Source organism: Caecibacter sp. AF58-12pH5A, assembly GCF_027681725.1.
Lineage (GTDB): Bacteria > Bacillota > Negativicutes > Veillonellales > Megasphaeraceae > Megasphaera > Megasphaera hominis.
Genome location: NZ_JAQDBC010000002.1, coordinates 173014 through 229868 on the forward strand (window position 1 = coordinate 173014; position 56855 = coordinate 229868).

The 56855-nt window shown below is 50.2% G+C and carries 48 protein-coding genes, 1 riboswitch and 1 other annotated feature (1 of these 50 running past the window's edge); of the genes, 36 read left to right on the top strand and 12 right to left on the bottom strand.

Annotated elements, in window-relative coordinates:
- Nucleotides 1–595, top strand: partial view of a fructose-1,6-bisphosphatase gene (locus PGX44_RS02045; protein WP_498854058.1) — the 3' end only. It extends 1322 nt beyond the left edge of the window; the window shows 595 of its 1917 coding nt (coding positions 1323–1917); its start codon lies beyond the left edge, outside the window; it ends in the stop codon at nucleotides 593–595.
- Nucleotides 596–762: 167 nt separating this feature from the next.
- Here the strand turns inward: PGX44_RS02045 and gdhA are convergent, their stop codons facing one another.
- Nucleotides 763–2112, bottom strand: a complete 1350-nt coding sequence (gene gdhA, locus PGX44_RS02050; protein ID WP_186502801.1) for an NADP-specific glutamate dehydrogenase — start codon at nucleotides 2110–2112, stop codon at nucleotides 763–765.
- A gap of 514 nt (nucleotides 2113–2626) precedes the next feature.
- On the opposite strand from gdhA, the gene PGX44_RS02055 reads away from it, so the two are divergent.
- From PGX44_RS02055 to PGX44_RS02125, 15 genes are all read left to right on the top strand, one after another.
- Nucleotides 2627–3355, top strand: coding sequence for a suppressor of fused domain protein (locus tag PGX44_RS02055; RefSeq protein ID WP_498854059.1), 729 nt, complete (start codon nucleotides 2627–2629; stop codon nucleotides 3353–3355).
- A gap of 22 nt (nucleotides 3356–3377) precedes the next feature.
- Complete coding sequence (locus PGX44_RS02060) at nucleotides 3378–3758, top strand: FAD binding domain-containing protein (RefSeq protein WP_498854060.1); 381 nt, start codon at nucleotides 3378–3380, stop codon at nucleotides 3756–3758.
- Entirely contained in the window at nucleotides 3755–4201 is a 447-nt protein-coding gene (locus PGX44_RS02065; protein WP_498854061.1) for a hypothetical protein, read from the top strand. Before PGX44_RS02060 ends, PGX44_RS02065 begins: the two co-directional genes overlap by 4 nt.
- A 46-nt stretch (nucleotides 4202–4247) precedes the next feature.
- Nucleotides 4248–5138 (top strand): polysaccharide deacetylase family protein, encoded by an 891-nt coding sequence (locus PGX44_RS02070; protein ID WP_498854062.1) that lies wholly within the window; start codon nucleotides 4248–4250, stop codon nucleotides 5136–5138.
- A 175-nt stretch (nucleotides 5139–5313) separates the two neighbouring features.
- On the top strand, nucleotides 5314–6258 hold the full coding sequence (gene argC, locus PGX44_RS02075; protein ID WP_498854063.1) for an N-acetyl-gamma-glutamyl-phosphate reductase: 945 nt from the start codon (nucleotides 5314–5316) through the stop codon (nucleotides 6256–6258).
- A gap of 41 nt (nucleotides 6259–6299) precedes the next feature.
- Nucleotides 6300–7160, top strand: a complete 861-nt coding sequence (gene argB / locus PGX44_RS02080) for an acetylglutamate kinase (RefSeq protein WP_186502816.1) — start codon at nucleotides 6300–6302, stop codon at nucleotides 7158–7160.
- A gap of 31 nt (nucleotides 7161–7191) precedes the next feature.
- A complete protein-coding gene (locus tag PGX44_RS02085; RefSeq protein ID WP_498854064.1) occupies nucleotides 7192–8361 on the top strand; it encodes an acetylornithine transaminase in 1170 nt (389 codons plus the stop codon).
- A gap of 439 nt (nucleotides 8362–8800) precedes the next feature.
- Nucleotides 8801–9820: a 3-deoxy-7-phosphoheptulonate synthase gene (gene aroF / locus PGX44_RS02090; protein ID WP_498854065.1), complete on the top strand. Its 1020-nt coding sequence runs from the start codon at nucleotides 8801–8803 to the stop codon at nucleotides 9818–9820.
- A gap of 24 nt (nucleotides 9821–9844) precedes the next feature.
- Nucleotides 9845–10726 (top strand): prephenate dehydrogenase, encoded by an 882-nt coding sequence (locus PGX44_RS02095; protein WP_498854097.1) that lies wholly within the window; start codon nucleotides 9845–9847, stop codon nucleotides 10724–10726.
- Entirely contained in the window at nucleotides 10707–11780 is a 1074-nt protein-coding gene (aroB, locus tag PGX44_RS02100) for a 3-dehydroquinate synthase (protein ID WP_498854066.1), read from the top strand. The genes PGX44_RS02095 and aroB overlap by 20 nt, the downstream gene beginning before the upstream one ends.
- Nucleotides 11777–13060 carry a 3-phosphoshikimate 1-carboxyvinyltransferase gene (aroA, locus tag PGX44_RS02105; protein WP_498854067.1) on the top strand — a complete coding sequence of 428 codons (1284 nt, stop codon included), beginning with the start codon at nucleotides 11777–11779 and terminating at the stop codon, nucleotides 13058–13060. Before aroB ends, aroA begins: the two co-directional genes overlap by 4 nt.
- Nucleotides 13061–13063: 3 nt before the next feature.
- Entirely contained in the window at nucleotides 13064–14152 is a 1089-nt protein-coding gene (gene aroC, locus PGX44_RS02110) for a chorismate synthase (protein WP_498854068.1), read from the top strand.
- 5 nt (nucleotides 14153–14157) lie between these two features.
- Nucleotides 14158–15015, top strand: coding sequence for a prephenate dehydratase (gene pheA, locus PGX44_RS02115; protein WP_498854069.1), 858 nt, complete (start codon nucleotides 14158–14160; stop codon nucleotides 15013–15015).
- On the top strand, nucleotides 15012–15845 hold the full coding sequence (locus tag PGX44_RS02120; RefSeq protein WP_186504508.1) for a shikimate dehydrogenase family protein: 834 nt from the start codon (nucleotides 15012–15014) through the stop codon (nucleotides 15843–15845). Before pheA ends, PGX44_RS02120 begins: the two co-directional genes overlap by 4 nt.
- Nucleotides 15835–16341 (top strand): shikimate kinase, encoded by a 507-nt coding sequence (locus PGX44_RS02125; protein WP_186504507.1) that lies wholly within the window; start codon nucleotides 15835–15837, stop codon nucleotides 16339–16341. Before PGX44_RS02120 ends, PGX44_RS02125 begins: the two co-directional genes overlap by 11 nt.
- Before the next feature lie 93 nt (nucleotides 16342–16434).
- On the opposite strand, the gene PGX44_RS02130 is transcribed toward PGX44_RS02125, so the two are convergent.
- The 6 genes from PGX44_RS02130 to PGX44_RS02155 form a co-directional block, all read right to left on the bottom strand.
- On the bottom strand, nucleotides 16435–17643 hold the full coding sequence (locus PGX44_RS02130; RefSeq protein WP_498854070.1) for an MFS transporter: 1209 nt from the start codon (nucleotides 17641–17643) through the stop codon (nucleotides 16435–16437).
- Between the two features lie 132 nt (nucleotides 17644–17775).
- Complete coding sequence (locus PGX44_RS02135) at nucleotides 17776–18654, bottom strand: shikimate dehydrogenase (protein WP_498854071.1); 879 nt, start codon at nucleotides 18652–18654, stop codon at nucleotides 17776–17778.
- A 220-nt stretch (nucleotides 18655–18874) separates the two neighbouring features.
- A complete protein-coding gene (gene aroD / locus PGX44_RS02140) occupies nucleotides 18875–19621 on the bottom strand; it encodes a type I 3-dehydroquinate dehydratase (protein WP_498854072.1) in 747 nt (248 codons plus the stop codon).
- 27 nt (nucleotides 19622–19648) lie between these two features.
- Nucleotides 19649–20857, bottom strand: a complete 1209-nt coding sequence (locus PGX44_RS02145) for an MFS transporter (protein WP_186504504.1) — start codon at nucleotides 20855–20857, stop codon at nucleotides 19649–19651.
- A gap of 26 nt (nucleotides 20858–20883) precedes the next feature.
- On the bottom strand, nucleotides 20884–21762 hold the full coding sequence (locus PGX44_RS02150) for a shikimate dehydrogenase (RefSeq protein WP_222433707.1): 879 nt from the start codon (nucleotides 21760–21762) through the stop codon (nucleotides 20884–20886).
- Between the two features lie 167 nt (nucleotides 21763–21929).
- On the bottom strand, nucleotides 21930–23936 hold the full coding sequence (locus PGX44_RS02155) for an oxidoreductase (protein WP_498854073.1): 2007 nt from the start codon (nucleotides 23934–23936) through the stop codon (nucleotides 21930–21932).
- Nucleotides 23937–24332: 396 nt separating this feature from the next.
- Between PGX44_RS02155 and PGX44_RS02160 the strand changes: the two genes are divergently transcribed.
- On the top strand, nucleotides 24333–25229 hold the full coding sequence (locus PGX44_RS02160) for a LysR family transcriptional regulator (RefSeq protein ID WP_498854074.1): 897 nt from the start codon (nucleotides 24333–24335) through the stop codon (nucleotides 25227–25229).
- Between the two features lie 54 nt (nucleotides 25230–25283).
- Here PGX44_RS02160 and PGX44_RS02165 read toward each other — a convergent pair whose 3' ends face one another.
- Nucleotides 25284–26585: an MFS transporter gene (locus tag PGX44_RS02165; RefSeq protein WP_246415305.1), complete on the bottom strand. Its 1302-nt coding sequence runs from the start codon at nucleotides 26583–26585 to the stop codon at nucleotides 25284–25286.
- Between the two features lie 499 nt (nucleotides 26586–27084).
- Between PGX44_RS02165 and speC the strand changes: the two genes are divergently transcribed.
- A complete protein-coding gene (gene speC, locus PGX44_RS02170) occupies nucleotides 27085–29244 on the top strand; it encodes an ornithine decarboxylase (protein WP_498854075.1) in 2160 nt (719 codons plus the stop codon).
- Nucleotides 29245–29305: 61 nt separating this feature from the next.
- On the opposite strand, the gene PGX44_RS02175 is transcribed toward speC, so the two are convergent.
- The 3 genes from PGX44_RS02175 to PGX44_RS02185 form a co-directional block, all read right to left on the bottom strand.
- A complete protein-coding gene (locus PGX44_RS02175) occupies nucleotides 29306–29572 on the bottom strand; it encodes a heavy-metal-associated domain-containing protein (RefSeq protein ID WP_498854076.1) in 267 nt (88 codons plus the stop codon).
- 117 nt (nucleotides 29573–29689) lie between these two features.
- Nucleotides 29690–30547, bottom strand: coding sequence for a methylenetetrahydrofolate reductase [NAD(P)H] (metF, locus tag PGX44_RS02180; protein WP_498854077.1), 858 nt, complete (start codon nucleotides 30545–30547; stop codon nucleotides 29690–29692).
- Nucleotides 30548–30592: 45 nt separating this feature from the next.
- Nucleotides 30593–31426, bottom strand: a complete 834-nt coding sequence (locus PGX44_RS02185; RefSeq protein ID WP_498854078.1) for a MetQ/NlpA family ABC transporter substrate-binding protein — start codon at nucleotides 31424–31426, stop codon at nucleotides 30593–30595.
- A 94-nt stretch (nucleotides 31427–31520) separates the two neighbouring features.
- Nucleotides 31521–31615: riboswitch (SAM riboswitch) on the bottom strand.
- 242 nt (nucleotides 31616–31857) lie between these two features.
- Nucleotides 31858–32110: a binding site (T-box leader), on the top strand.
- Nucleotides 32111–32156: 46 nt separating this feature from the next.
- On the opposite strand from PGX44_RS02185, the gene PGX44_RS02190 reads away from it, so the two are divergent.
- From PGX44_RS02190 to PGX44_RS02205, 4 genes are read left to right on the top strand one after another with little or no spacing between them, the layout of a single operon-like run.
- Nucleotides 32157–32969, top strand: a complete 813-nt coding sequence (locus PGX44_RS02190; RefSeq protein ID WP_498854079.1) for an energy-coupling factor ABC transporter ATP-binding protein — start codon at nucleotides 32157–32159, stop codon at nucleotides 32967–32969.
- The gene (locus PGX44_RS02195) at nucleotides 32969–33652 is read left to right on the top strand and encodes an energy-coupling factor transporter transmembrane component T family protein (RefSeq protein ID WP_498854098.1); all 684 of its coding nucleotides are present in this window, start codon (nucleotides 32969–32971) and stop codon (nucleotides 33650–33652) included. Before PGX44_RS02190 ends, PGX44_RS02195 begins: the two co-directional genes overlap by 1 nt.
- A 13-nt stretch (nucleotides 33653–33665) precedes the next feature.
- Nucleotides 33666–35150, top strand: a complete 1485-nt coding sequence (locus PGX44_RS02200; RefSeq protein ID WP_498854080.1) for a tryptophan transporter — start codon at nucleotides 33666–33668, stop codon at nucleotides 35148–35150.
- Nucleotides 35147–35743 carry an SGNH/GDSL hydrolase family protein gene (locus tag PGX44_RS02205; protein WP_498854081.1) on the top strand — a complete coding sequence of 199 codons (597 nt, stop codon included), beginning with the start codon at nucleotides 35147–35149 and terminating at the stop codon, nucleotides 35741–35743. The genes PGX44_RS02200 and PGX44_RS02205 overlap by 4 nt, the downstream gene beginning before the upstream one ends.
- A gap of 46 nt (nucleotides 35744–35789) precedes the next feature.
- Here PGX44_RS02205 and PGX44_RS02210 read toward each other — a convergent pair whose 3' ends face one another.
- On the bottom strand, nucleotides 35790–36974 hold the full coding sequence (locus PGX44_RS02210) for a PucR family transcriptional regulator (RefSeq protein ID WP_498854082.1): 1185 nt from the start codon (nucleotides 36972–36974) through the stop codon (nucleotides 35790–35792).
- Nucleotides 36975–37256: 282 nt separating this feature from the next.
- On the opposite strand from PGX44_RS02210, the gene PGX44_RS02215 reads away from it, so the two are divergent.
- The 14 genes from PGX44_RS02215 to PGX44_RS02280 all read left to right on the top strand — a co-directional run.
- Nucleotides 37257–38417 carry a pyridoxal phosphate-dependent aminotransferase gene (locus tag PGX44_RS02215; protein WP_498854083.1) on the top strand — a complete coding sequence of 387 codons (1161 nt, stop codon included), beginning with the start codon at nucleotides 37257–37259 and terminating at the stop codon, nucleotides 38415–38417.
- The gene (locus PGX44_RS02220; RefSeq protein ID WP_498854084.1) at nucleotides 38417–39640 is read left to right on the top strand and encodes a dicarboxylate/amino acid:cation symporter; all 1224 of its coding nucleotides are present in this window, start codon (nucleotides 38417–38419) and stop codon (nucleotides 39638–39640) included. The genes PGX44_RS02215 and PGX44_RS02220 overlap by 1 nt, the downstream gene beginning before the upstream one ends.
- A gap of 170 nt (nucleotides 39641–39810) precedes the next feature.
- Entirely contained in the window at nucleotides 39811–40803 is a 993-nt protein-coding gene (locus PGX44_RS02225; RefSeq protein WP_498854085.1) for a 2-dehydro-3-deoxygalactonokinase, read from the top strand.
- A gap of 11 nt (nucleotides 40804–40814) precedes the next feature.
- Nucleotides 40815–41459 carry a bifunctional 4-hydroxy-2-oxoglutarate aldolase/2-dehydro-3-deoxy-phosphogluconate aldolase gene (locus PGX44_RS02230; protein ID WP_498854086.1) on the top strand — a complete coding sequence of 215 codons (645 nt, stop codon included), beginning with the start codon at nucleotides 40815–40817 and terminating at the stop codon, nucleotides 41457–41459.
- A 75-nt stretch (nucleotides 41460–41534) separates the two neighbouring features.
- A complete protein-coding gene (locus tag PGX44_RS02235; protein ID WP_498854087.1) occupies nucleotides 41535–42494 on the top strand; it encodes a sugar kinase in 960 nt (319 codons plus the stop codon).
- Nucleotides 42495–42505: 11 nt separating this feature from the next.
- The gene (eda, locus tag PGX44_RS02240) at nucleotides 42506–43465 is read left to right on the top strand and encodes a bifunctional 4-hydroxy-2-oxoglutarate aldolase/2-dehydro-3-deoxy-phosphogluconate aldolase (protein WP_498854088.1); all 960 of its coding nucleotides are present in this window, start codon (nucleotides 42506–42508) and stop codon (nucleotides 43463–43465) included.
- Nucleotides 43466–43563: 98 nt separating this feature from the next.
- Nucleotides 43564–44817 carry a tyrosine--tRNA ligase gene (tyrS, locus tag PGX44_RS02245; RefSeq protein ID WP_498854089.1) on the top strand — a complete coding sequence of 418 codons (1254 nt, stop codon included), beginning with the start codon at nucleotides 43564–43566 and terminating at the stop codon, nucleotides 44815–44817.
- A 246-nt stretch (nucleotides 44818–45063) separates the two neighbouring features.
- The gene (rpoB, locus tag PGX44_RS02250) at nucleotides 45064–48786 is read left to right on the top strand and encodes a DNA-directed RNA polymerase subunit beta (protein ID WP_498854090.1); all 3723 of its coding nucleotides are present in this window, start codon (nucleotides 45064–45066) and stop codon (nucleotides 48784–48786) included.
- Between the two features lie 29 nt (nucleotides 48787–48815).
- Nucleotides 48816–53045, top strand: coding sequence for a DNA-directed RNA polymerase subunit beta' (gene rpoC / locus PGX44_RS02255; protein WP_498854091.1), 4230 nt, complete (start codon nucleotides 48816–48818; stop codon nucleotides 53043–53045).
- A gap of 257 nt (nucleotides 53046–53302) precedes the next feature.
- Nucleotides 53303–53548 carry a ribosomal L7Ae/L30e/S12e/Gadd45 family protein gene (locus tag PGX44_RS02260; RefSeq protein WP_498854092.1) on the top strand — a complete coding sequence of 82 codons (246 nt, stop codon included), beginning with the start codon at nucleotides 53303–53305 and terminating at the stop codon, nucleotides 53546–53548.
- Nucleotides 53549–53631: 83 nt separating this feature from the next.
- On the top strand, nucleotides 53632–54003 hold the full coding sequence (rpsL, locus tag PGX44_RS02265) for a 30S ribosomal protein S12 (protein WP_186503311.1): 372 nt from the start codon (nucleotides 53632–53634) through the stop codon (nucleotides 54001–54003).
- Between the two features lie 58 nt (nucleotides 54004–54061).
- On the top strand, nucleotides 54062–54532 hold the full coding sequence (rpsG, locus tag PGX44_RS02270) for a 30S ribosomal protein S7 (RefSeq protein ID WP_498854093.1): 471 nt from the start codon (nucleotides 54062–54064) through the stop codon (nucleotides 54530–54532).
- Nucleotides 54533–54563: 31 nt separating this feature from the next.
- Nucleotides 54564–56636, top strand: a complete 2073-nt coding sequence (gene fusA, locus PGX44_RS02275; RefSeq protein WP_186503315.1) for an elongation factor G — start codon at nucleotides 54564–54566, stop codon at nucleotides 56634–56636.
- Nucleotides 56637–56670: 34 nt separating this feature from the next.
- Nucleotides 56671–56855, top strand: a 185-nt coding sequence (locus PGX44_RS02280) for a GTP-binding protein (RefSeq protein ID WP_498854094.1), incomplete at its 3' end; no start/stop codon positions are given.

Sequence of the window (56855 nt, forward strand, 5' to 3'; positions counted from 1 at the left end):
CCTCAAACGGGACACGGAAAGCCTCGACTATATGTGGTATATGTGGGGCGGTCCTGATTCGCCCGTTTCCGGCCGCGTCGTAAAGACCTTTGAACGCAGCTATATTGCCGATCAAAGCACGTGGAAAGAACCGGAAAATGCCTATTTCCATCTCAATCGCGATAAGGATGAATGCGTCAAAATCCTGCATGAATTCGGCATCGATTCGCCGCAGGGCCACATCATTAATGGCCATACACCGGTCAAAGTAAAGAAAGGCGAAAGCCCTATTCGTGCAGAAGGCAAGGAAATCTGCATCGATGGCGGTTTTTGCAAAGCCTATCAGAATTCTACCGGTATTGCCGGCTATACGCTTATCTTCAATTCCCACGGTATACGCATTAAATCGCACTATCCCTTCAAGGATGTAGACCAGGTGCTGCGGACCAATGCCGATATGGAGTCGGACTCCATGCAGGTCGAACTGGAACCTAAGCGCGTCATGATCGGTGATACAGATAATGGCAAAAAGATTTTGCAGATGATCGATGACTTAAAAGCCCTGCTGCAGGCCTACAGAGATGGCATCATTATGGAACGAAAAGAAGCCAATTAAGCAGATAAAACCAAAGAAAGCCCGCCCGTTTGGGGCGGGCTTTCTTTGGTTTCTCCCAGAAGCAGCCGCTGCGGATCCGGCGTCCGGACGCAGACAAAAAAGAAGCTGCACGAAAAGGATGACTCCTTTTCGTACAGCTTCTTTTTATATTATGAGGTGGTTAGGTATTAGAATACACCTTGCTGCAACATAGCATCAGCAACACGTTCGAAACCGGCGATGTTAGCGCCTGCTACGAGGTTGTAGCCTAAGCCGTTCCGTTCTGCAGCGTCAACGGAGTTCTGATAAATCGTGTTCATGATTTCATGGAGACGATCGTCAACTTCTTTTTCTGTCCAAACGAGGCGTTCGCTGTTCTGGCTCATTTCCAGAGCGGATACGGATACGCCGCCGGCGTTAACAGCCTTGGACGGAGCAACAACCATGTTCGGCTGAGCCATTAAGAATTTCAGAGCATCGTTCGTTGTCGGCATGTTGGCAACTTCGATGTAGTAGCGGATGCCGTTAGCAACAATCTGTTCTGCTTCTTTCATATGAACGTCGTTCTGCATAGCCGACGGCATGATGATATCGGCTTTTACGCCCCACGGTTTTTCACCGGCATGGAATTCGACGCCAAATTTATCAGCATAATCTTTTACGACGTTGCGGCCGCTGGCACGCATTTCGAGGAGGTAGTTAATCTTTTCTTCTGTCGTAACGCCATCGGGATCATAGATGTAGCCATCCGGACCGGACAGGGTAACAACTTTAGCGCCTAATTCAGCAGCTTTCTTGCAGATGCCCCAGCAAACGTTACCGAAACCGGCAGCGGCGATGGTTTTACCTTTAATATCTTCGCCATCATGTTTGAGGACGTTTTCCAGATAATATACAGCACCATAGCCTGTAGCTTCCGGACGGATACGGGAACCGCCATAGCTGAAGCCTTTGCCTGTGAGGACGCCATTTTCGAAAACGCCTTTCAGACGACGATATTCGCCAAAGAGGTACCCGATTTCACGGCCACCAACGCCCATATCACCAGCAGGAACGTCGATATCAGGACCAATGTAGCGATACAGAGCCTGCATGAAGCTCTGGCAGAAACGCATTACTTCTGCATCGGATTTGCCAGCCGGATCAAAGTCAGAACCGCCTTTAGCACCGCCGATAGGAAGACCCGTCAGGGAGTTTTTGAAGATCTGTTCAAAGCCCAGGAATTTGATGATGCCGGGGTATACGTTCTTCTGGAAACGGAGACCGCCTTTATATGGCCCAATAGCGCCATTGAACTGGCAACGATAGCCTGTATTCGTATGGAATTTGCCGTTGTCATCTTCCCAAACAACGCGGAATGTAAACATGCGTTCCGGTTCAACGATACGATTTAAAAGGTCGTATTTTTCATATTCAGGATGACGTTCTACTAACGGTTCCAGCGAAGATAATACTTCTTCTACGGTCTGGACGAATTCCGGTTCGTTAGCGTGTTTTACTTTTACATTTTCAATTACTGATGCGAGATACTGGTTCATAAATAATCACCTCATTTAAAATAATTTGGACTTAATAGGTTACCTCGAACTTCTCTCTACGGCCTTATCATAACACTTTTTCTTTTTTTTGCAAATACCGCAATGTGAAAATAAATTACGTAAAATGAATGATAAATTAATAATTTAAAATAAATTCAATAAGAGTAATGAAATATGATGATATTTTTTGAAAAAATAAAAACAAGTACTGACATATACCTTAAAATTATTTTTTACATGATTTATGTGAATATATAGGGAGCGTGTTATGTTACTTTGCTATAAATAGCAATAGTGTATGTTACTGCCTCTTTTTTTGAAATAAATAGAGGTATAATATAAATAAAACATTATATAGTAAAAAATATTAGAAACACGAATTGTAATAGCGCGAGAACGATTGCAGATCACGACAGGGAAACGTAAATTCCCTGGGACAGGAAAATAGAACGGGTGTTACCAAAGGGGAACTCTATGGTATAATACAAAGTGAGTATACTAAGGAGTGGTAACGATGAATACTGACAGTAACCGCAAGGCAGCTTGCTATTTTTCCCTAAATGATCGATTGACAGAGCGGGTGTCCCTGATTCATCGTGAATATACAGACGAAGTGCAGGCTCATTTTCAGGGCCTGTTTCCAGCACGACAGTGCGTAATTATACAAGATGAATCCGATTGTCCCTTACCGGTCGATTTGGCAGTGATGTACCCTACAGAGGAGGAGCCCTTTTATTTGGTCTACACACTGGGCATGAGCGCGGCGCCTATGAAGTATCCTGCCAGTCCGGAAATGCCCGAAGGCCGGGAATCCTACGGGGAACTGTGCATCATGTTGCCGGCCGACTGGCCTATAGAAAAAAATGGACAGATAGACGTGTCGGCCCAGCACAACTGGCCACTGGCTATGCTGCGTTCGCTGGCTAAGTTTCCTCATGTACACCAATTGTGGATGTCCTATGGCTTTGTTCTGCCCAATTCGGAAAATGGAGAAACCTTTGCTCCGGATACGGAACTGAGCGGTGTCCTGATCGTGCAGTTTGAAGGAGAGCTCGGTGAGTTGCACATGGCCGACGGGGCTGTCGTGCAGATATTGATGCCAGTTCTGTTGTATAAAGATGAACTGGATTTGTATGATGAAATTGGGCCGGATACGCTTTTGGATCATATCTTGGATTGTACAGATGGCTCCTTTATGCTTAACGTAAAACGGCCTGATACGGCAACATTGACAGGATTTTAATCTACGAGAGGAGTGGATCTCTGTGGTCTCCAGCGATGGCATTATTGTGCCAAAGACACCTGCTGAAGCATACAGCGCCTATAAGACAGTCAACTCAGCTGTTTTAGTGGCAGGCTCTCAATCATTAAAGCGTCAGCAGGCACATTATACCTTAGCAATAGATTTGAAGCATGCAGGCTTGAATTATATAGAAGACAGAGGCGATGAGATTGCCATTGGCGCCATGACGACCATGGCCGAGTTAGAAACGTCGCCTTTATTGCGTACCCTGGCAGGCGGAGTTATTCCAGCCAGCCTGAAAGAGTGGAACGATACGGAATTAAAACGCCAGGCTACTATAGGCGGCCTGTTAGCGTCCAAACCGCATTTTTCTGTGTTGATTCCCCTGTTGCTCTCTCTATGACCGTCGACGTCGTCCTGCAAGATAAGGGGCGCATGGGACTTAACGATTATTTATATTGTCCGCCTATGGGGGAAATGATTACGGAAGTGGTCATTGCCCGGGAATTTATTTATACGGCCTATACGGCCTGCCGTACGCAGCCGGGCCAGATCCCTCATTTAGTAGGTGCCGTATCCCTGCAGGAGGAACGCTGGAAGATCGTCATCGGCGGTCGCCCGGGCCTGGCCATGCTTGCAGAAAATGCCAGCGCCGAACTGACGGAAAAGGGACTGGCAGCCCGGGAAAATGTAGCCCACATGGTCAGTGAAGAACTGGAATTTGGCAACTATGGTACGTGCTCCGAAAGTGAGCGACGCCAGCTGACAATCGACATGGTACGCAGCCTGATTAAAAAGGCCTGGAAGGGCTATAGCCGGCAGAACAGCCAAGTGACAAAGAAATAGTACGACAGATAAAGGCAAGGATGTATTCAGAAAGGAAACAGCAAGGGTGAAACTAAAATTATTGACCGGTGTACTGGCTATTTTCTTTCTGGCCTGTGCAGCCTGGTTCTTTTCGACCCGTCAAGATACCACGGCCCCTTCAGGAAATGCCGAAGCGCGGACTGTTGTCCAGGTCAAGGAAGCCGCTGTGGCCTGGCTGGGTGATGATTTTTCTTTGCCTGATAAGGCGAATGAACGGCCTGTTTATGATGCGTATACATTGGAGCAGCGCCGGCATAAAGGGCTGCCCGTAACGTACGCCGGTACGCGTCCCTATTGGTATGGCGATCATGTGGCATATCTTACCTTTGATGATGGACCTAGCGATAAAAACACGGAGGCTATTCTTAAAGTCTTGCAGGATGAGCATATTCATGCAACGTTTTTTCTAACGGGGAAAAATGTAGAGCGCTACCCGGAAGTGGTCAAGGCCATTTATGCATCGGGCAATGCCATTGGCATTCATTCGTACAGCCATGTATACGATAGGATTTATGCTTCACCGGCAGCCTATATGAAGGAAGTAAACCAAACGGCAGACCTCATTTATCAGGTGATCCACGCCCGTCCCATCATCAGCCGGGCTCCGGGCGGTACGGCTGGCCATTTTACGCGGCCTTTTTGGGATGCCTTGCGAGCTCAGGGGTATATTGAAGTGGGCTGGAATGCGCTGACTGGTGATGCTGATGGAACCGGAAAGACGGCGGCAAAGTCCGTCGAAAATCTCAAAAAACAGCTGCAGCAGCGGCCATATTTGCAAAGCCATTTAGTCATTCTCATGCATGATGGTGCCGGCCATGAAGCGACAGTAAAGGCGTTGCCGCAAATTATCAAATTGTTAAAGGAACAAGGCTATACCTTCCGCGTGGTCACGACGGCGATTCCACCATGCTGGTAAGGACAGTAAGGACACACCAAAGTCCGTTCAGGTGCACCGCTATGGAAAACCTGGAGGATTTTGGTGTGTTTTTTAATTTTTCCTTGACAAATGGCGGGCAAAAACTTATAATGAATAAAAATTCAATAAAATATTATTAAAAAACAGCCATTTCTTTTTATTGCGAGGTGCACATATGAAAACAAAGGTCTTTATTGATGGACATTCAGGAACTACAGGATTACGGATTTATGAACGGCTGGCTGAGCGACAGGATATAGAAGTTCTGCAGATTTCTGAAGCCTTGCGTAAGGAACCGGCAGAAGTAAAGAAATACATGGCTGCTGCTGACATTGCCTTTCTCTGCCTGCCTGATCAGGCGGCGATGGAAGCGGTCAGTCTGGCGGCAGAAACAAAAGTGCGCATCATTGATACGTCAACGGCCCATCGGACCGCACCGGGCTGGGTCTATGGCTTTCCCGAACTGTCCCGGACACAGGCACAGCGCATTGCCCAAAGCGACCGCGTAGGCAACCCCGGCTGCCACGCCAGCGGCGTCATTGCCGGCGTACAGCCTTTGACGGCAGCCGGGCTTTTGCCGGCTGCGTATCCTCTGGCTTGTTTTTCCCTGACCGGCTATAGCGGCGGCGGTAAGAAGATGATCAGCCAGTATGAAACAGCCAAAACAGACGACCTCCTGGCGCCAAGGCAATACGGACTGGGGCAGACACATAAGCACTTAAAGGAAATCGTCGCTGTTTGCGGCTTGAGCCAAAAGCCTATTTTCTCTCCCATTGTAGACGATTACTATTGCGGGATGGAAGTGACAGTACCGCTTTTTACCGCTCTCCTCAAGGGGAAGCCGACATTACAAACGGTGTGGGAGACACTGGCTGCCCACTATGAAGGCTGCGCGTTCGTCCACGTCCGCCCCCTGGGAGAAGATAAGGGCGGTTTCCTGGCTGCCAACGATATGAGCGGCCGTGACGATTTGGAAATTTTTGTTACCGGCAACGATGAACGCGTACTCGTTACGTCGGTCTTTGATAACCTGGGGAAAGGCGCTTCCGGCGCAGCTATCCAGAACATGAATATTATGCTGGGCCTCGATCCTAAGACAGGCCTGAACGTTGGCGAATAAAGGAGAAAGCTATGGCAAATGTTTCATTTACTGATCACGATATACAGGCAGTAAGCAATGCGCAAAAAGCACGGATCCTGCGGGATGCCCTGCCGTACATTAAGGAATATAACGGCAAAGTCGTCGTCGTCAAATACGGCGGCAATGCCATGATTAATGAAGATCTGAAAAAGGCCGTCCTGGCAGACATTGTCCTGCTCAACCTGATTGGCGTAAAAGTGGTTTTCGTCCACGGTGGCGGTCCGCACATTAAGGAAGTCTTAGCGGAAATTGGCGTGGAATCCAAATTCATCAACGGTCTGCGCGTAACCGATGAAAAGACGATGAAGGTAGTGCAGATGGTATTGGCCGGCCAGGTAAACAAGGACCTGGTCAATCTCTTAGGCGATTTGGGCGGCAAAGCCATTGGCCTTTGCGGTATTGACGGCCAGATGATACAGGTGGAACAGCAGGATAAGGAATTGGGCCTCGTAGGCAAGATTACCAAAATCGACACGGCCCTTATCGAAGACAGCCTGGCCAATGGATATATTCCCGTTATTTCCTCGGTCGGCACAGATGGCCACGGCCAGTCCTATAATATCAATGCCGATACGGCAGCAGCAGAAATTGCCGGGGCGCTCCAGGCAGAATGTATGATTTCCATGACTAATATTGACGGTGTTCTGCGCGATCCGGCTGATCCGTCGACGCTGTTCCATTGCCTGACCATGGCTCAGGTGGAGAGCCTGACAGAAGAAGGTATTATTGCCGGCGGCATGATTCCCAAGGTAAGCTGCTGTACTGATGCTATCAAAGCCGGTGTTAAACGTGTTTTCATTATTAACGGTACAGTGCCGCATGCTATTTTGATTGAAATGCTGACCGAAGAAGGGTTAGGTACCATGTTTGTAGAAGCCTGAAATGAAGGCTGCAGGGAAAGGGGCATATACGATGCATAACGAATTTGAACAAATGGATAAAGAATATATTGTCAACGTCTATAACCGGCTGGATGCCGTCCTCGATCATGGCAAGGGATCTGTCTTGTACGATGTAGACGGCAAAGAATATATCGACCTCAGTGCCGGTATTGCCGTCAATATCTTTGGCGTCTGCGACGACGTCTGGCAGCAGGCCGTCATTGCCCAGCTGGGCAAGCTGAGCCACATTTCGAATGTCTTTTATACGGAACCGCAGATTATCCTGGCGAAGAAGCTGTGCGAAAAGACAGGCATGAAAAAGGTCTTTTTCTCCAATTCCGGTGCGGAAGCCAACGAATGTGCTATCAAGGCGGCCCGCAAATATTCCCACGATAAATACGGCGACGGCCGCTACACCATTATTACCCTGAAAAACAGCTTCCACGGCCGTACCATTGCGACCCTCACGGCGTGTGGCCAGGATTCGCTCCACCAGGACTTCGGTCCCTTTGTAGACGGCTTCGTCTATGCCGATGCCGATAATTTCGACTCTGTAAAAAAATTGGCCGAAGAAAATAACGTCTGCGCTATCATGATGGAACTGGTACAAGGAGAAGGCGGCGTTCACCCCTTGGATCCTGCCTTTGTCCACGCTGTAGCAGACTATGCCAAAGCCCACGACATCCTCGTTGTCATCGATGAAGTACAGACGGGTAACGGCCGGACCGGTGCCCTCTATGCTTATATGAAATACGGCATCGAACCGGATATCGTCACGACGGCTAAGGCCATTGGCGGCGGCCTGCCCTTTGCTGTAACCATGTTCGCCGATTCGTGCCAGCATACGCTGACGGACCATACCCATGGCTCGACCTTTGGCGGTAACCCTATCTGCGCTGCCGGGGCCATTTCCATCGTCGACCGTCTCGATGACCAGCTCATGGCAGAGGTTACCAAGAAGGGCGAATACATCAAGCAGGAACTGGAAAGCTGCCAGAACGTCGAATGGGTATCGGGCCTGGGCCTCATGCTGGGTGTCAAATTGAAAAAAGACCTGGCCGAAGTCGTGAATGGCTGCGTCGACGCCGGCGTGCTCGTTCTCACGGCCAATGGCCTCCTGCGGCTCCTGCCGCCCCTTAATATCCCCATGGATGTCCTGCAAAAGGGCATTGAAAAGGTAAAGGCTGTCATTGATAAATAATAACGAAAAGGGCTTTCCTGTACTGCAGGAAAGCCCTTTTGTTGCAACTGAAGGAACTGTAGTTACCGCGTTAAACGATTGTGTTGAAAAAATCGCAAAATTTCCTTGACAAGCCTCGTGCCAGGGGTATACAATGACCACAACGAAAATTTAAAGTACATGGTTGCAAAGGGTGATTGTCATGAAAACGTCTATGTTACGTCAGACAATTGAATACGTCTTTACTTATTTTAGCTGGGGCTATCTCTATTTTAGCGCTGGCTATTTTTGCTACGACAAATTCAATAAGACAAACACAGACATGAGAGACAAGGCAGCCTTGTCATTGCTTGCTTCAGGGATATAAGGGCCCAAAAGCAGCGCGCAGCTACAATAAGAGCGTAAAAGCAGACTCATGTGAGTCTGCTTTTTTTATTATCAGAAAGCGAGGGGCTTTACTATGATTATCGTTTTAAAACCAGGTGCCACAAAGGAACAATCCGATGCGTTAATAAAGGTAATACGGGCCAGAGGCTTGCAGATTGACGTCAGTAAAGGGGCCAGCAAGACGGTCTTAGGCCTCGTAGGCAATACGAGTGTCCTCGATATGGAACAGCTCCAGGGCTATGAATGTGTCGACCAGGTCATTCGCGTCGATGTACCGTATAAGCGGGCCAGCCGGGCTTTTCATCCGCAAGATTCTGTCATTTCTGTCGGTAAGGGCGTCAGCGTAGGCGGGAAAAAACTGGCTGTCATTGCCGGCCCGTGTTCCATCGAAACGCCGGAACAAATCGAAGGCGTAGCCAAGTCCGTCGCTGCCGCCGGTGCGTCTATGCTGCGGGGCGGGGCCTTTAAACCGCGGACGTCGCCGTATTCCTTCCAAGGACTGAAGGATAAAGGTCTCGACATGCTGTGTGCCGCCGGTAAAAAGGCAGATCTTCCCGTCGTAACGGAAATCATGTCGGCAGATAAGCTGCTGCTCTTCCTGAGTGATGATGTAGATGTCATTCAAATCGGTGCCCGCAATATGCAAAACTTTGATCTTCTCAAAGCCGTAGGCAAGACGAACAAGACGGTCCTCTTAAAACGGGGCCTGAGCGCTACTATCGAAGAATGGCTCATGTCGGCAGAATACATCATGGCCGAAGGCAATCACAACGTTATTCTCTGTGAACGGGGCATCCGGACCTTTGAAACGTACACGCGCAATACCTTGGATTTAAGCGCTGTCCTGGCTGTCAAGCGGCAGAGCCATTTGCCTATTATCGTCGACCCCAGTCACGCGACGGGGAAACGCTGGATGGTAGCTGATCTGGCCCGGGCGGCTGTAGCAGCCGGCGCAGACGGCTTAATGATTGAAGTACATAATGATCCGGACAACGCCTGGTGTGACGGCGCCCAGTCGATTACACCGGCCATGTTCGCAGAGCTCATGGATTCGCTGCGACAGCTGGCACCGATTGTCGGACGGGAAATATAAGGAAAACAGGGGGAATTGATAGTAATGACAGACGGTGGCTTTTGTACGAATCAGACAGTAGCAATTATAGGCTTAGGTTTAATCGGCGGCTCCTATGCCAAAGGCTTACATAACCTGGGTGTACGTCATATTATAGCCGTAGATCCGGATACGGCAGCCTTAGAACAGGCAAAACGGGATGGCGTCATAGAGGCTGCCTACACGTGCGGCAACGAAGCACTCCGGCAGGCGGATCTGGTGATCTTCTGTATGGCTTCCCAGATTATGATCCGCTTTTTGGCCGATAACCGGCATCATTTCAAGCGCGGGGCCTTATTGACCGATGTAGCCGGCATTAAGGGCCATACAGCAGAGACGATTGCGGCCTTGCTGCCAGATGGCGTCTCCTTCGTGCCGGGCCATCCTATGGCCGGCCGGGAAGGCCAAGGCTATGGCATGGCCAGTGCCGATATTTTTCGGGATGCCAATTATATACTTGTACCGATGCCGCAAAACGAAACTGCGCAAATCGACGCCGTTGCGGCCATGGCAAAAGCCCTTGGCTGTGCCCATGTAGTCCGCGTGACGCCGGAAGAACACGACCGGCTCATTGCCTATACGAGCTCCCTGCCGCACGTGCTGGCTACGTCCCTCGTAAACAGCGAGGCCATGACCAGCATGACCAAATATTTCATTGCCGGCAGTTTTCGCGATGGCTCACGCGTAGCCGATATCAATGCCCCCTTATGGACCAACCTGTTTTTGGCCAATAAAGAAAATCTTTTGTATGAAATAGACCGCTTCAGCACGGCCCTGCAACAGTTTGCCACACTCTTACAAGAAGAAAACCGCACCGGCATTTGTGACTTTTTGCAACAGGCCGCTGTACGGAGAAGGGAACTGATCCATGAAACACATACACGTTGAGTTAGGAAAAGATTCATATGACATTCACGTCGGCAACGGTCTCTTAGACCGGGCTGGCGATTATATCCGCAGTCTTACCCATACCCGTAATATTGCCGTTATCAGCGACTCCCACGTAGATGGTCTCTACGGCCGGCGCCTGGAAGATTCCCTGGCGGCTGCCAATTTTACGGTACACCGTATCGTCTTTCCGGCAGGCGAAAAGAATAAATCCGCCGCCTCTTTATTGGAATTATATCGTCAATTGTCAGAAGCGGGCATTACCCGAATGGATTACGTCGTCGCCTTTGGCGGTGGCGTAACCGGCGACCTCGGTGGTTTTGCTGCGGCGACCTTTTTGCGGGGCCTGCCCTTCGTACAGATTCCGACGAGTATCCTCGCCCAGGTGGACAGCAGCGTCGGTGGCAAGGTAGGCATTGACCTGCCGAGCGGCAAAAACCAGGCCGGCAGCTTTTGCCAGCCTCAGGGCGTACTGATTGACCCGCAGCTCTTGCGGACATTGCCGCCGCGCTACGTACACGATGGCTTGGGTGAAGTGATTAAGTACGGCTGCATTACCGATTTGCAATTATTTGAACTGCTTGAAGCCGTAGATGAAGAATCGATCTTTTCTCACTGGGAAGAAATCATTGAACGCTGCTGTTCCTGTAAGGCCCGCCTCGTTGAACGGGACGTTCTCGATTTGGGAGAACGCATGGTGCTGAACTTTGGTCATACTATTGGCCACGCTATTGAACGGTATTACGACTACGGCGTCTATACCCACGGGGAAGCTGTCGCTGCGGGTATGTCCATGCTCACGGGTATGACCGAAGAAATGGGCCTGACTCAGGCCGGGACGACGGCGCGCTTACGCCACCTGCTGCAGCGGTACGGCCTGCCGCAGGACGTCGATGCCACCGCGGCAGAGCTGCTGCCTTTTATCAGCAATGATAAGAAAATGCGGGGTCAGCACATGACTCTCGTAATTCTAAAGGAAATCGGCAAGGCCCGGTTGTTGCCGCTCGATGCATCGGAGCTGCCAAAATTCATACGAAAGAAGGGGGCAAAATGAATATACGTATTACACCGCAGTTTTTGCGGGGAACGGTTGTTACGCCTTCCTCTAAAAGTATCGGTCACCGCGACCTGATTTGCGCAGCCCTGGCGGCAGGAGAGAGCGTCGTAGATAATATCTCTGTATCCCAGGATATAGAAGCTACGTGCCGCATCCTACGGTCCTTTGGTGCAGCTATTGAAGAAGTTTCTTCAGAATACCCGCACCGCAGTGCGTATCGCGTTCGCGGCGGCCTTAGAAAGCAGGCACTCCCCTTTGTCGCTGATGCAGGCGAATCGGGGTCGACCTTGCGCTTTCTCATACCGGCTGCCCTCTTGAGCGGCAATACGGTTACCTTTACAGGCCATGGACGGCTCGTATCACGGCCTCTCGATCCCTATTACCGGCTCTTTGATGAACGGGGCATTGCCTATGAAACGACTAAGGGCCAGCTGCCGCTGACCGTAAAAGGACAATTAGAACCCGGTAATTATGCGTTGCCCGGTGACGTGAGCTCCCAGTTTTTCACGGGCCTGCTCATGACATTGCCTCTCCTTTCCGGTGATTCCCTGGTAAAGAGTACGACGCCTCTTGAATCGGCAAGTTACGTCGATATGACCATTGACTGCTTGCGGCAGCATGGTGTGGAAATCGAGAAGGAATGGAATGGCTCTTACCATATTCCAGGCGGACAAGCGTACCGCAGCGGTCACTATGTCGTCGAAGGGGATTACTCCCAGGCAGCCTTTTGGCTGGCTGCGGGAACGCTGGGTAAGGCTGTCTGCTGTACAGGCCTGCGGCCTGATTCGGTGCAAGGCGATAAAGTAATCGTTTCCTTCATCCGGCAAATGGGCGGGCAAGTTGAAGGGAAAACAGAATTAACAGCCTGCCCGTCTGACCTGGAAGGTTGTGTGCTCGATGTAGAAGATTGTCCCGATCTGGTTCCTATTCTGGCCGTGCTCGCTACCTGTGGCCATGGCGTGACCCGCATCATCCGTGCCGGCCGTGTACGGCTGAAGGAATGCGACCGGCTCCACGCTATTGCAACGGAACTCAACGCCCTCGGGGCAGATATAGAAGAAGAACCGGAAGGCCTGCTTATTCACGGTGTCGGCAGCCTGCACGGCGGCCGCGTCAGCTCCTGGAACGATCATCGCATTGCTATGGCCCTGGCCATTGCTTCGCTCCGCTGCAGTGAACCTGTCGTCATCGAAGGCGCTGAATGTGTACGCAAATCGTATCCGGAATTTTGGCAGGACTTTGCATCTTTAGGCGGTGCGTGTCACGAGGAGGAATGACCGATGAATACCTTTGGAGAAACGATTACCTTAACCATCTTTGGGGAATCCCACGGGGCCTCAATCGGCGCTGTCCTGGACGGCCTGCCGCCGGGAGCAGCCCTTGACTGGGACGCCGTACGGGCAGAGATGGCCCGGCGGGCACCGGGAAAAAATGATATGTCGACAGCCCGCGTAGAAAAGGACGCCTTTGAAATTCAGAGCGGTTTTTTCCAGGGCCATACGACAGGGACTCCGTTATGTGCTATTATCCGCAATGGTGATCAGCGCTCGAAGGATTATGATCAGCTGCGCCATGTCATGCGGCCGGGCCACGCCGATTATTCCGGTAAAATACGCTATCATGGCTTTAACGATTACCGGGGCGGCGGTCACTTTTCCGGCCGTCTTACAGCCCCGCTGGTCTTTGCCGGTGCCGTAGCGTCACAAATCTTGCAGGGCTTTGGTGTCACCGTTGGCGCTCATATCCGCCGCCTGTCTGACGTGGAAGACAGGCCTTTCCGGGAAACGGGCGAACCGGCAGCAACCCTCGCGGCCTTAAAGAAGCAGACCCTGCCGGTCCTCAATGCCGGTACGGCAGCCATGATGGAAAGCCGTATTCTGAAGGCCAAGGAAGAGCTGAACTCCCTGGGCGGTATTATTGAATGCATGGCCCTGGGCCTGCCGGCAGGACTGGGCGATCCCTTTTTCGATTCCGTAGAAAGCCAGTTGAGCCATATGCTCTTTTCTATTCCGGCTGTAAAAGGGGTAGAATTTGGCAGCGGCTTTAGCCTGGCCGGCTGGAAAGGATCAGAGGCCAATGATGCCTTTTATTATGACGACGACGGCTCCGTCAAGACCAAGACCAACCATAATGGCGGTATCAACGGCGGCATAACGAACGGCATGCCTGTCGTCTTCCGCCTGGTCGTAAAACCGACGGCCTCCATCAGCCTGCCCCAGGAAACGATCGATACGGATACAGAGAAAAATTGTGAGCTCTCGATTACAGGCCGCCACGATCCGTGCATTGTCCAGCGGGCTGTACCAGTCGTAGAAGCGGCTACAGCCTGGACCTTGCTCGACATCCTGCTCAGCGCAAAGGGGAGGTAGGCCCTATGATACATGCACCGGAAGAGCCCATGCGTATTGCCTGCTTTGGCCAGGCCGGCTCGTATACGTATGAAGCTATGCAAGACTATTTTAAAGGCCAGGCCATTACACCGGTCTATGCTTCTCATTTTGAAGATGTCATTGAAGCAGTCATGACGCGGGAGGTACGTTACGGTGTCGTGCCTATAGAAAATTCTTCCACCGGCGGTATTACGGAAGTATACGATCTCATTCATCAGTTTGACTGCCACGTCGTCGGCGAAAAATACGTCAGAGTAGAGCATAATCTCCTGGGCTTGCCGGGAACTGCTCTTGGGGAGATACGGGAGGTCTATTCCCATCCTCAGGGCCTCGACCAATGCCGGGGCTATCTGAAACGGCACGACGACTGGGTACTGCATCCGTACTTCAGTACGTCCCAGAGTGCGGCTAAGGTACAGGAAACGGGAGATCCTCATTTGGCAGCTATTGCCAATAAGACGGCAGCCGGCCTGTACGGCCTGGAGGTCCTCGTACCCCATATTAACGATAATACGACGAATTATACGCGCTTCTTTATCCTGGCAGCCCAGCCGGAGGAACGGGAAACAGCCGATAAGATTACGCTGGTCCTTACGGTACGGCATGAACCGGGAGCGCTCTATCACGTACTGGGCTATTTCTTTTATAATTCCATGAATATGACGCACTTGGAATCACGGCCCATGAAAGGCCGGCCTTTTGAATATTTCTTTCACATCGATGTCATGGGCAGCCTAAAAGATCCTGTGACCTATCATGTGTTACACAATTTGAAAGACCACTGCAATTATTTTAAAATTTTAGGTAACTACATTGCTGATGCGAGGAGGGAATGCACATGAAATTAGGAGTTATCGGGGCAAAACTGGGCCATACGGCCTCCCCGGCGATACACAACAAACTGTTCCGTATGCTGCAGGTAGAGGGACAGCATGATTATGGCGTTCTCGAAATGGATCGCAACGATATACCCAACGAATTACAGCGCCTGCGTGATGAAGGCTACACCGGTGCGAATGTTACTATCCCGTACAAATTGGACGTCATGCCCTTTTTGACCGATATTTCCCGGGAAGCGCGGACTATTGGCGCCGTCAATACGATTCATTTTACACCGGAAGGTTCCTTTGGGTACAACACGGATTACTGCGGGTTCGGCCGTTCTCTCCAGCATGCAGGCATTGAAGTAGAAAATAAAACCTGCGTTGTCCTCGGCTCTGGCGGGGGTGCCCGGGCGATTATCCAATACTTGTCCGACAGGAATGCAAAACAGATTACGGTTATTTCCCGGAATCCCCATACGAAAACCGATTTCGACCGCTTTACCGGCAATTTGGGCATCGATACGATCAGCTATGAAGCCTTTGCCCGCTCGCACGGCGGCGATGTACTGGTCAATTGTACGCCTGTAGGTATGTTCCCTGATGTCAACGGCTGTCCTGTGGCAGAAGCGAGCATTGCCCAATTCCCGTCGGTTGTCGACATCGTCTATAATCCTAAAGATACGCAGATACTGCAAATCGCCCGGCGCCACGGCGCACGTACGTTAAATGGCATGTACATGCTCGTGGCCCAGGCGATTGGCTCAGAAGAAATATGGATGCACCGTGATATTGCGTCACAGGTCATTGAAGAGATTGCAAAGGAGATGGAATCGTATTATGAACAATAAACAAAACATCATCATCATCGGTATGCCCGGTAGTGGCAAGACAACCTTTGGCCAGGCCCTGGCAAAACGGCTGGGTCGTGAATTTTTTGACGCCGATGCGGTCATCGTAGAACAAGAAGGCAAGACGATTCCTGAACTCTTTGCCGTCAGTGAAGATTGTTTCCGTGACGCTGAAGTCCGGGCCAGCCAGACCCTGGCTGATAAGGAAGGTATTGTCGTGGCCTGTGGTGGCGGTGTCATCAAGCGGCAGGAAAATATAGATATTTTCAAAAAGACGGGTACGGTGTTCTTCCTGGACCGTTCGCCTGACGACATTGTCAGCGATGTCGATGTATCGACGCGGCCTTTATTGAAGGACGGCAAGCAGAAGGTATATGACCTCTACGACGAGCGGATTGCCTTATACCGTAACGCCGCCGATCACCGCGTGGCCAATAATAAACATATCGATGAAGTACTGGCTGATTTTATTGCACTCGTCAATAGCTTGGATTAAGCCTGCAGGCTCCTGGCAAAGGCTGTTACAGCACAGCTTGTTTTGGAAAAGCCGATTCCCTGACCGTCACAACACATGGAGTGTTGCTGACGGTCATTTTTCTGTCGGCTGCGCCGGCTGTTCGGCCTGTTCCTCAAAGACAGAGCTCTTGTAATGGAAAAGGAGAAAACAAAAGGCTGCCATAATGACGATCAGTGGTGAAAGCACGCCGTATACAAAGGTGTAGCTGGACGCATGGGCGACAAAGCCCAATGATGCGGCAGCCAGGCCGATGAAAATATCGAGAAACCAAAAGTATGTCGCCGTAGCGGCACCGGCCCGGGCTGGCGGCACACTCTGAATGGCCAAGGTCTGGAAGGCCGGGCTCAGGGCGCCAAACCCTAGACCGAGGGTGATCCCGGCAGCGTAGAGTAAAGTAAGGGATTCAATACGGCTAAAGAGGACCAGACCGGCGAGGAAGAAAATAAAACCGGGAATGATGACATAAAAAGAGCCGAGCTGGTCAAACATGCGGCCAATGAGGGGACGACTGGCCACGATGGTCAAGGCGAAGATGGCAAAAAAGACGCCTGTCTGGTCTGCCATGTGCAGACTGCGCATGTACAGGGGAATAAAGGTTAAAATACCGCCGTAGGCGAAATAGACGAGACCGCCTAAGAAAGAAGCCGGCAGGGATTTCTTTTCTAATAATTGTGAAAGGGCCAGCTGCGTGTGCGTTGCCTTCGGTTCTACGACAGACCGGGATAGTCCCGTAAGGGCCGTGCTGACCAGCATCGCCGCGGCAGCTACGGCCAGGACGACGAAAAGAGCCCGGGAGCTGAGCAGGTTATAGAGGAGCAAGCCTGCCAGGGGCCCGATGACCATGGCCAGATTCGTCGTTACAGAGAAATAGCCGATGCCCTCACCACGGCGGGAGGCCGGGATGACGAGGACGGCAATGGCCGTGGCTGTCGTCGTTGCAAAGGAAAAGATAATACCATGAATAAAGCGCAGGACGAAGATGCCTTCACTGGCAAAAACGAAATTAAACGAAGCCATGACCAGCGTAAAGAGGAGCAGGGCCAGGAGCAAGATACGGCGCTTGTTCTTGCGGTCAATGATGAGTCCTGCCAGGGGCCGGAAGATACTGCTGCCTACCTGGAAAAAGGTCATGGCCAGGCCGGCTTGTACTTCGTTGCCGCCGAGCTGCAGGATAATCAGCAAGGGGAGTGTCGTAACGAGAATATACTGTGTAAGGAATTGAAAAAAGTTAATGCCGCCCATACAGAGAAAGGGCGCTGTCCATAATTTGTCTTTGGTCAAAGTATCAGGTCTCCTTCTTAAATAAAATGTGAGTAACATTACTATTATACGCCTCATATAGTCCTTATAAAAGTATAAAAAATCCTCCGGTTATATGCGGAGGATTTTTTCGGGCACGAGGGAGTCTTTTTTTTAGAAGAGCACGTCCCGGATGTATTCAATGGGCATGTCTTTACCGGTCCAAAGCTTAAAGGCGGCAGCGCCTTGGTAGAGCATCATGGAAAGGCCGTTAAAATTCTTACAGCCCACGGCGTCACACCATTTCATGAGCTTTGTCTGACGCGGTGCATAGACCGTATCCATGACGATTAAATCACGGTGCAGGTACGAAGGGTCGGGAATAGCAACGACGTCTTCCAGGGGTTTCATGCCGCACGGTGTGCTGTCAATATAAATATCGGCCCGGTCCAGCTCCCGCTTTAAAGCTGCGTGGTCGTCCAAATCGTACAGGTTAACGATCGTCTGCGTCTGTTCCCGTAATTTGGCTACTGTTTTTTCCGCTTCGGCCCAAAAGCGGTCGCGGCGGTTAAAAATGGTCAATTCCGCAACGCCGTCGAGGGCTGCCTGGACCTGAATGGCCGTAGCAGCGCCGCCGGCACCGCTGACGACCAGCTTCTTGCCGACGTAGCCGACCCCTTCGGCCTGTAATGCCTGCATGGCACCGACGCCGTCTGTAATCGTGCCGGTAAGGACACCGTTATCGTTGACGACGGTATTGCAGGCGCCGACGATTTGCGAGGCCGGTGACAGCTTATCCAGGTATTTTGTAATGGCCCCTTTATTAGGCATGGAAACGTTCCAGCCGCGGACCTTCATGGCCCGCAGGCCCTGTACCGTATCTGCCAGGGTGGTGTTATCGACTTCAAAGCAAACGTAGACATAATCGAGGCCCAGCTTTTTGAAGGCTTCGTTGTGCATGGTCGGCGACATGCTGTGCCGGATAGGGTCGGCAATGAGACCAATCAGTTCTGTATGGCCCGTAACGCGTTCTGTAATAGGAATCTTTCCCATAAGATTAGTTCCTCCTGGAATATAACTACTAGATATTAGCTGCCGAAGCGGCCCTGCCGTCGCAGCAAAGAAAATCAGGATACCCCTCATTGTACTACCTGCCGGAGTATTGTCAAACAGGCCGCTCCGGCAGACCTGGATCAGCCTGGAAAAAAACTAACCCCAGGCGATGGCCTGGGGTTAGAAGAGAACGGGAACCGTGTGTCCCGTCAGGTACAGCTTAGTGCAAAGCCCGTAAGATTTGCTGCAGTGTCGTTACTTCCAGCTGTCCCGGAGCAGAGGCTTTCTTGGCCGAACCGAAGGTCAGGGCAGAACCGAAGATTTCCCCGCTGATGCGGCTGATGGCGCCCAATTTGCCCATGGACATGGTAATGATGGGTTCATCAGGGTATTGGGATTTAACGGCTTCTGTAGCAGACAAGAGCGTCAGTACATCTTTAGCGGAATTCGGCATGCAAGCCAGTTTGGCAACGTCAGCACCGAGCTTTTTCATGCCGATGAGGCGTTCCGTAATTTCTTCGAAGGACGGAGTTTTAGCAAAGTCATGGTTGCTCATGACGACCGTGACGCCCTGTTCTTTGGCAACCGCCAGGGTCTGGGCGATGCTGTCGCGGTTACGATAGTATTCTACGTCGACAGCGTCTACTTTGCCGCTCTTGATAGCGTACTGGATCAGCTCGAAATAGTAGTTTTCCGGTACGGCCGTTTCGCCGCCTTCTTCTTTCGTACGGAAGGTGAAGAGGATGGCACCGTTCGGCAGTTCTGTACGAACGGCCGTCAGGGCTTCGCCAATGGCGTCGAGAGAGGTTACGTCTTTCAGAAAATCGATGCGCAGTTCAACGACATCATAAATTTTGTCTTGCAGATAACGGCATTCCTGAACCAGTTCTTCTACAGAACGGCCGACGATGGGAACGCAGATTTTGGGCATACCGTTGTCGAGAACAACATTGCCAATTTTTACCATAGTGGATAGATCCTCCTTGAGAGTGTATTAAGCAGCAGGTCTTTCTTTCATAACGCTATTATAGCGGATGTAAATCAGGACGGCAATGATGAAGCCGGCCAGAGCGATGGCAGCGTCGAGACCCATGATGCTGTTGATGCCGCTGTCAGCCATGTAACCGGTGATAACCGGGATGGTGAAGGAAGCAATGGAGCCGGTCGTGTAGAAGATACCGGTCATCGTGCCTTTGCCCTTCGGGAACATTTCCGTCATCATAACCAGGCCGAGCTGCATAACGCCACCGGCAGCGGAGAAACCAACGACGAAGGAAAGAACCGGAGCCAGGGAAGCCGACGGCATGAAGTACAGAGCGCTAATGGAAAGCGTAGAAATGAGCGTGTATACGACGAGGAGCGTAATGGGGCGTACGCCTTTTTTCGTAATGAAGGCCGTGAAGAATACGCAAGCCAGGGAACCGACAGAGTAGTAGCTCATGAGGGAGCGGGCAGCCATATCGGGCATCTGGGCAACGGCTACACCGTATTTCGTGAGCCACTGGCTGATCAGGTAGAACGTAGCCTGGGAAATGTAACCGTAAATTACGAAGCAAATGCCTTCCAGGTACCATTTGGATTTCGGAATCCACGCAGCGGCAGCTGCATCTTTGCCTTCGTCTTTTGCTTCCTGGGCAGGATTCATGGACGGGAAGGACATTTTCAGCATGACCGGAATGTTGACGGCCAGAATGACGGCAGCTACGATGAAGGACCAGCCGTACCATTCGTTAGAAGCAACGAGGAAGCCAACGAAGAGGGGCAGCAGGAACTGGCCGGCAGAGATGAAGGCTTTCAAGAGGACCGTTGCCGTGCTGGCGCTTTCCGGATACGATTCGATCAGGGCCGGATAGGTGCCGGCATCGAGGAAGGAGTTGGCAATCCCGGCGAGAATACCGAAGATGCAGGCTACCGTCGAAGTCGGGCTGAGTAAAATACCGACGAAGAAGGAAATGTACGTGATCATACCCAGAACAACGAAGGGTTTACGGCCGTATTTATCAGACAGTTTGCCCGATACGAACAGTACGATCAGGCGGCCGATGCCGAGCATGGAAATAACCCAGGCAACGTCAGCGATGCTGCCCCAACGGGCGGCGAGGGCATCCATGTTCTGCGCGAGAATGATAACACCAATACCATGTACAAAGTAGTTCAGGTAGAGGCTAAGGCACAAGGGGCGGTAGGAATGTGTCTTTTCCATTGGTAATAGTCTCCTTTATATGCGGCTTAAAAAAGCACGTCTTTAATGAAATCTACAGGCATTTCTTTACCTGTCCAGAGTTTGAAGGCAGCGGCGCCCTGGTAAAGCATCATGCCGAGGCCATTGAAGTTTTTGCAGCCTACTTCGTCGCACCATCTCATGAGTTTTGTCTGGCGCGGTGCATAGACCGTATCCATGACGATGAGGTCCGGACGGAGGTAGGATTTATCAGGAATAGCGACGACGTCTTCGAGCGGTTTCATGCCGCACGACGTGCTGTCAATGTAGATATCAGCGCTATCGAGTTCGGCTTTCAGTTTAGCGTGGTCTTCGAGAGGATAAATGTTGACGATGCAATCTGTGCGTTCACGCAGTTTTTTTACTGTTTCTTCGCCATGTGCATAGAATTCATCGGCACGGTTGAAGATGGTTAATTCTTTGACGCCGTCGAGGGCAGCCTGTACCTGAATGGCTGTAGCAGCGCCGCCGGCACCGATAACGACCATTTTCTTGCCGACGTATTCAACGCCTTCTTCTTTCAGAGCCTGCATAGCGCCGATGCCGTCTGTAATCGTGCCCGTGAGGACGCCGTTGTCGTTAACGACAGTATTGCAAGCGCCGACGATCTGGGAAGCCGGGGACAGCTTGTCCAGGTACTGCGTGATCGGTCCTTTGTTAGGCATGGATACGTTCCAGCCGCGGACTTTCATAGCGCGCAGGCCTTTTACCGTATCTTCCAGTGTGGAGTTGTCTACTTCGAAGCAAACGTATACATAATCGAGGCCTAATTTTTTGAAGGCTTCGTTGTGCATGGTCGGCGACATGCTGTGACGGATCGGATACGCAATGAGACCGATTAATTCCGTATGACCTGTAACGCGTTCAGTAATAGCAATTTTACCCATAATGGTGTTCCTCCTAAAAGTTATAATAGTAGAAATGTAGTATTGCGTCATGTGTTAAATTTCACATGAGAAAGCCTGATATAACGTTGCCTGGCAACGTGTAAAAAATAAGTACTGACTGCCTGGGGCCATCCCGCAGGATGACCCGGCAGTTAGCAGGTATATGCTTAGTCGTCAAAGCCGCCAATCATATCGATGGTATTGACGATGTTGCGGCCAATTTCTGTACCGTGGATAATCTGGCCTGTCTTCAGGCTGTTGCCGTAGTTGCAGAAGGGAATATCGTGTTCTGCAGCATAGGTTCTGAAGGGATCGTCAGCCGGGATATCCGGAACGAGGCCCATACAGATGAAGCCATAGTCAAAGGGATATTCAGCCGTTTCGCCGTTGTGGGAAGCCACGAATTTATCGGGGCAAACCTTCTGCAGGCTCGTACCGAGGTGCATATCGACGGGGTGTGTAGCCAAGAGTTCCTTGAAGGTCGATTTGGAAACGATGTCGGCATCTTTACCGAAGGACGGCATCATTTCGATCATAGCTACGTCTGCTTTGCGGAGCGTGAAGAATTCCATTACGTCCAGGCCTACGGCACCACAGCCGATGATGACCACTTTTTTGCCTTCTGCATTGGCTGCGTAGTACGGAATATTATCCATGAAACCGTAGATCGATTTGATGTGGGAGCCTTCGACGTCGGTCAGCTCGCGCAGGCCTTCGATAGGCGGCAGCATAGGCTTCGAACCCGTAGCTGCGTAGAGAATATCCGGCTTCAGCTCGTTGAGCAGTTCCTTCGTAGCCGTCGTATTCAGGCGGATCGTCAGGTTCGGCAGGGCTGCTGCACGTTTTTCCAGGTAGGCCGGGAGATCTTCGATACGGCTCTTTTCGGGGAAACGGGCAATCTTGCGGGCCAGGCCGCCAACTTCGCCTTCCCGTTCGATAAGGGTTACACGGCAGCCTACTTCAGCGGCTGTGCAAGCTGCTTCCAGGCCGGATGTGCCACCGCCGATAACGACGACGTGCAGATCCCGTGTAACTTTACGCTTTTTATAAGCCGTGCCGCCGATGATGTCGGGGTTGACTGTGCAGCGGATCGGCTGGGATTTGGCAATGCGGTGATCGGCGCAGCCGATGTTGCAGGAGATGCATTTGTTGATGCAGTCGACTTTGCCGGTCTTGGTTTTACGAACCCAGTCGGGATCGGCAATGAGGCCACGGCCGATAGCCAGGAAATCTGTTTTGCCTTCGGCAATGATCTGATCGGCAATTTTTGGGTCGCGGATGTTGCCGGAAATGATGACCGGTTTGCCGAATTTCTTCTTGACTGCTTCCGAGAGGTACGCACGCCAGCCGTCGGGCATATCGCATTTATCAATCTGGTACTGAATGGAATCATTGACGGCCGCGGAGACGTTGATAATGTCTACTTCCGGTTCAATGTATTCGAGGAGCTTCAGTGTATCTTCCAGTGTGTTGCCGCCTTCGATGAATTCGTCAGCAGAAATACGGAAGGAAATGGGAACCCATTTGCCGACGGTCTTGCGGACGGCTTCAACGACGAGACGGGCGAAGCGGGCACGGTTTTCATAGGAACCACCGAATTCGTCTGTCCGCTTGTTGTAGAGAGGCGATAAGAACTGGTCCAGGAGGTACGAATGACCACCGTGGATTTCGACCATATCGAAGCCGGCCTGAATGGCACGCTGGGCAGCTTCGGCATATTTGTCGACAATGGCCAGAATTTCGCTCTTAGTCAGCGGGCGCGGTGCCGGGTTGCCTTCTTTGGAAGGAACCGACGAGGACGATACGGACTGGAGACCGTGCAAGCGTTCCGGATAGGCCGAAGCACCGGCGTGGTTCAACTGGATCGAAGCCAGGGCACCATACATGTGAATCCGTTCGGCCAATTCGTAGAGGCCGGGAATAAACTGTTTATTATCAATGCGGAGCTGCTTTGTACCGTTCGTTGCCAAGGGATAGTCAATGCAGGCATTTTCTACGGTAATCAGAGCTGTACCGCCACGGGCACGCAGACCATAGTAGTCTTTCATTTCTTCCGTTACTTCTCCCGTAAAAGAAGCAAGGTTCGAACCCATTGGCGGCATGATGACACGATTGCGGAAGGTCGTGCGTTTTACCGTCAGAGGTTCAAAAATGTGCGGGTAATTCTGACTCATGAATGAGATCCTCCTTAACGAAGTACTATCTATAGTATCCATAGGTTACTATTACAGAAAGTATTGTGAAAAACAGAACTAGATATCTTTGACATCTCACATTATACAGGAAACAAGTAATAGGACAATTTCATAAAAATGATAAATTTGATACGAAAAAACTATTGATAGGGCAGAGGGTACTCTTACTAAAGGATAAGCCAGACTGGCTCGTTTCCCAAATGAACGGGAAGACAGCTCTTTTAAGCGGTAGAATAAGACGAGTATTTTGTCATAAAAAAATAGGTTTTTCTCTATCAATTAATAGTAAATTACGATATAATCATTAGTAAATGACTATTGATAAAAGAACTTTTATCACAAAACATGCACAACATATATAACTAGGAGCCTATTATGAATTTAAAGCAATTGCAGTATTTTCAGACCCTGTCTGAGACCGAGCATTACCGTAAAGCCGCTGAGCGCCTGTATATTACAGAACCCAGCCTGAACCGCGCTGTGCGGGATTTGGAAAAAGAACTGGGGATCCAGCTCTTTGAAAAGCGGGGCCGTAATATTTATCTCAACAAATATGGCCGCCTCTTCTTGCCCTATGTGACACGCTCCCTGCAGGAACTCGACCGGGGCATATCATTACTAAAAGCCTATACCAGACCGGATCAGGGTACGATTACCCTGGGCTTTATTTATACTATGGGCTATACGATGGTGCCGGAAATGATTACCCAGTTCCGGGGAGTCCCGGAAAATGAAAAGATTTCCTTTGACTTCCGGCAAGGCACGACGGCATCCTTGATTAAAGAGCTGAAAGAAGAAAAAATAGATGTCGTCCTTTGCTCAGCTATTGAAAATGAACCGGATATCCTCTTTTATCCCGTAGCGGAGGAAGACCTGGTCGTGGCCGTACCCAAAGGGCACGCCTTGAGTAATCGCGGCTCTGTATCGTTAAAAGAACTGGAGCCGTACCCGTTCATTTCCTTCAGCAAAAACAGCGGCCTCTATAAGATGACGCATAAATTGCTGGAACAGGCCGATTCCCATCCGAAAACCATTTGTCACGTTGAAGAAGATAATGCCATGGCCGGCTTTGTGGCCGCCGGGTATGGGGTGGCTATTATGCCTGATTTTTACACCTTAAAGCATTATGAGCTTGAGCGTATTCCCATTGCCGATCCCTTTGAACGGCGCTATCTCTATTTGGCCGTTTATAAGCATGCCCATGTACTGCCGGTAGTCGATCGGTTTCGTAATTTTCTTCTTTCCCGCTGGGCCCGTAACGGCAGCCTGTAAGCACACAAAAAGCCCCGCTTTTCCTTTGTGGAAAAAGCGGGGCTAACTATTACGTTATGATTGGCTTTCATCGTGATGCAGGGCTTCAATGCGGTGAATATCACCGACGATGAAGAGGAAGGAAAAGACACCTAAGGCGGCAATGCAGCTAATGAAAATCATAGCACCGACGAAGGAACCTGTAAACTGCACGATCAGGCCAATGACGATGGGAGTAATGATACCTGCCAGGTTGCCGATGAAATTGAAGACGCCGCCGGCCAGGGCAACGGAATCAGACGGCGCAATATCACCGACAGTACTCCAAACGATAGCAGCCATACCCTGGCCGAAGAAGGCAAGGGCCATGATGGCAATGACGGCATTAAGAGAATCGACGTAGTTGGCGCCTAAGATCGTCATGGAGCAGAGGAGACCGCAAATGATGGGCAGCTTGCGGGCCTTGGAGAGGCTGGCACCGCGGCGCAGCATCGTATCGGACCAGTAGCCGCCCAGGAGAACGCCGCATAAGGCACCGATATAGGGAATGACAGCGTATACGCCGGCCTTGAGGAGGGGCAGCTGTTTGGACATGACCAGGTACGTAGGAAACCAGGTCAGGAAGAAATACATGGTACTCGTGTTAGCAAACTGGCCTAAATAAATGCCCAGGAGCTGACGATGCTTGAAGAGGTAGGTTACCTGGGACCACGTAATGGACTGTTTTTCACTCTTCGTTTCTACGAGGCCGCCGCCTTCACGGATATAGTCCAGCTCAGCCTGGTTGGCGCCGGAATTTTCACTGGGTTCCCGATAGAGGAAATACCAGACAATACTGGCCAGGATGCCGATAACGCCGGTGACGTAAAAGATTTCACGCCAGCCGTAATTTTCTAAAATCCAGAATAAGACCGGTGTCAGAAACGCCAGACCGATGAATTCGCCGGCCGTATAGATGGACGTAGCCGTAGCCCGTTCCTTTGCCGGAAACCACGAGGCGACGACGCGGCTGTTCGTAGGAAAGGCCGGCGCTTCAGTGGCACCAATGGCCAGGCGGATACCAAAGAGGGAGGCAAAGGAATTGCCCAGTCCCATAAAAATCGTAAATAAAGACCAGAAAAAGAGGGATACCGTGTAAGAAATACGGGAGCCGACGTATTCAATAAACCAGCCGCCAGGAATCTGCATAAGTCCATAGGCCCAGGAAAAGGCGGAAAAGAGCAGCCCCATCGTGGCGGCGTTAAATTCCAATTCCTGACTCATACTGGAAGCGGCGACGGCCATATTCGTCCGGTCCAGGTAATTGATAGCTGTAAGGACGAAAAGCAGCGAAAGTATAAACCAGCGCTTTTTTGTTTTTTTCTGTAATTGTTGCATAGTCATAGTCCTTTCTCAGGAAAAAAATGGTTGTTCTATTATTCACATAGGTAGTAAGAGAGACACCTACGCGTACATTGATATACTCGTCGTATTCATTTTATACAATAGATAGGGGAAAGGCTATTATTTATTTTAACTTAATTAATGCATAATAGCTATTAATATACTAGTATTAACTGTAAATAATACATTAAATTCATAATATGGTCTATCTTTTTACTTTAAGGAATAAGTGGCGGCCATAAAGGAACGAACGACCGGGCTGAATCTATGGAATCTCATGGAAAAATAAAAAAAAGGAAGGCAGAAAAGGCTTGTCATTCTAACGGGTAAAGCATAAAATAAGGCTATCCGCACAGGCAGGGTTCTAATGCCGCGGTGCTTTCCGTGTTTTCATAGGGAAAGAATTATATAAAAAGGCCAAGTTTCTTTGCCGGAGCCATTGTCCGGCAAGAAAGAGGCCGTAAGAAAAGGAAGAGGATAGGAGTAAAAGCATATGAAACACATGAAGATTGCGTACAGCTTTGACGTACAGTACTATTTTGTTGACAGTGACCGGGAAATCGTGCCTGTCGAAAAAACCGATTTTACAGATGTTGCCGTTGCCGTCCTTTCGGATCAGGATTTTGATTATATCGATACGATCGATGCAACGGGGTTTGGTGTGCCCATTATGGTAATCATGCCGAGTGGCGAAAAGCTGCCTTCCCAGTATTTGGATAAGGTCGACGTCGTCCTTTCGGAGGAGGTTGTCAATAAGAGCCGCTGTATTGAAACGGCAGAACGCCTGGCCGGCAATTATGAACAGAATGTACTGCCACCCTTTTTTGGGGAACTCGTAGAGTATGTCAGTGAAAAGAATAATCCCTTTGACTGCCCGGGCCATCAGGACGGGGCCTTTTTTAAAAAGCATCCGGCCGGCCGCTATCTGTACGACTTCTTTGGTCCCCATATCTTCCAATCTGATATCTGCAATGCCGATGTCACCTTGGGGGATTTGCTCATTCATGAAGGACCTGCTTTGGACTCCCAGGATTTTGCTGCGAAAGTATTCCATGCAGATAAGACCTATTTCGTGCTTAACGGTTCGTCTGCGTCCAACCGCGTCGTTACGAATGCCCTGCTGACACCGGGAGATCTGGTCTTATATGACCGCAATAACCATAAATCCGTGGCCATCGGCGCCCTTATCCAGGCCGGTGCTACGCCTGTATATCTGGAAACGGCCCGTAACCCCTACGGCTTTATTGGCGGTATCGATGCCCACTGCTTCGATGAAACCTACTTGCGTCAGCTCGCAGCCGAACGGGATCCGGAAAAGGCCAAGCAGGAACGGCCGTTCCGCCTGGCTGTGATCCAGCTCGGCACGTACGACGGCACACTCTACAACGCGCGCTACGTTGTCGACCGTATTGGTCACCTGTGCGATTACATTCTCTTTGATTCTGCCTGGGTGGGCTATGAACAGTTCATTCCCATGCTCAAGGACAGCAGTCCGCTGCTCCTCGATTTACAGCCTGGTGATCTGGGAATCTTCGTAGTCCAGTCTGTCCACAAGCAGCAGGCCGGCTTTTCCCAGACCTCGCAGATTCACAAGAAAGACAGCCATATTCACGAACAGGACCGTTACGTAAACCATAAAACGATTAACAATGCCTTTATGGAGCAGGCCACGACGAGTCCCTTTTACCCGCTCTTTGCGTCCCTTGACGTGAATGCCAAAATTCATGCCGGCGATGCAGGCCGGAAAATGTGGCGCGATTGTGTCAAGATGGGTATTGATGCGCGTAAGGATATCCTGCGGCGCTGTCATTATATCCGTCCCTTCGTAGCGCCAATGGTACACGACCGCCTTTGGCAGCGTGGTGATACGGAATCTATGGCTGATGATATTGATTACTTTACCTTCGAACCGGGGGCCAAATGGCATGCCTTTGAAGGCTATGGTCCCAACCAGTACCGTGTAGACCCGTGTAAGCTGCTCTTGACGACGCCCGGGATTGATGCGGAAACAGGGGAGTACGAAAACTTTGGCATTCACGCCAATATTTTGGCTACGTATTTGCGTGGCAACGGCGTTATTCCGGAAAAATGCGATTTGAACTCGATTCTCTTTTTGCTGACGCCGGCAGAAAATAAAGATAAACTGCGCTTTTTGACGAGCCAGCTCGTCCGCTTCGAACGCTTTGTCGACAATAACGTGCCGATGGAAGAAGTACTGCTCGGCGTGTATAACCACTATCCCGGCCGTTATACAGGCTATACGCTGCGCCAGCTGTGCCAGGAGATGCATGATTTCTTCAAGGACCGCAATGTAAAAGACTTGCAGAAAAAGCTTTTCCGCCGTGAGTTTTTACCGGAATACGCTATGCGTCCGCAAGATGCACATTACGCCTTTATCCGGGGCCAGCGGGAACTGGTGCCGATTGCGGAAATCGAAGGCCGCATTGCCCTTGAAGGGGCCTTGCCATACCCGCCGGGCGTGCTGTGTGTCGTGCCGGGTGAACGCTGGTCCCCGACAGCTGTCCAGTATTTCCTGGCCCTCGAGGAAAGCCTCAATGCCCTGCCGGGGTTTGCCATGGAAATTCAAGGCGTGTATTTGGAACATGAAGACGACGGCCGTGTCCGCGCCTATGGCTACGTGCTGAAAGAATAAGCGCATTGCCGCTGGTATATAAAAAGCAGAGAACCGCCAATCAGGCGGCTCCCTGCTTTTTTTAGTCTTCCGTTTGCTCTGTGATTTTGCTGACGCCATAGCCGGCGTTGACTACGGCCTTTAAAAGATCTTTTTCTACGACGTCACCGGTAACGCGCAACGTAGCCCGCCCGCGTGGCAAATTGACATTCACTTTTAGAACGCCTGGAACGGCCAGCAAGGCTTCTGTTACATGCTCAGCACAGTTTTGGCACATCATGCCTTGAATATATACAAACTTTTCCTGCCCTTCCGGAGAGCCACCGAATAAATTACTGAAGAATCCCACGTAAAACGCCTCCTAGAATATGATAATGAATGTTATTCTAATTGTATTATACAAGAGCCATAAGGGAAAAACAAGTAAGCCCCCTGCTGCGTGGCAGGGGGCTTAGGAAGGTGACACTTAGAGCAGTGTCTTGACGGCGGACGTAATGCGTTCCGCTACGTAAGGGCTGTTCATCGTATAAATGTGTACGCCGTCGACGCCATTAGCCAAGAGATCGACAATCTGATCGATGGCATAGGCAATGCCTGCATCGCGCAAGGCAATGTTGTCGTGGCCGTATTTGGTCAGAATCTTTTGGAACTTAAGGGGCAAGGAAGCACCGCAGAGAGTAACCATGCGTTCAATTTGCTTTTTGTTCGTCACGGGCATGATGCCTGCTTCGATAGGAACGTGAATGCCGGCCTTTTCCTTTTTTTCCAGGAAGGAATAAAAGCACGCGTTATCAAAGAAGAGCTGGGAAATGAGCTCGCTCGCCCCGGCCTCTACTTTGATCTTCAGGGCGTCAATATCGGCCTGCAAATTTTTGGCTGCCTGGTGGCCTTCGGGATAGCAGGCGCCGATGATATTGAAGTCGTCGCCGGTCTCCTGGCGGATGAAGGAAATGAGATCGCTGGCGTGGGCAAAATCGTGTTTTGGCTCAATGTCCGGCGTGCGGTCACCGCGCAGAGCAAGGATATTTTCAATGCCTTCCTTTTTTAATTCCTGCAAAATAGAGCGGACATCGTTTTGGTCCAAGTTGATGCACGGCAAGTGGGCCGCTGTTTCGCAGCCCAGCTTTTTGATGCGGCTGGCTACCTCTACGGTCCGTGTTCCGCCCTGGCCGCCGGCACCGCAGGTGACGCTGATAAAATCAGGCGACAGCTTGCTTAGCTCCGTGAGGGTAGGAAAAACCGTTTCTACAGGCATGTCCTTTTTTGGCGGAAAGACTTCAAAGGAAAAGACAGTTTTTTTGGCAAAGAGATCACAGGTTTTCATAACATAGGCTTCCTTTTTTTTGGTATAGTCTGACTGGGTTAGGCGTTAGAAGCTGGCGAGGATGGCGCCCTGATACTTATCTTCGATGAATTTCTTTACTTCCGGTGATTGCAGGGCTTGCTGGAGCTCTTTGATTTCCGGACGATTTTCATCGCCTGCCCGGACGGCCAGAATGTTGGCATAGGGCGAGTCCTTATCTTCGATAAAGAGAGCGTCCTTCAGCGGATTGAGACCGGCTTCGAGGGCGAAGTTCGTATTGATCAGGGCAATGTCTACGTCTTCCAGTGAACGGGGAATCTGAGCGGCTTCCAGTTCGACGAACTGCAGGTGTTTGTCATTTTTGACAATGTCCTGGACGGTAGAAGAGATGCTGCCGCCATCTTTGAGGCTGATGAGGCCAGCCTTTTGCAAGATCAGGAGCGCCCGGCCGCCATTGGTCGGGTCATTGGGAATGGCTACCTTGGCACCGTCCGGCAGCTGATCCAGGCTGGTAATCTTTTTGGAATAAATGCCCATCGGTTCGATGTGTACCTTGCACAGGGCTACGAGGTTGGTGCCATGTTCGGCATTGAATTTGTCCATGTAGGGCTGGTGCTGGAAGAAGTTGGCATCGATTTCCTTGTCATTTAAAGCCAGGTTAGGCTTGACATAATCGGTGAATTCGACGACGTTGAGGTCAATCCCCTTTGCGGCTAAGAGTGGTTTGATCTGTGCCAGAATTTCCCCATGCGGTACCGGCGTGGCACCGACGGTGATCTTAGTGTTGTGTGAAACCTCGTGACCGCCTGTAGGCTTATCACCGCCACAGCCGCTTAAGAGAACGGAAAAGGATAAGAGCATCGTGGCTGCAGCCAGTGTAAAAATGTGTAGTTTTTTCATATACGTTAGGCCTCCTTGATTATGGAATATATAATGAATCGATTCGGATAGAAAAGAAAAAGACCCTTTCCCGAGAGAGAAAGAGTCTGCGTTTTCTTTATCTATCGGAATTGCTTCCGCAGGAATTGGCACCGTGTAATCGGTTGCCGGGTTTCATAGGGCCAGTCCCTCCACCACTCTGGATAAAAGCGCAATGAAGCTCATCTGTACAAGTCAATCGTATAGAAGCCACTGCTAATGAAATTGTTGATATTGATTGTATCATGTAGAGAAAATTTGTCAATATAAGAAAAATGATATGACAAAAATATATAAATAGGAATACTTATATGCGAAATCCGGCACGACACATGCCCGGGCTGACGGGCTTTCCTGCCTATGCCCTTGACTTTACGGGAAAAGAACGTATAATTACAAGTAAACTATATGAGTAAGTATCGATGAACGAAACGAGTACATGTGCAACGACAGGTACAGCGAGCCGATGGTAGTGAAAGTTCGGCCCTAGGTCAGCAGATGGAATGGATTCGGGAGATGCGGCCTGAACGGTAACCAGTAGGGTTCGACGGTGTAGTTCCACCGCTATCAAAGAACCGTGTATCGCGTTATGCTGTACATGCAGAGCTGGGCTCGTACGAGCCAATGTGGGTGGTACCGCGGAAGATTCAACCTTTCGTCCCTGTCAGGGGATGGAAGGTTTTTTTATTGTCGTAAAAAGGAGAGAAGACCTATGTTAGAAATGCGGGATGTCTGTTTTCGTTATGGGAATGGGACTCCTATTCTGGAACATATGAATGTAGAAATAGGTGCCGGTGAGTTCATTGGCTTAGGCGGCCGTAACGGTTGTGGCAAAACGACGGTGACGCGGCTGCTCATGGGCCTGGAAAAGCCCGTTTCCGGTGAAATCCGCTATGATGGCAAAATTATCAATGAAGACGATGCGTCCCGGCGCAGTGCTTTCATTGGCTATGTGTTCCAGCGGCCGGAACGGCAGATGTTTCGCCCGACCGTACGGGATGAAGTCGCCTATGGGCCACAGCAGTTTGGCCGTCAGGCTGATGAAATTGAAGCCTCTGTACAAGCAGCACTGGAACAGACGGGCCTGTCGGACCTGGCCGATGCCTATCCGCCTAATTTAAACCGTGGCGAAAAACAGCGCGTTGCCATTGCCTCTGCCATTGCCATGCACACGCAGTATCTCATTCTCGATGAACCGACGAGTGGTCAGGACAGTGCCGATAAGGAAGACCTCATGCAGCTCTTGACCAAATTGAACCGTCAAGGACTGACGGTCCTCATCATCAGCCACGACATGGATATTTTCGCCGAATACTGTCACCGCGTCCTGGTCATTGGCCATCATACGAAGGCCTTTGACGGCACACCGGAAGAGCTCTTTACCAAGCGGGATGATCTCTATGATCTGGGTCTTAGCCGGCCCGATTCCGTTACCTTGTCCCTGTCCGTACCGGGCCTGCCTTATTGCAAGTCCATGAAGGATTTTACGGCAGCTATGCTGCAGAAACTAGGAGGCCAAAAATGATGCAGCGTTTTGTACCTGTAACGAAACTGATTGGCACGGCAGCCTTCTCTTTCTGGGCTCTCGTCATCCATACGCCCGTGCCGCTGGCGGTGCTGGTAGTCATTGAATTGTGCCTGTTGGCGCTGTGCGGTAATTTTAAGAGTACGAGCAAGGCCGTTTTGAGCCTGGCCGTGTTTGCCGTGTTCCTGGCCGTTGTCCAGCTCATCGGCGGCGGCTCGCTGGAATCGGCGTATGTGACAGGCCTGCGTATGCTGGCTATGACGATTGTCTTTATTATCCTTTTAACGACGACCCGTTTGCAGGATTTGACAGCTGCCCTCGTTAAACAGATCCGCGTACCCTATGAATACGCCTTCATGTTCACGGCTGCCCTGCGCTTTGTACCGGACTTCATCGCCGAAAGCCATGCCGTGCAGGAAGCACAAGCGTGCCGTGGCTTTTCTACCAAAGGAAACATCTTTAGAAAGATACTGAATTACATGAGCGTCATTCAGCCGCTTATGCTTAAATCCCTGGGCCGTTCGGAAACGATGGCCTTAAGCCTGGAGCTGCGGGGCTTCAACAGCGATACGCGCAGCTTTATGAGCAATGTCCGGCTACGCGGCTGCGATTACCTGGTCTTGCTGCTTTTTGTGCTGCTGAGCATCGGCGTCATTTACCTGCGCATGCACGATCTCGTCTAAGGAGGAACTCAGGATGAAACAAATCACAGATATTGCATCGTTAGAATTTCACCACCGCCAAGGCGGGCAGTTCCGCTGGATTACGATTACGACGCTCATGCTGGCAATCGGTACGATTTTGCACCTCGTGTCGCCGAGTGTAGCCGGTATTACGCCGAACTGGACCATTGCTACGTATTGTGTCGCCATTTGCCTGACCAAGCCTTCGTACACCCAGTCCCTGGGCATTGGCCTCGTTGCCGCGCTGGTCAACGTCTTGACGTCTAAATCGGGCTTTCCCTATGGCAACCTGATCAGTGAACCGGCAGGGGCCCTGACGTGTACACTCATCGTCAAGAACCTGGCCTTCATCCGCTTCAAGGGCCATTCCTGTTTGCCTGTCCTGACGGGCCTTGCGGCAACCTGCATGAGCGGTGGCATTTTCGTCACCATCCTGAAATTTGCCATGGGGCTTCCGAATATCGTATATTTCACGGGCATGCTGCCCCTGGTGTTCGTCATCGGCCTCTTAAATGCCGTCGTAACGCCGCTCATGTATTTCCCGGCGCTCCGCCTCTTTGCCTCCCGTGGTATTATCGATTCGCTGGAAGAACAGAGCGTGACCTCCGATCACAGCGGCTACGACTTAAAACCGACACAAGCGGGAATCGTCTCGATGGAACATCTTTCGTATATCCATAACAAACAGAAGGTGCCTGTCCTCAATGACGTGACGCTGGCCATCCAGCCCGGCGATTTTCTGGTCATTACCGGCGAAAGCGGCAGCGGCAAGAGCTCTCTCTGCATGGCCCTGACCGGTGCCATTCCCCATTATTTTGGCGGCGTCATGAAAGGCATGGTCTACGTAGAAGGCCAGGCAACGACGCAGACGACGATTTCCAAGCTGGCCAATAAGGTCGGCGCCATGCTCGATGACTATGACAGCCAGCTCGTGGCCATGACCGTTGAAGAAGAAATTGCCTTTAGCCTGGAAAATCAGGGCGTGGCACCGGAACAGATTGATGCGGCCATTACGGAATCGCTGGAAAAGGTACACATGACGGAATATCGGCAGCGCCAGCTCAGCAAGTTATCTGGCGGCCAGCGGCAACGGCTGGTTATTGCCAGTGTCTTGGCGACCAGTCCGGAAATCCTCGTCTTTGACGAACCGACATCAGCCCTCGATCCGGAAGGAACCCGTGATTTTTACGAACTCATTCACGACCTCAACGTACAATATGGCCATACGATCGTCGTCGTAGAGCATTCGCTGGAAGCGGCCTTGCCCTTCGCCAACCGGCTGGTTCTCATCGATCACGGTCATATCCTTTGTGACGGCAGCGTAGAAGAAACCCTGCGTTATATGTATGAAAAGAATGTCTACGCCAGTGCCGTGCCGAAAATCTTTGCCTGCCAGCTTGATTTGGAACGGGCCGGCTGCCAGTTTACGGCACCGTGGCTTTCTTCTGAAACGGCAGTTGCTGCTGTACGGCAGCTGTTGCCGCAGGAGCGGTCGTGAAGCGCCTCTTGTGCCTGGGTGACAGCCTGACCTTTGGCTATGGCGTAGCCGCACAGGACCGCTGGCTCACGCTCTTAAGCCGCTCTGGCCACGTACAGTGCCAGAATGAAGGCCTGTGTGGTGATACGACGGCCGGTATGCTGCAGCGCCTGAAAGCGATGGCGCTGACTGCCTATGATGCGTTCTTTCTTATGGGCGGCTCCAATGACATCCTCCTCGATAGTCCTATGGAGCAGACGCAGCAGCATATGAGAGATATGATAAAACGGCTTGAGGCCCAGGGGAACCCCGTCTATGTAGGTATTCCGCCACTGACACTGCCGGAAAGCGCCGCCTATGGCTGGCAAGAAAGAGATGCCGTTGCCTGGCATAATGACCAGCTTACGGCCTATCGCCAGTGGCTCCTAACTGAGTGCCGGCAGCAACAGCTCTGCGTATTCGATTTCTACGCAACCCTTCGCGATGCACGAAAGGAAAACGGCAGCCTGTCTCTCTATGTCGATGGCGTACATCCCAGCCCGGCCGGCTATGCCCTCATGGCGCAGACAGCCAGAACTGTCCTCGAACGCAGTCAATTTCTTACTGATTCGTAAGCTAAGAAAACCTCCTTGGCAACAGCTGCCAGGGAGGTTTTTGTCATTATAGTTCGATGTGGCTGCATTGGTCTATGCGTAAGGCCAGGGAGAGCATTTCGTAGCCTTCCGGCCGGAAGGCATCCAGGTCTAAGAGGGAGCCTATTTGTTTGAGCCGGTAACGGATCGTATTGGGATGCTGTTGCAGCTCTTCGGCCGTAACGGCAATGCTGCCGCCGGCGCGGATAAAGGCTGCGGCTGTTTCTAAAAGGGACGTATGATTTTCCGAATCATAGTCGCGTAACGGATTGAGGATGGTATTGGCGAAATGCTGCATAGCCGGTTCACGGCAATAGGGCAGCAAGATGCTGTTAATACCTAACGATTCATAGGTCCTGAAAAGACCCTGGTCAGGTGCTGCAAAGTAGCTGCTGTAAATGGCCTCTTCCAGGCACAGCTTGATTTTCCGTTCCCTGTAGTGAATAGAGCTGACGCCAATACAATATGCCCCGGCGCAGGCCCGTAAGGGACCTGTAAGGATTTCCGTTGCCAGGTCACTGGCTTTGGCGTTTTTAAAGTTATATGATGAATGTATATATATAAAGCCGTTTTTATAGCGCAGCAATGTGCTGTAGGATGTTAAGAGATTTGCTGCTGTCGCCGTTTCTTCCAGTTTTTGGTATTCATCGGCCGATACGGGATGGAGGGCACGGAAATACATACAAAAAATATCGGGCTGCAAACACGGGTTGATTTCCAGCTGCAACTCCTTTTGTCGGGGATCGTGTTCGGGCAGGGTGAGAATGGTAGCGACAAGCTGCTCAAATTTGTCGAAATCGTGCAGACTTTGGAGCCGTTTATACACGTTGACGATGATCCGTTCAAAATACTGTTCGGAACTGCGGATGACGATAATAGGAAAATTGGCAGAATCGGCATAGCGCAGGATATGCGGCGCTAAAGGCAAACCGTACACATTTTTAATGACCAGGCAGCTGCACTGTTTGTGATGCAGCAAGCGGATGGCATCAATCAGACAGCCCGGGGCCTCCTTGGCATATTGCAAACTGGACAAAATCAGCTGATTGGGAATAAAGCTCAGCTTGGTATATTTGTTTTTCAGCGTTTTGTCGTATTCATAATCTAAAATGCCACAAGAAGAAACCTGGTTGGAAACGCCGCCGGCACCGGCTAGCAGGTGGAGACCGGAAAATTCCGGATAATGGAGAATGTCTAAAACTGTTAATTTCAACAGTATCACCTCCTGTACATTAGACTAAAATACAAATTAGATTAAATAAAGTATACTGGGAAATTCATAATATAACAACATTACTTCGCCAATCTCACGATATTTTTCAAAAAAATAGAAGAGAATTTAAATGATTGAATAGTATTTTCTATAAAATGAGGAGGAATTTTTATATTTATTAACAACAAATCGCTATTGTACTAAAAAAATGAGCGTTATAAAATTTAAATCAAAGATATACTCGCGAAATTGCTGTAACTATAGGAAGAGAGGAGTGGTAATGTGAAAAGTTTAAGTAGTCGGGCTGAAAGGTTGCGCCAAGGCGCTATTCGGGCCATGTTTGACAAAGCAGCAACGATGGAACATGTCATCAGTATGGGGATTGGGGAGCCAGATATGGTTACGCCTAAAGCAATCTGCGAAGTAGGCAGTAAGGCGTTGCAAGATGGGAAAACCCATTATACACCTAATGCAGGGACTTTATTATGTCGCAAGGCCGTGTCTGAATGTGGCGATATCAAAGACCTTGAATATGACCCGGCATCGGAAATTATCATTACCCCAGGTGGTATGGGCGCATTGTCATTGTTTTTGTCAGTCATTATTGATCAAGGGGATGAAGTTCTAATTCAAGATCCACAGTGGTTGAATTATGCCAGTCAAGTGCAGTTCTTTGGGGGAAATCCTGTAATGGTTCCCGTAAAGGCAGCAGATGGATTTGTTCTAAAAGCCGATGAATTAGAGAAAAAAATTACTGAGAAAACTAAATTGATTATGCTTAATTCACCCAATAATCCGACAGGGTGCATTATTCCGATTACAGAGCTAAAGAAAATAGCAGAATTGGCAAAAAGGTATGATTTGTTCGTAGTTTCTGATGAAGTATACAATTCCCTATATTACTCGGAAAAGCCAATTTCGATTAGTACTTTACCAGGAATGAAGGAAAGAACCGTAGTTATTAACAGCCTTTCTAAAGCATTTGCTATGACCGGATGGAGACTTGGTTATGCAGCAGGACCCGCTTCTATTATTAGTAAAATGACGATGGCTCAGGAAAATATCAGCGCATGTGCTAATTCTGTTGCACAAGAGGCCGCCATATATGCTCTTCACCATCCTGAATTAACGGAACAAATTCGAACTGTCTTTGCGAAGAGACGCAAACTCGTTTTAGAAGCAATAAATAAAATTGAAGGCATATTTTGTTATGAACCACAAGGCGCTTTTTATTTATTCCCAGACATTAGTTCTTTTGGCATGAGCAGTATGGATTTTTGTAACTCCTTATTAGAAAAGGCACATGTAGTATGTATTCCTGGAAGTGCCTTTGGCGCGTGTGGAGAAGGACATATTCGCATGGCTTATACCTGCAATGAAGCTGATTTAATGGAAGGCATACAACGAATTCAGCAATTTTGTGATTACTTGAGGAGGAGATAATGATGGGCGGTGTATTTCGGTATATTAACAAACATTTTGCATTGTGCCTTTTAATGGCAGTAGTTGTCGGCATTATCTTATCGTTTGTAATGGGAGAGTCGGTTGTTCTCTTGAAACCGTTAGGGACCATATTTACACGCCTCTTAGTTATGGTTGTACCTGTATTGGTGTTTTTCTCCATTGCGTCTTCCTTTGCAAACATTGGTGATGCAAAAAAAATGAAAAGTTGGGCAAGCAAGATTATAGGATGGTTTGTCTTTTCCATGCTGATTGCTACCTTTTTAGGTATTGCCATGGGGCTAATCTTTAAACCGGGTTTAGGAATTGAGTTACACTCCATGGATATTAAGGTCACAGAAATTACGGTGGACATGTTCATTGAATGGTTGCCGAAAAACTTCCTTGGTTGCATTGCTGAAGGGAATACCATACAAATTGTATTCTTATCTATTTTTGTAGGCATTGCTGTTGTCATGATGCCAGATGGCAAATCTAAATCCTTTTTAACGGATATTCTTTCTTCTGGGGAAGATTTAGTCTTGCAAATTGTAAAAGGCATTATGTATTATGCTCCTATTGGTGTTGCAGCATTAATGGCAACCTCTATTGGCGAGCTTAAAGGTGCATTTGTTACACAAATGGGTAGCTTTTTAGCTGCGTATAGTATTGCTTTTGTCTTGCAAGTAATTATTATGTATTTTATTTTGTTATATGTTGTTGGGAAAATTAATCCTTTCCGCTTTACTAGAAAATTATTACCAGCTCTGATTACGGCGTTTACAACCACCAGCTCTGCAGCAACTTTGCCGATGAATTTACGTTGTGTGAAGGAAATGGGCGTTGATAAAGAAATGGCAGATTTTGGTTTACCTTTAGGAGTAACTTTCAATATGGACTCCATGGGGATTGAAATTCCGCTATACATTATGTTGGGAATGTTTGCAGTTGGGACGTCACCTACTATTGGACAGTTGTTCTTGTTCGTTATCATGGGGATAGCTTTTTCCGTTGGTTGTGCCGGCGTTCCTGGTGGTGGTTTAGCTATTGCTGTAATATTGGTTAATGCGTTTGGTTTGCCTACAGATGTAGTAGCGTGGATAGCGGCAGTATTCTTTTATCTTGACATAACTGGTACGCCTATGAATATATGGGGGGATGCAGTATGCACAGCCATTGTAGCCAGCAAAGAAGGTAAAATTGACTGGGATAAGATGAATGCCTAGTCAGGGAATTACTTGTAACTAATAATTGAGTAATGAATTGGGACAAGGTCAATTAACTGCCTTGTCCCAAATTACGTATGGAATATTTTAATGAAGCAAGAATTTTAACGGAAAATCATGAAATATGCTACAATATCAGTATATACACATAGGGTAGGAGGGTGGTTTATTTGTTTATTGCAACGATAGATGGTGGTACGAGTAATACGCGGTCTTACATCTGGAAAGACGGGCAAATCGCAGGTGAGGCACGGGCTGCTGTAGGTGTGCGCAATACGGCAATTGACGGGAATAAGACCCGGCTGCTTGGCGCTGTTCGTCAGACTCTGAACGAGGCGGCGCAGCAGGCAGGCATTTCCTTAGCGGATGTGTCCCTGGTCCTGGCTGCAGGGATGCTGACCAGTAATGTGGGTCTTTGTGAGATTGAACATGTAACAGCACCGGTAACCTTAGATGAATTGGCGCAGGCTATGGTTTGCCAAACTATAGCGGACGTTTGCCCGCAGGCCATTTGGTTTGTCCCGGGCCTGCGCAATCTGGATCCGGATGCGTGCACGGCGGCAACGATTGCCCATATGGATATCATGCGGGGGGAAGAAACGGAAGCGGCCGGCCTGCTGGCCTATGCAGCACCGCAAGGTCCGGCTGTCTTGGTTCTGCCTGGTTCTCATAATAAGTATATTATGCTGGACGGACAGGAACGGCTCCTTGGGTGTCTCACCACCCTCGGCGGGGAAGTCCTTCATTCACTGACCTACGATACGATCCTGGCGGACACACTGCAGCGGTCCTATGCAGCTTCGTTTGATGAAGCTGCCTTTTTGCGGGGCCTGGCCGACCATGAGCAGCTGGGCCTCTTGCACGGCGCCTTTATGACACGTATCTTAGGCATGTTTGACCAGGGCACGACGCTGGAATTACAGAACTATCTGCAAGGACTCTTGTTGGCAGATGATCTCTATTCCCTGAAACGGAGCAGTCTTTTTGCCGGTTTGGATGACGCCGTGTTTGTCGTAGCCGGCCGGCCCGTTTTGCAGGCTGCCTATGCGTGTATGTTTGCCAAGCAGGGCTGGCGTACGGTCCTGGTCACGGCTGAGCAGCAACGGGGCCTGTCCGGTTACGGTGCTATCATGCTGGCTAAACGGCGCGGTTTAATTCAGTAAGGAGGAAGCGTATGAGCGTATTACAGGAAATGCTGGAAGCAAAAATAATCTCTATTATCCGGGGCGTGCCGAGTTCGTCCATTGTGCCGGCTGTAGAAGCCTTGGCCAGGGGCGGCGTGCGCTTTGTGGAAGTGACCTACCGGCCTGGTGATGAAGCGGCTTGTGCAGATACGTTACAGAGCATTGCCCTTTTGAAGGAAAAATTTTATCCGTCCCTGCATATTGGTGCCGGAACGGTGCTGACAGTTAAGCAGGTAGAAGATGCGGCAGCTGCCGGTGCAGAGTTTATGATTTCTCCCAATACCAATGTGGATGTTATCCGCCGTACGAAGGAATTGGGACTCCTTTCCCTGCCTGGTGCCTACACGCCGACGGAGGCCGAACTGGCCTGGGAAAGCGGTGCCGATATCGTCAAGATTTTCCCGGCATCCGGCCTGGGACCGGCTTACTTTAAGGCTGTGAAATCTTCCTTATCGCAGCTCAGGCTTTCTGCTGTAGGCGGCGTATCGGAGCAGAATATTCACGAATTTTTGGCAGCCGGCGTCGATTCTTTCGGTATTAGCAATAATCTGGTCAGTGCTGAACGGGTGGCCCGTGGCGCCTGGCAGGAAATCGAAGCAGCTGCTGCCTTTTACACGGCTGCCGTTCAAGGCTAGCCCGTGGCGGCAGCAGACGTCTTGTTTGCCTGCCGGATGAAGTACAGCGTACTGAAAACAGAATGAGGTGTATTCATGACAAAAGTTTTAACAATCGGTGAGGCCATGGGCCTCCTCGTAGCAGAAAGTGAAGGTCCGTTGGACCTGGTGGAACATTTTGAGCGCCATGTGTGCGGCGCAGAACTGAACTATATCGTAGGGATGGCCAGGCTGGGCTTCGATGCCTATTACATTTCCCGCGTGGGTGCTGATCCTTTTGGCGCCTGCATTCGCAATTTCCTAAAGGAAAATCATATTCACGATGCCTATGTGCAGACAGATACGGCCTATATGACGGGTTACCAAATGAAGGAAAAGGTGTCGAGCGGCGATCCCAAGGTTGCCAATATCCGTAAAAATACGGCTTTTACTCATTTGCTGCCGGCTGCACTCGACGCGATTGACTGGCAGGATGTCAAACTCGTGCACGTGACGGGAATTCCCCTGGCCTTATCGGATACTTGCCGGCAGTCCATTTATGCCCTGATGGAACAGGCCCGGCAGCACGGCGCTTTAGTTTCCTTTGACCCTAATTTGCGGCCCATGCTTTGGCCTTCCGAAAGGGAAATGTGTAAGGTCATTGGTGAAGCCAGCCTGCATGCAGACATTGTTCTGCCAGGACTGGAAGAAGCCAAGCGGATTACCGGTCTGGCCGATGAAAAGGAAATTGGCAAGTTTTATTTGGACCAGGGTGTACAGATGGCGGTCATCAAGCTCGGTGGCAGCCACGGCGCCTATGTCTGCTCGGCAGCCGGCGCACAGTACGTTCCCAGCTATCCCGTTGCGACTATCGTGGATACCGTCGGGGCTGGCGATGGCTTTGCCGTAGGCTTTACCAGCGGTGTGCTGGATGGCCTGTCTTTGTATGCTGCCGCCCGGCGCGGCGCTGCTATCGGTGCCCTGCAGATTCAGGTAGCCGGTGATAATGAAGGCCTGCCCACCCGGCAGGAGCTGGAAACATTTCAACGTAATAATGAGGGGGAAGATGTACAATGATTAGTAAAAACATGCAAACTATATTGGATATAGGCTTAGTTCCTTTGATTGTTCTCGATGATGCGGCCCAGGCTGTACCCTTTGGCCAGGCCCTGGTTGCTGGCGGTATTCCTATTGCAGAAGTGACCTTCCGCACGGATGCCTGCCTCGATACGATCCGCGCTATGGCCCAACACGTTCCGGGCCTCATCGTCGGCGCCGGTACGGTGCATAATGTAGCTCAGGCAGAAGCCGCTGTCCGGGCAGGGGCTACATTTATCGTTACGCCGGCCTTTAATCCAGCTGTCACAGAATGGTGCCTGCGTAATCACATCGATATCCTGCCCGGTACGGTATCGCCGGCAGATATTGAAGCAGCTAACGGCATGGGCATTGAAGTCTGCAAATTCTTCCCGGCTGCAGCCTATGGCGGCGTGAAGACACTGAAAGCTTTGGCCGGCCCCTTTGGACATATGAAATTCGTGCCTACAGGCGGCGTTAATTACGATAATATGCTGGAATATCTGGACCTGCCCAATGTCGCTGCTGTGGGTGGCAGCTTTATGACACCGTCAGCTATGGTCAAAAACCGCCAATGGGCTGATATTACGGCGACCTGCCAGGCTGCCGTCGATAAGCTCCTGGGCTTTGCTATTTGCCACACGGGCATTCACTGCCAGACGAAAGAAGAAGCAGAAGCTGTGACCGACCGCCTGTGCGGCCTCTTGCATCAGGAAAAAATCGAAGTGCCTGGTGCCTCGTGGTTTGTAGGAACGCTCGTAGAAGTATGCTATAAAAAGCTGCCTGGCGAAAAGGGTCACGTCGGTATCGATACGCGTGATATAGACCGGGCCATCGCCTACTACAAACGGCAGGGTGTTGAATTTGCCGAAGACGGTTTTACCTATGATGATCAGGGCCGCGTGCGTCTGGCATACTTCAAAGAACTGTATCATGGCTTTTCCGTCCATCTGCGCCGTCAGCCTAAGTAAGGAACAAAACAGGAGCAAAGGCCTGTCATTGACGTAGGCAAGGCAGTAGTCTATAATGAGTAAACAGATTACATTATATAGATAAAGGAGCAGGTTAGATGAACATTATTGATGAATTGTCCTGGCGTGGTGCCGTAAATCAGATGACAGAAGAAGAAAATCTCCGTAAACTTACAGAGGAAAAGAGCATCTCCCTGTATTGCGGCGTTGACCCGACGGGGGACAGCCTTCATATTGGTCACTTGATTCCGTTTATGATGTTGAAACGGTTTGCTATGGCAGGTCATCACCCGTATATCGTCATCGGCGGTGGTACGGGCGCTATCGGTGATCCCAGCGGCCGCAAGACAGAACGGCAGCTGCAGACCATGGAAACCATCCAGGCCAATGCGGAAAAATTAAAAGCCCAGTTTACTCACCTTTTTGGTGACGACCAAAACATTACGTTCGTCAATAACTACGACTGGCTTTCTAAGATCAGCCTGCTCGACTTTTTGCGCGACTATGGCAAGCTTTTCCCCATTAACATCATGCTGGCGAAGGAAGTCGTTGCCAGCCGTTTGGAAAACGGTATTTCCTTTACGGAATTTACATACCAGATCCTTCAGGCTGTCGATTATGAACACCTGTACAGCACTCATGATGTACAGCTCCAGGTCGGTGGTGCTGATCAGTGGGGCAACATTACCGGCGGCATCGATATGATCCGTAAGATGCACGGCGGCAATACACCGGTCTATGCCCTCACCATTCCGCTCATGCTGAAAGCGGATGGCACGAAGTTTGGCAAGACGGCCGGCGGTGCTATCTGGCTTGATCCGAAGAAGACCTCGCCTTTCGAATTCTATCAGTTCTGGCTCAACCAGGACGATGCTGACGTCGTAAAATACCTGAAATACTTTACCTTCCTCAGCAAAGAAGAAATCGATGCTCTCGAAGAAGCCGTTAAGACCGAACCGGAAAAACGCCTGGCCCAGCGCCGTCTGGCTGAAGAAGTAACGTCCTTCGTACACAGCCCGGAAGCGCTGAAAGAAGCCCAGAATATTACAGAAGCCCTGTATCATGGCAGCATTGCCGATCTTTCGGAAAGCGAACTCACCCAGGCCTTTGGCAAGATGCCGACGGTCAATGTGACGAATGAAGAAAAAGACGTCGTCAACTGGCTCGTCGATTCTACCATTTATTCGTCCAAGCGGCAGGCCCGTGAAGACGTAACGAATGGTGCCATTACGATTAACGGCGTGAAAGTAACCAGCCTGGACGAAATCGTACGGCCTCATAAAAATTCTCATGGCCACTTCGTTATCGTGCGGAAGGGTAAAAAGAAATATACACTGGCCAAAATCCAGTAAATTTTAAAGAAAAAAACAATAAAATAAAAGTTGACAAGTGTATTTTCACATGATATAATTACTCATTGCAAAATGTTCAATTTGCGAGTGTGCTATTGGTGAAATGCATGGAGGAAATGCTTCCGGTCAACAAAAAAATTAAGCAAGGTTCAGTCTATTCTTGATAGGGAGCCTTGCTTTTTTGTCGCTTTGGCAAGATACGTTTCCGTCGAATGATTTACTTTTTATAAGGGGTGAAGTAACAGCATGTTCAAACCTGTACAAGTTGGGAAAAGAACTCGCTATACGTATGCGAAGATCAACGAAGTCTTGAAGATGCCGCATTTGCTGGACTTACAGATTAAGTCTTACGAATGGTTCTTAGAAAAAGGGCTGAAAGATATATTCAAGGATATTTCGCCTATCGAAGATGCCGCGGGGAATTTATCCTTGTCCTTTGAAAATTTTAAATTGGGAGATCCCAAATACGACATCCAGGAGTGCAAGAAACGTGATACGACGTATGCTGCGCCATTGCGTGTCCAGATCCGCCTGGTCAATCATGTGACCGGTGAAATTAAGGATCAGGAAGTATTTATGGGTGATTTTCCGCTGATTACCGATACAGGTACGTTCATTATCAACGGTGCTGAACGTGTTATCGTCAGCCAGTTGGTCCGTTCTCCTGGCGTGTACTACGGTCGTGAAATCGACCCCATGGGGATCCGTCTGTACAACTCGACGGTTATCCCGAACCGTGGTGCCTGGATCGAACTCGAAACAGATGCAAACGATATCGTCTATGCCCGTATCGACCGTAACCGTAAGATCCCGGTTACCGTATTGATCCGTGCTTTAGGCTGGTCGAGCAACGCGGATATTCTCGAACTGTTTTATGACGACAAACGCCTGAAAGCGACGTTTGAAAAGGATACGACAGAATCGCAGGATGAAGCACTCGTAGAAATTTATAAAAAACTCCGTCCGGGCGAACCGCCGACAGTAGAAAGCGCACGCAGCCTCTTTGAAAACCTCTTCTTTGATCCGCGCCGCTATGACATGGCCCGCGTTGGCCGTTACAAGGCTGGTAAGAAGCTGGGCTGGGAACGCCGCCTCTTTGGCCTTACCCTGCACGAACCGATTGTCAATCCGGAAACGGGCGAAGTCGTCATCGAAGCACATACGGAAATTGGCTCGGCCGAAGTTGAAAAGATTAAAGAAAGCGGCGTCTATGCCGGTGATGGCCTGGCCATTGCGTACGTAGAAAAAGCTGATGGTTCTGTATATAAGGTGATCTGTAACAACAGCAATCTTCCGTATGACCATCGCACGATTACGCCGGAAGACATCATTGCCAATATTGATTATCTCCTGAACCTCATGGATGGCTTTGGCAATGTCGACGATATTGACCATTTGGGCAACCGTCGTCTGCGCTGCGTCGGTGAATTACTCCAGAATCAGTTCCGCATTGGCCTGACCCGTATGGAACGTGTTGTCCGCGAACGCATGACGACACAGGATACGGAACAGATCACCCCGCAGATGCTGATCAATATCCGCCCTGTCGTAGCTGCTATTAAAGAATTCTTCGGTTCCAGCCAGCTGTCCCAGTTCATGGACCAGACAAACCCCTTGGCTGAACTGACACATAAACGCCGTCTCAGTGCCCTTGGCCCTGGCGGTCTCTCCCGTGAACGCGCAGGCTTCGAAGTCCGCGACGTCCATCACTCTCACTACGGCCGTATGTGCCCGGTAGAAACGCCTGAAGGTCCGAACATCGGCCTGATTTCTTCCTTGGCCTGCTTTGGTAAAGTAAACGAATTCGGTTTCATCGAAGCACCGTACCGCCGTGTAGATAAAGAAACACACGTCGTAACGAACGACGTACATTATATTACAGCTGATGAAGAAGAACAGTATATCATTGCCCAGGCTAACGAACCGCTGACGGACGACGGCCATTTCGTCAATGAACGTGTTGCCTGCCGTCACGGTGAAGATACCCGTGAATTCCGGGCAGAACGCGTAGACTTCATGGACGTATCGCCAAAAGAAGTTGTTTCCGTCGGTACTTCTATGATTCCGTTCCTGGAAAACGATGATGCGAACCGTGCCCTCATGGGTGCGAACATGCAGCGTCAGGCCGTACCTCTCCTGCGCACGCAGGCACCGCTCGTCGGTACAGGTATGGAATACAAAGCCGCCTGTGACTCCGGCGTCTGCATCCTGGCAAAACATGCCGGTATCGTAAAACGCGTAACCGGTGATGAAATCGTAGTTACGACAGACGAAGGCTCTGTAGATTCGTATAAATTGATCAAATTCGTCCGTTCTAACCAGAGCACCTGCATCAACCAGCGTCCTCTCGTCTATAAGGGTGAACATGTAGAAGCCGGCCAGGTACTGGCTGACGGCATGGCTACCGATGGTGGCGAATTGGCTCTTGGCTATAACATTCTCGTCGCCTACATGCCGTGGGAAGGCTATAACTACGAAGATGCTGTTCTCCTTAGTGAAGATCTGCCGAAAAACGATCTCTATACATCCGTCCATATTGAAGAATATGAATGCGATGCCCGTGATACGAAATTAGGCTCTGAAGAAATTACCCGTGAAATCCCGAATGTCAGCGAAGACAGCACGAAGAACCTCGATGAAGACGGGATTATCATGATCGGTGCCGATGTATTCCCTGGTGACGTATTGGTCGGTAAAGTAACGCCGAAGGGCGAAACGGAACTGACTCCGGAAGAACGTCTCCTGCGGGCTATCTTCGGTGATAAAGAACGGGAAGTCCGTGACACGTCCCTGCGTGTACCGCACGGCGAATCCGGCAAGATCGTCGACGTTCGCGTCTTTTCCCGTGAAAATGGCGATGAACTGCCGCCGGGCGTAAACCGTCTGGTCCGTGTCTACATTGCCCAGAAACGTAAGATTCACGAAGGCGATAAGATGTCCGGCCGTCATGGTAACAAGGGCGTTGTTTCCCGCGTTATGCGCCAGGAAGACATGCCGTTCCTGCCTGATGGCACACCGGTTCAGATCGTGCTGAACCCCTTGGGCGTACCTTCCCGTATGAATATCGGACAGGTACTGGAAACTCATTTGGGCTGGGCCATGCATGAATTAGGCATGCAGATCAAGAACATGGATCCGACACTGGAAGCCAAACTGCGTGAAAATGGCTATGATTATGATAAATACGGCATGCCAAAGCCGGATAAAGCCGGTATTCACATTGCTACATCGGTATTCGATGGTGCTCATGCAGAAGACGTCTTTGCAGCCCTCAAGATGACCGGCCTGCCGGAAGATGGCAAAACGGTCCTCTACGATGGCCGTACAGGCGAACCGTTCGACCGCCGCGTCACTGTCGGTTACACGTACTTCCTCAAACTGCATCACCTGGTCGACGATAAGATCCATGCCCGTTCGACCGGCCCGTACTCCCTGGTTACACAGCAGCCGCTCGGTGGTAAAGCCCAGTTCGGTGGCCAGCGTTTCGGGGAAATGGAAGTTTGGGCTCTCGAAGCCTACGGCGCAGCCTATACGCTGCAGGAAATGCTGACAGTGAAATCTGACGATGTCGTCGGCCGTGTTAAGGCATACGAAAAGATCGTCAAAGGCGAAAATATTCCTGAACCGGGCGTACCGGAATCCTTCAAGGTATTGCTGAAGGAATTGCAGGCTATCGGCCTCGACGTACAGATCCTGAATGAAGACGGTGAAGAAGTCGTCATTAAGGAACTCGATGATGATGACGATATCGAACAGGGTGATAGCGACGAAATCCGTCAGGTTATGGAAGGCGAAGAAGGCGTAGACGCAGCAGCTCATCATGAAGCAGGCGCAGCTACACCGGATGACGCAGAAAACTCTGATGATGAGTATGTCACAGCCGGCGAAGAAGACGATGTCATGAGTGGCATGACCTATGAAACTGTTCCCGGTGGGGATAACGATACCGATAATAATGATGAAGAATAATAGTACACGCAGAGAAGGGAGCGGTATTTGTGCTGGATGTGAATGAATTTGATTCTATGCGGATTGGTCTGGCATCACCGGAAAAAATCCTGGAATGGTCGTACGGCGAAGTAAAAAAGCCGGAAACGATCAATTACCGGACGTTGAAACCGGAACGGGACGGCCTGTTTTGTGAACGCATCTTTGGGCCGACAAAAGACTGGGAATGCCATTGCGGTAAGTATAAACGCATCCGTTATAAAGGCGTCGTCTGCGACCGCTGCGGCGTTGAAGTAACACGGACCAAAGTTCGTCGTGAACGCATGGGGCATATTAAACTGGCTACGCCGGTTTCACATATATGGTATTTTAAAGGCATTCCGAGCCGGATGGGGCTGATCCTTGATATTTCGCCGCGTTCGCTGGAAAAAGTCTTGTATTTTGCTTCGTATATCGTCCTTGATCCGGGCGATACGCCGCTCGTACAAAAACAGCTGCTGACAGAAACAGAATACAGCCAGTATTATGACATGTATGGCGAACGTTTCCGCGTCGGCATGGGTGCGGCAGCTATTAAAGAACTGTTGCAGAACCTGGATCTCGATGCGTTAGATAAAGAATTGCGTGAAGAACTGCGTGATTCTTCAGGCCAGCGCCGCGTACGTGCGATCCGCCGTTTGGAAGTCGTAGAAGCCTTCCGCCATTCCGGCAACAAACCGGAATGGATGATTCTCGACGTCGTTCCGGTTATTCCGCCGGAACTGCGCCCGATGGTACAGCTCGATGGCGGCCGTTTCGCTACGTCTGACCTGAATGACCTGTATCGCCGTGTCATCAACCGTAATAACCGCCTGAGCCGTCTCCTCGAATTGGGCGCTCCTCATATCATCGTCCGTAACGAAATGCGTATGCTTCAGGAAGCTGTCGACGCATTGATCGATAATGGCCGCCGCGGCCGTCCTGTTACGGGCCCGGGCAACCGTCCTCTGAAATCCCTGTCGGATATGCTGAAAGGGAAACAGGGCCGTTTCCGTCAGAACCTCCTCGGTAAACGTGTCGACTATTCCGGCCGTTCCGTTATCGTTGTCGGTCCTGAACTGAAAATGCACCAGTGCGGTCTGCCGAAAGAAATGGCCTTGGAACTCTTCAAGCCGTTCGTCATGAAAAAGCTTGTGGAAAAGGGCATTGCTACAAACATTAAAAACGCAAAGAAAAAAGTAGAACGCGTCAATGGCGAAGTATGGGACGTCCTGGAAGACGTCATTAAGGAACATCCTGTTCTCTTGAACCGTGCCCCGACGTTGCATCGCTTGGGCATTCAGGCCTTCGAACCGATCCTTTGGGAAGGCCGTGCTATCAAGCTGCATCCTCTCGTTTGTACTGCCTACAACGCTGACTTTGACGGTGACCAGATGGCCTGCCATCTGCCGCTCTCCATTGAAGCTCAGTCTGAAGCCAGAACCCTCATGCTCTCGGCCCATAACATCCTGGCGCCGAAGGATGGCAAGCCTGTTGCCGTACCGACACAGGACATGGTTCTCGGTGCCTACTACCTGACACTGGTTAAACCGGGTGCTAAGGGCGAAGGCAAGATCTTCTCTGATTACGATGAAGTTATGCTCGCCTACGATGCCAAAGCGATTGAAATTGAAGCCCTGATCAAAGTCCGGATTCCGGAACACGGCCTCATCGAAACGACGGCAGGCAAGCTCCTCTATAACTACCAGCTGTACGAACCACTGCGTTTGTATCATACAGATAAAGTCATGGTCTTCACCAATCCGGAAGATACCGTCTTTGCCTATGAAAACGGCCTCATTGATTCGACACACTTCGTTAAGATTAAAGATAGCGAAGGACGCATCCTGGATTATGGCTTCCAGGCCATGAAAGATAAATTTAATGTCGACCTCCTGAGTGTACGGCCCTTGCCATCGCGTAAGATCGACAAGGAAGCCGTCGCCGCCTTTAAAGAAGGCAAAGAATACGTCGATGTCGATTGCCTGGGCGTACTGATGAATAAGAAACAGATCGGCAAGCTCGTCGATGCCTGCTTCCATCTCGTCGGCAATACGGAAACGGCCGAACTCCTGGACCGTATTAAAAACATTGGCTATCACTATGCACGACAGGCCGGTATGTCTATTGCCATTTCGGATATTCAGATTCCGGAAGAAAAATGGGACATCCTCGACGCAGCCGATAAGCAGGTACAGAATGTTACACAGATGTACTTGCGCGGCTTGATTACGGAAGATGAACGCTATCGTAAGACTTGCGCCCTTTGGGAAAAAGCAACAGATGATGTCACAGAAGTCATGATGGATAACATGGATCCGTTCAACTCCATCTTCATGATGGCTGACTCCGGTGCCCGTGGTAATAAACAGCAGATTCGTCAGGTTGCCGGTATGCGTGGCTTGATGGCTGACCCGTCTGGCCGGATCATCGACTTGCCGATCAAAGCAAACTTCCGCGAAGGCTTGTCCGTATTGGATTACTTTACATCGTCCCACGGTGCCCGTAAAGGTTTGGCCGATACGGCGCTGCGTACAGCTGACTCGGGTTACCTGACCCGTCGTCTCGTTGACGTTTCCCAGGATGTTATTGTCCGTGAAGACGACTGCGACGTATTCGGTATCGATTTGGTCCGCGAACGGGCCCGTCTGGCCGGCTCGTGCCGTCAGGCTGTAACGCTCTTGGCAGATAAGCTCATTGGCCGCGTGTTGGCTAAGGAAATTGTCGATACGGAAACGGGCGAAGTGATCTTCGAAGAAGAACACTTGCTGACGACAGATGATATGGACGTCCTCGTTGCCCACAAGGTGCCGAAGCTCTCCCTCCGTGGCAGCCAGATGGATATCAATGACGACATGAATCATACCAACGTCATCGAAACGGTATATCTCGGCGCACCGGAAGACAGCATCCGCGCAGCCCTGCGCCAGTCCATGGTAGAAAATATGCTGGGCAAGACCGTTGAAACAGCTGTAATCGATTCGAACCAGAATGAAATCTGCCCGGCCGGTACACCGCTGACGGAAGATGCTATTGAACGCATCCTCACGAGCGACGTAACGGAAGTAAAAGTACGCAACAACGATATCCGCGGCGTCTATGTAACAGCTATTGTCGAAGGCAATGGCGTCATCGAACCGCTGGAAGACCGTATTGTTGGCCGTACGGCAGCTGAAACATTGATTAATAAAGACACAGGCGAAGTTATCGTACCGCTGAACGAAGAAATTATGGAAGATAAGGCCAAAGAAGTCGTTAAATATTACGACAAGGTCAAGATCCGCAGCGTCCTCACGTGCCGCAGCCGTTATGGCGTATGTGCTAAGTGCTATGGCCGTGACCTCGGTACAGGTGGCAAGGTCAACGTCGGTGAATCTGTCGGCATCATTGCTGCCCAGTCCATCGGTGAACCGGGCACACAGCTGACCATGCGTACCTTCCATACAGGCGGCGTCGCTTCTGCCGGCGATATTACACAGGGTCTTCCTCGTGTCGAAGAATTGTTTGAAGCACGTAAACCGAAGGGCAATGCTATCGTTACAGAAATCGACGGCACTGTTTCCATTACGGAAAAAGAAGACCATCACGATATCAATATCGTACACGTCGTTGCCAAAAACGGCGAAGAACGGAGCTACACTATTCCGTATGGCTCGCACCTCGTCGTTCACGAAGGTGATGTCATCGAAAAGGGTACGCGTATTACTGCCGGTTCCATCAACCCGCATGATATCCTGCGGATCCTCGGTGTAGAAGCTACACAGCGGTACCTCGTATACGAAGTACAGAAGGTTTACAAATCCCAGGGTGTTGAAATTAACGATAAACACATCGAAGTCATCGTCCGCCAGATGCTTCGGAAGATTAAGATCGAAGATCCCGGTTCTGCCGATCTCCTGCCTGGCGATTATGTAGACGTCAACATCTTTGAAGATCAGAACAAGCGTCTGAAAGCAGCCGGGAGCAAGGAAGCCGTCGGCAAGGCCATCCTCTTGGGGATTACTAAAGCCGCCCTGGCTACAGAATCGTTCCTTTCGGCCGCATCCTTCCAGGAAACGACACGTGTCCTCACCGATGCAGCTATTAAAGGTAAGGTCGACCCGCTTCTGGGCCTTAAAGAAAACGTCATTATTGGCAAGCTGATTCCTGCCGGTACAGGCATGAGCCGTTACCGTAAGGTAAAAGTTGTCAAGACGATTCCGCCGGCCGTTACGTATGAAGACGAAGAAGGCAACCCCGTCGACATGCCGGAAGAAGCATAAGTAACTACGCTTTATCATGAAACATCCTGCTACGGCTTCCCTGTGGGGAGGCAGGTAGCAGGATGTTTTTTGTATTTTTCATAGAAAAGGCTGTATAGGGCTGGGATAAAAGAAAATAGAACACCCGGCACAGTGTAATAAAAGATGGCTTACTTTACGAAAAAAACATTGACATCCCCCAGGCCTGATGATAAAATATCTAAGTGTCGCAGTGTTGGTACTGCGCACAAATTGCATATTCTAAGGAGTGATGTTTCGTGAGCTTAGATATATTGGGAACCGCAAAGAAAACTGTCGGCGCCAAACAGACACTAAAAGCAATGAAACGAAACGAAGTCACACAGCTGTACATTGCGAGGGATTGCGATGCTCAGGTTGTCGCCCCGCTACTGGCGTGTGCTTCTGAAATGGGAATCCCCGTCGATCAGAATAGCACCATGGCAGAGCTGGGACAGGCCTGCCGGATCAAAGTCGGCGCAGCCGCTGTAGGAGTGCTTGCTTAATTTTGGTAATATCACTTTCCGGAGCCATTGGCTCCTTTGGTGATTACATTATAAATCTAATTGTTTGGAGAGGAGGTGCCCATATGCCAACAATCAACCAATTGGTTCGAAAAGGTCGTCAGGATTCCATTACGAAATCCACAGCACCGGCTTTAAAAAACTGCCCGCAGAAACGTGGCGTTTGCACACGTGTTTACACAGCAACGCCGAAGAAACCTAACTCTGCTCTGCGTAAAGTTGCCCGTGTACGCTTGACGAACGCTATCGAAGTAACTGCGTATATCCCCGGCATTGGTCACAATTTACAGGAACACAGTGTTGTATTAATCAGAGGCGGTCGTGTTAAGGACCTTCCTGGTGTACGTTATCACATCGTACGTGGTGCTTTGGATACAGCTGGTGTAGCTGATCGTCATCAGTCCCGTTCCAAGTACGGCGCTAAAAAAGGCAAATAATCGTTGCCAGCCAAGTTAAGATGAAAAGATAACCTACATATAAAGGGAGGAATTAGACATGCCAAGAAAAGGCCCAGTGCCCAAGCGCGATGTGCTGCCGGATCCGGTGTACCATTCCAAATTGGTAACGCGCTTCATCAATAAAGTAATGCTGGACGGCAAAAAAGGTGTCGCTGAATCCATCGTATACGATGCATTCGACATCATCCGTTCCAAAATGAACAAAGAACCGTTGGAAGTTTTTGAACAGGCTCTCAACAATGTAATGCCCGTACTTGAAGTACGTGCCCGCCGTGTTGGCGGTGCCAACTACCAGGTACCGGTTGAAGTACGTGCGGACCGCCGTCTGTCCCTCGGTATTCGTTGGACCGTAGGCTACGCCCGTAAACGTGGCGAACGCACGATGAAAGAAAAGCTCGCCGGTGAATTGATAGATGCCTTCAATAACACAGGTGCTGCTGTAAAGAAGAAAGAAGATACGCATAAAATGGCTGAAGCCAATAAGGCTTTTGCACATTATCACTGGTAATTAGATTATTACATGAGGAGTGGAAAAAATCGTGGGTAGAGAATTTCCTTTGGAAAAAACAAGAAATATTGGTATCATGGCCCACATCGATGCCGGTAAAACCACGACAACAGAACGAATCCTTTTCTACACTGGCCGAGTTCATAAAATCGGCGAAGTTCATGATGGCGCTGCTACCATGGACTGGATGGCCCAGGAACAGGAACGTGGCATTACGATCACGTCCGCTGCTACGACGGCTCATTGGAAAGGACATCGTATCAACATCATCGATACTCCGGGGCACGTTGACTTCACGGTAGAAGTTGAACGTTCCTTGCGCGTACTCGATGGTTCTGTTGCTGTTTTCTCCGCCAAAGGCGGGGTAGAACCGCAGTCCGAAACGGTTTGGCGTCAGGCAGAACACTACCATGTACCGCGTATCGCTTTCATCAACAAGATGGATACGACTGGTGCAGATTTCCTGAACTGCGTACAAATGATGAAAGACCGTCTGCAGGCTAACGCCGTTGCTATTCAGCTGCCGATCGGTGCTGAAGCAGATTTCAAAGGGATCATTGATCTGATCACGATGAAAGCAGAAATTTATGATGATGACCTCGGTAAAGAAATCGAAGTTGTCGATATTCCGGACGACATGAAAGACGAAGCCGAAGAATACCACAACATCATGATCGAAGCTGTATGCGATACAGACGAAGAACTGATGATGAAGTATCTCGAAGGCGAAGAAATCACGATCGACGAACTCAAAAAAGCAATCCGTAAAGCTGTCTGCACGAACGCTATGTTCCCGGTACTTTGCGGTTCTGCATACAAAAACAAAGGTGTACAGATGCTGCTCGACGCTGTAGTAGACTACATGCCGTCGCCGCTCGATATTCCTCCTGTTAAAGGTACGAACCCGGACACAGATGAAGAAGAAACGCGCGAAGCATCGGATGACGCTCCGTTCTCGGCCCTGGCCTTCAAGATCATGGCTGACCCCTTTGTAGGTAAATTGGCATTCTTCCGTATTTATTCGGGCACGCTCGAATCCGGTACATATGTCTACAACTCTACAAAAGGCAAAAAAGAACGTGTAGGCCGTATCCTGCGTATGCACGCTAACCACCGTGAAGAAGTTTCTATCGCCTATACAGGTGATATTGGCGGTATTGTTGGTCTCAAAGATACGACGACTGGCGATACACTTTGCGATGAAAAACACCCGATCATTCTGGAAAAAATGGAATTCCCTGATCCGGTTATCTCCGTTGCTGTTGAACCGAAGACCAAAGCTGACCAGGAAAAGATGGGCGTAGCCCTTTCCCGTCTGGCAGAAGAAGATCCGACCTTCAAAGTACACACCGATGCCGAAACAGGCCAGACCATCATCTCCGGCATGGGCGAACTTCATTTGGACATCATCGTTGACCGTATGTCCCGTGAATTCAAAGTAGACTGCAACGTCGGCAAACCTCAGGTTGCATACCGCGAAACCATTCGCAAGAGCGTCGAACAGGAAGGCCGTTTCGTCCGTCAGTCTGGTGGCCGTGGTCAGTATGGTGACTGCTGGCTCAAACTTATTCCGCAGGAAGCTGGTCAGGGCTTTGAATTTGAAAACAAAGTCGTTGGCGGTGCTATTCCTAAAGAATACATCGGCTCCGTTGAAGCTGGTGTCAGAGAAGCAATGGAAACAGGCGTACTCGCAGGCTTCCCGATGGTAGACATCAAAGTTGTCGTATTCGACGGCTCTTACCATGATGTTGACTCCTCGGAAATGGCATTTAAGATCGCCGGCTCCATGGGCTTCAAAGAAGGCGCTAAGAAAGCTAACCCGGTTCTCCTCGAACCGTACACGAAAGTTGAAGTTGTTGTTCCGGAAGAATACATGGGCGACGTTATCGGTGACCTGAACTCCCGCCGTGGCCGTGTCGAAGGCATGGAAATGCGTTCCGGTGCAGAACACATCAACGCCTTCGTACCGTTGGCAGAAATGTTTGGCTATGCAACGGATCTGCGTTCTAAGACGCAGGGCCGTGGCGTCTATACAATGACTTTTGACCACTACGAAGAAGTTCCTAAGAACGTAGCGGAAAAAGTTATTAGCGACAAAGGCTAAAATATCCTAAAATACACATTGGAGGAAATGCAAAATGGCAAAAGAACATTACGAAAGAACCAAACCGCATGTTAACATTGGCACCATCGGTCACGTTGACCATGGCAAAACAACTCTGACGGCTGCTATCACAAAAGTACTCTCCGAAAAAGGCTATGCTAAATTCGAAGACTATGCTGATATCGATAAAGCACCGGAAGAACGTGAACGTGGTATTAC

Excerpts from the sequence above, each read along its gene's own strand:
- pheA (WP_498854069.1), top strand. The coding sequence starts at position 14,158 with ATGATACATGCACCGGAAGAGCCCATGCGTATTGCCTGCTTTGGCCAG.
- rpoB (WP_498854090.1), top strand. The coding sequence starts at position 45,064 with ATGTTCAAACCTGTACAAGTTGGGAAAAGAACTCGCTATACGTATGCG.
- aroF (WP_498854065.1), top strand. The coding sequence starts at position 8,801 with ATGATTATCGTTTTAAAACCAGGTGCCACAAAGGAACAATCCGATGCG.
- aroC (WP_498854068.1), top strand. The coding sequence starts at position 13,064 with ATGAATACCTTTGGAGAAACGATTACCTTAACCATCTTTGGGGAATCC.
- PGX44_RS02190 (WP_498854079.1), top strand. The coding sequence starts at position 32,157 with ATGTTAGAAATGCGGGATGTCTGTTTTCGTTATGGGAATGGGACTCCT.
- PGX44_RS02150 (WP_222433707.1), bottom strand. The coding sequence starts at position 21,762 with ATGGGTAAAATTGCTATTACTGAACGCGTTACAGGTCATACGGAATTA.
- PGX44_RS02220 (WP_498854084.1), top strand. The coding sequence starts at position 38,417 with ATGATGGGCGGTGTATTTCGGTATATTAACAAACATTTTGCATTGTGC.
- PGX44_RS02065 (WP_498854061.1), top strand. The coding sequence starts at position 3,755 with ATGACCGTCGACGTCGTCCTGCAAGATAAGGGGCGCATGGGACTTAAC.
- rpsL (WP_186503311.1), top strand. The coding sequence starts at position 53,632 with ATGCCAACAATCAACCAATTGGTTCGAAAAGGTCGTCAGGATTCCATT.
- tyrS (WP_498854089.1), top strand. The coding sequence starts at position 43,564 with ATGAACATTATTGATGAATTGTCCTGGCGTGGTGCCGTAAATCAGATG.
- PGX44_RS02235 (WP_498854087.1), top strand. The coding sequence starts at position 41,535 with ATGACAAAAGTTTTAACAATCGGTGAGGCCATGGGCCTCCTCGTAGCA.
- PGX44_RS02135 (WP_498854071.1), bottom strand. The coding sequence starts at position 18,654 with ATGGGAAAGATTCCTATTACAGAACGCGTTACGGGCCATACAGAACTG.
- PGX44_RS02055 (WP_498854059.1), top strand. The coding sequence starts at position 2,627 with ATGAATACTGACAGTAACCGCAAGGCAGCTTGCTATTTTTCCCTAAAT.
- aroD (WP_498854072.1), bottom strand. The coding sequence starts at position 19,621 with ATGGTAAAAATTGGCAATGTTGTTCTCGACAACGGTATGCCCAAAATC.
- PGX44_RS02195 (WP_498854098.1), top strand. The coding sequence starts at position 32,969 with ATGCAGCGTTTTGTACCTGTAACGAAACTGATTGGCACGGCAGCCTTC.
- PGX44_RS02145 (WP_186504504.1), bottom strand. The coding sequence starts at position 20,857 with ATGGAAAAGACACATTCCTACCGCCCCTTGTGCCTTAGCCTCTACCTG.
- PGX44_RS02155 (WP_498854073.1), bottom strand. The coding sequence starts at position 23,936 with ATGAGTCAGAATTACCCGCACATTTTTGAACCTCTGACGGTAAAACGC.
- rpsG (WP_498854093.1), top strand. The coding sequence starts at position 54,062 with ATGCCAAGAAAAGGCCCAGTGCCCAAGCGCGATGTGCTGCCGGATCCG.
- gdhA (WP_186502801.1), bottom strand. The coding sequence starts at position 2,112 with ATGAACCAGTATCTCGCATCAGTAATTGAAAATGTAAAAGTAAAACAC.
- eda (WP_498854088.1), top strand. The coding sequence starts at position 42,506 with ATGCAAACTATATTGGATATAGGCTTAGTTCCTTTGATTGTTCTCGAT.
- PGX44_RS02120 (WP_186504508.1), top strand. The coding sequence starts at position 15,012 with ATGAAATTAGGAGTTATCGGGGCAAAACTGGGCCATACGGCCTCCCCG.
- speC (WP_498854075.1), top strand. The coding sequence starts at position 27,085 with ATGAAACACATGAAGATTGCGTACAGCTTTGACGTACAGTACTATTTT.
- PGX44_RS02160 (WP_498854074.1), top strand. The coding sequence starts at position 24,333 with ATGAATTTAAAGCAATTGCAGTATTTTCAGACCCTGTCTGAGACCGAG.
- aroB (WP_498854066.1), top strand. The coding sequence starts at position 10,707 with ATGAAACACATACACGTTGAGTTAGGAAAAGATTCATATGACATTCAC.
- PGX44_RS02125 (WP_186504507.1), top strand. The coding sequence starts at position 15,835 with ATGAACAATAAACAAAACATCATCATCATCGGTATGCCCGGTAGTGGC.
- PGX44_RS02185 (WP_498854078.1), bottom strand. The coding sequence starts at position 31,426 with ATGAAAAAACTACACATTTTTACACTGGCTGCAGCCACGATGCTCTTA.
- argC (WP_498854063.1), top strand. The coding sequence starts at position 5,314 with ATGAAAACAAAGGTCTTTATTGATGGACATTCAGGAACTACAGGATTA.
- PGX44_RS02230 (WP_498854086.1), top strand. The coding sequence starts at position 40,815 with ATGAGCGTATTACAGGAAATGCTGGAAGCAAAAATAATCTCTATTATC.
- PGX44_RS02200 (WP_498854080.1), top strand. The coding sequence starts at position 33,666 with ATGAAACAAATCACAGATATTGCATCGTTAGAATTTCACCACCGCCAA.
- PGX44_RS02165 (WP_246415305.1), bottom strand. The coding sequence starts at position 26,585 with ATGCAACAATTACAGAAAAAAACAAAAAAGCGCTGGTTTATACTTTCG.
- metF (WP_498854077.1), bottom strand. The coding sequence starts at position 30,547 with ATGAAAACCTGTGATCTCTTTGCCAAAAAAACTGTCTTTTCCTTTGAA.
- PGX44_RS02095 (WP_498854097.1), top strand. The coding sequence starts at position 9,845 with ATGACAGACGGTGGCTTTTGTACGAATCAGACAGTAGCAATTATAGGC.
- aroA (WP_498854067.1), top strand. The coding sequence starts at position 11,777 with ATGAATATACGTATTACACCGCAGTTTTTGCGGGGAACGGTTGTTACG.
- PGX44_RS02085 (WP_498854064.1), top strand. The coding sequence starts at position 7,192 with ATGCATAACGAATTTGAACAAATGGATAAAGAATATATTGTCAACGTC.